Origin of the sequence: Bradyrhizobium macuxiense, from assembly GCF_007993935.1 — a bacterium.
GTDB classification, from domain to species: Bacteria; Pseudomonadota; Alphaproteobacteria; order Rhizobiales; family Xanthobacteraceae; genus Bradyrhizobium; species Bradyrhizobium macuxiense_A.
Window position 1 is genome coordinate 403,080 of the sequence record NZ_VITY01000002.1, and the last position, 56,799, is coordinate 459,878.

54 protein-coding genes (2 of these 54 running past the window's edge) are annotated in these 56,799 nt (G+C 64.8%); 16 read left to right on the forward strand and 38 right to left on the reverse strand.

The genetic code is table 11. The features are described from left to right. Positions 1-546, forward strand: the 3' end of a protein-coding gene (locus FBZ93_RS06030; RefSeq protein ID WP_146985030.1) for a Zn-dependent hydrolase. Its footprint begins 705 nt before the window's first position; only the last 546 of its 1,251 coding nucleotides appear in the window; its start codon lies off the left edge, out of view; the stop codon is at positions 544-546. Between the two features lie 31 nt (positions 547-577). Next, positions 578-1,489 carry an NAD(P)-dependent oxidoreductase gene (locus FBZ93_RS06035; RefSeq protein WP_146985031.1) on the forward strand — a complete coding sequence of 304 codons (912 nt, stop codon included), beginning with the start codon at positions 578-580 and terminating at the stop codon, positions 1,487-1,489. A 376-nt stretch (positions 1,490-1,865) separates the two neighbouring features. Here FBZ93_RS06035 and FBZ93_RS06040 read toward each other — a convergent pair whose 3' ends face one another. After that, entirely contained in the window at positions 1,866-2,939 is a 1,074-nt protein-coding gene (locus FBZ93_RS06040) for a tartrate dehydrogenase (RefSeq protein WP_146985032.1), read from the reverse strand. A gap of 168 nt (positions 2,940-3,107) precedes the next feature. Between FBZ93_RS06040 and FBZ93_RS06045 the strand changes: the two genes are divergently transcribed. Beyond that, entirely contained in the window at positions 3,108-3,884 is a 777-nt protein-coding gene (locus FBZ93_RS06045; RefSeq protein WP_146985033.1) for an SDR family oxidoreductase, read from the forward strand. Positions 3,885-3,980: 96 nt separating this feature from the next. On the opposite strand, the gene FBZ93_RS06050 is transcribed toward FBZ93_RS06045, so the two are convergent. Next, on the reverse strand, positions 3,981-4,832 hold the full coding sequence (locus FBZ93_RS06050; protein WP_146985034.1) for an alpha/beta hydrolase: 852 nt from the start codon (positions 4,830-4,832) through the stop codon (positions 3,981-3,983). Between the two features lie 88 nt (positions 4,833-4,920). Between FBZ93_RS06050 and FBZ93_RS06055 the strand changes: the two genes are divergently transcribed. Then, on the forward strand, positions 4,921-6,345 hold the full coding sequence (locus FBZ93_RS06055) for an amidase (protein WP_146985035.1): 1,425 nt from the start codon (positions 4,921-4,923) through the stop codon (positions 6,343-6,345). A 148-nt stretch (positions 6,346-6,493) separates the two neighbouring features. Here FBZ93_RS06055 and FBZ93_RS06060 read toward each other — a convergent pair whose 3' ends face one another. Continuing rightward, on the reverse strand, positions 6,494-7,126 hold the full coding sequence (locus FBZ93_RS06060) for a TetR/AcrR family transcriptional regulator (protein WP_146985036.1): 633 nt from the start codon (positions 7,124-7,126) through the stop codon (positions 6,494-6,496). A 241-nt stretch (positions 7,127-7,367) separates the two neighbouring features. Beyond that, positions 7,368-8,114, reverse strand: coding sequence for an SDR family NAD(P)-dependent oxidoreductase (locus tag FBZ93_RS06065; protein WP_146985037.1), 747 nt, complete (start codon positions 8,112-8,114; stop codon positions 7,368-7,370). 111 nt (positions 8,115-8,225) lie between these two features. Here FBZ93_RS06065 and FBZ93_RS06070 point away from each other — a divergent pair, with 111 nt between their 5' ends. From FBZ93_RS06070 to FBZ93_RS06095, 6 genes are all read left to right on the forward strand, one after another. Next, entirely contained in the window at positions 8,226-8,846 is a 621-nt protein-coding gene (locus FBZ93_RS06070) for a TetR/AcrR family transcriptional regulator (RefSeq protein ID WP_146985038.1), read from the forward strand. A 230-nt stretch (positions 8,847-9,076) separates the two neighbouring features. Next, a complete protein-coding gene (locus FBZ93_RS06075; RefSeq protein ID WP_038387982.1) occupies positions 9,077-9,283 on the forward strand; it encodes a ferredoxin in 207 nt (68 codons plus the stop codon). A 73-nt stretch (positions 9,284-9,356) separates the two neighbouring features. After that, entirely contained in the window at positions 9,357-10,583 is a 1,227-nt protein-coding gene (locus FBZ93_RS06080) for a cytochrome P450 (protein ID WP_146985039.1), read from the forward strand. Positions 10,584-10,667: 84 nt separating this feature from the next. After that, positions 10,668-11,990, forward strand: a complete 1,323-nt coding sequence (locus FBZ93_RS06085) for an MFS transporter (RefSeq protein WP_146985040.1) — start codon at positions 10,668-10,670, stop codon at positions 11,988-11,990. 13 nt (positions 11,991-12,003) lie between these two features. Then, the gene (locus tag FBZ93_RS06090) at positions 12,004-12,666 is read left to right on the forward strand and encodes a sulfite oxidase-like oxidoreductase (RefSeq protein ID WP_146985041.1); all 663 of its coding nucleotides are present in this window, start codon (positions 12,004-12,006) and stop codon (positions 12,664-12,666) included. A 28-nt stretch (positions 12,667-12,694) separates the two neighbouring features. Continuing rightward, positions 12,695-13,915 (forward strand): bifunctional alpha/beta hydrolase/OsmC family protein, encoded by a 1,221-nt coding sequence (locus FBZ93_RS06095; protein WP_146985042.1) that lies wholly within the window; start codon positions 12,695-12,697, stop codon positions 13,913-13,915. Positions 13,916-14,054: 139 nt separating this feature from the next. Here FBZ93_RS06095 and FBZ93_RS06100 read toward each other — a convergent pair whose 3' ends face one another. After that, positions 14,055-15,509 carry a PLP-dependent aminotransferase family protein gene (locus tag FBZ93_RS06100; RefSeq protein WP_208763974.1) on the reverse strand — a complete coding sequence of 485 codons (1,455 nt, stop codon included), beginning with the start codon at positions 15,507-15,509 and terminating at the stop codon, positions 14,055-14,057. 92 nt (positions 15,510-15,601) lie between these two features. On the opposite strand from FBZ93_RS06100, the gene FBZ93_RS06105 reads away from it, so the two are divergent. Continuing rightward, positions 15,602-16,501, forward strand: coding sequence for a DMT family transporter (locus FBZ93_RS06105; RefSeq protein WP_146985044.1), 900 nt, complete (start codon positions 15,602-15,604; stop codon positions 16,499-16,501). A gap of 362 nt (positions 16,502-16,863) precedes the next feature. After that, the gene (locus FBZ93_RS06110) at positions 16,864-17,313 is read left to right on the forward strand and encodes a cupin domain-containing protein (protein WP_167528940.1); all 450 of its coding nucleotides are present in this window, start codon (positions 16,864-16,866) and stop codon (positions 17,311-17,313) included. Between the two features lie 182 nt (positions 17,314-17,495). Here FBZ93_RS06110 and FBZ93_RS06115 read toward each other — a convergent pair whose 3' ends face one another. Beyond that, positions 17,496-18,530, reverse strand: a complete 1,035-nt coding sequence (locus FBZ93_RS06115; protein WP_146985046.1) for a methyltransferase — start codon at positions 18,528-18,530, stop codon at positions 17,496-17,498. 179 nt (positions 18,531-18,709) lie between these two features. On the opposite strand from FBZ93_RS06115, the gene FBZ93_RS06120 reads away from it, so the two are divergent. Next, positions 18,710-20,272, forward strand: a complete 1,563-nt coding sequence (locus FBZ93_RS06120; RefSeq protein ID WP_146985047.1) for a winged helix-turn-helix domain-containing tetratricopeptide repeat protein — start codon at positions 18,710-18,712, stop codon at positions 20,270-20,272. Between the two features lie 221 nt (positions 20,273-20,493). Here FBZ93_RS06120 and FBZ93_RS06125 read toward each other — a convergent pair whose 3' ends face one another. The 17 genes from FBZ93_RS06125 to FBZ93_RS06205 all read right to left on the reverse strand — a co-directional run bounded on the left by FBZ93_RS06125 (position 20,494) and on the right by FBZ93_RS06205 (position 36,324). Then, positions 20,494-21,549, reverse strand: coding sequence for a YeeE/YedE family protein (locus FBZ93_RS06125; RefSeq protein ID WP_146985048.1), 1,056 nt, complete (start codon positions 21,547-21,549; stop codon positions 20,494-20,496). 107 nt (positions 21,550-21,656) lie between these two features. Next, positions 21,657-22,667 (reverse strand): quinone oxidoreductase family protein, encoded by a 1,011-nt coding sequence (locus tag FBZ93_RS06130; protein WP_146985049.1) that lies wholly within the window; start codon positions 22,665-22,667, stop codon positions 21,657-21,659. 99 nt (positions 22,668-22,766) lie between these two features. Further along, positions 22,767-24,197 (reverse strand): indoleacetamide hydrolase, encoded by a 1,431-nt coding sequence (gene iaaH / locus FBZ93_RS06135; protein WP_146985050.1) that lies wholly within the window; start codon positions 24,195-24,197, stop codon positions 22,767-22,769. Between the two features lie 36 nt (positions 24,198-24,233). After that, entirely contained in the window at positions 24,234-25,565 is a 1,332-nt protein-coding gene (gene paaK, locus FBZ93_RS06140; RefSeq protein WP_146985051.1) for a phenylacetate--CoA ligase PaaK, read from the reverse strand. Positions 25,566-25,584: 19 nt separating this feature from the next. After that, positions 25,585-26,040 (reverse strand): hydroxyphenylacetyl-CoA thioesterase PaaI, encoded by a 456-nt coding sequence (gene paaI / locus FBZ93_RS06145; RefSeq protein ID WP_146985052.1) that lies wholly within the window; start codon positions 26,038-26,040, stop codon positions 25,585-25,587. A 173-nt stretch (positions 26,041-26,213) separates the two neighbouring features. Beyond that, positions 26,214-27,290, reverse strand: a complete 1,077-nt coding sequence (paaE, locus tag FBZ93_RS06150; protein ID WP_146985053.1) for a 1,2-phenylacetyl-CoA epoxidase subunit PaaE — start codon at positions 27,288-27,290, stop codon at positions 26,214-26,216. A 2-nt stretch (positions 27,291-27,292) separates the two neighbouring features. Beyond that, positions 27,293-27,796 (reverse strand): 1,2-phenylacetyl-CoA epoxidase subunit PaaD, encoded by a 504-nt coding sequence (paaD, locus tag FBZ93_RS06155; RefSeq protein ID WP_146985054.1) that lies wholly within the window; start codon positions 27,794-27,796, stop codon positions 27,293-27,295. Next, entirely contained in the window at positions 27,790-28,566 is a 777-nt protein-coding gene (paaC, locus tag FBZ93_RS06160) for a 1,2-phenylacetyl-CoA epoxidase subunit PaaC (protein WP_146985055.1), read from the reverse strand. The genes paaD and paaC overlap by 7 nt, the downstream gene beginning before the upstream one ends. 120 nt (positions 28,567-28,686) lie before the next feature. Then, entirely contained in the window at positions 28,687-28,974 is a 288-nt protein-coding gene (gene paaB / locus FBZ93_RS06165; protein WP_016842890.1) for a 1,2-phenylacetyl-CoA epoxidase subunit PaaB, read from the reverse strand. A gap of 13 nt (positions 28,975-28,987) precedes the next feature. Continuing rightward, on the reverse strand, positions 28,988-29,980 hold the full coding sequence (paaA, locus tag FBZ93_RS06170) for a 1,2-phenylacetyl-CoA epoxidase subunit PaaA (protein ID WP_076862499.1): 993 nt from the start codon (positions 29,978-29,980) through the stop codon (positions 28,988-28,990). Positions 29,981-30,056: 76 nt separating this feature from the next. Next, positions 30,057-30,926 carry a phenylacetic acid degradation operon negative regulatory protein PaaX gene (gene paaX / locus FBZ93_RS06175; RefSeq protein ID WP_146985056.1) on the reverse strand — a complete coding sequence of 290 codons (870 nt, stop codon included), beginning with the start codon at positions 30,924-30,926 and terminating at the stop codon, positions 30,057-30,059. A gap of 205 nt (positions 30,927-31,131) precedes the next feature. Beyond that, complete coding sequence (locus tag FBZ93_RS06180) at positions 31,132-31,902, reverse strand: esterase/lipase family protein (RefSeq protein ID WP_146985057.1); 771 nt, start codon at positions 31,900-31,902, stop codon at positions 31,132-31,134. A gap of 203 nt (positions 31,903-32,105) precedes the next feature. Continuing rightward, complete coding sequence (locus tag FBZ93_RS06185) at positions 32,106-33,389, reverse strand: DUF445 domain-containing protein (RefSeq protein ID WP_146985058.1); 1,284 nt, start codon at positions 33,387-33,389, stop codon at positions 32,106-32,108. 221 nt (positions 33,390-33,610) lie between these two features. Continuing rightward, on the reverse strand, positions 33,611-34,087 hold the full coding sequence (locus FBZ93_RS06190; RefSeq protein WP_074130326.1) for a phasin: 477 nt from the start codon (positions 34,085-34,087) through the stop codon (positions 33,611-33,613). A 181-nt stretch (positions 34,088-34,268) separates the two neighbouring features. After that, positions 34,269-34,865 carry a GNAT family N-acetyltransferase gene (locus FBZ93_RS06195; RefSeq protein ID WP_074130324.1) on the reverse strand — a complete coding sequence of 199 codons (597 nt, stop codon included), beginning with the start codon at positions 34,863-34,865 and terminating at the stop codon, positions 34,269-34,271. Continuing rightward, the gene (locus FBZ93_RS06200; protein WP_146985059.1) at positions 34,862-35,944 is read right to left on the reverse strand and encodes a PHA/PHB synthase family protein; all 1,083 of its coding nucleotides are present in this window, start codon (positions 35,942-35,944) and stop codon (positions 34,862-34,864) included. Before FBZ93_RS06200 ends, FBZ93_RS06195 begins: the two co-directional genes overlap by 4 nt. Then, on the reverse strand, positions 35,941-36,324 hold the full coding sequence (locus tag FBZ93_RS06205; protein WP_146985060.1) for a hypothetical protein: 384 nt from the start codon (positions 36,322-36,324) through the stop codon (positions 35,941-35,943). The genes FBZ93_RS06200 and FBZ93_RS06205 overlap by 4 nt, the downstream gene beginning before the upstream one ends. 181 nt (positions 36,325-36,505) lie before the next feature. Between FBZ93_RS06205 and FBZ93_RS06210 the strand changes: the two genes are divergently transcribed. Continuing rightward, complete coding sequence (locus FBZ93_RS06210) at positions 36,506-37,426, forward strand: alpha/beta fold hydrolase (RefSeq protein ID WP_146985061.1); 921 nt, start codon at positions 36,506-36,508, stop codon at positions 37,424-37,426. 174 nt (positions 37,427-37,600) lie between these two features. Then, positions 37,601-37,996: a nuclear transport factor 2 family protein gene (locus FBZ93_RS06215; protein ID WP_433995389.1), complete on the forward strand. Its 396-nt coding sequence runs from the start codon at positions 37,601-37,603 to the stop codon at positions 37,994-37,996. 210 nt (positions 37,997-38,206) lie between these two features. Here the strand turns inward: FBZ93_RS06215 and FBZ93_RS06220 are convergent, their stop codons facing one another. The 15 genes from FBZ93_RS06220 to FBZ93_RS06290 all read right to left on the reverse strand — a co-directional run bounded on the left by FBZ93_RS06220 (position 38,207) and on the right by FBZ93_RS06290 (position 55,978). After that, positions 38,207-39,310, reverse strand: a complete 1,104-nt coding sequence (locus FBZ93_RS06220; RefSeq protein WP_146985063.1) for a branched-chain amino acid ABC transporter permease — start codon at positions 39,308-39,310, stop codon at positions 38,207-38,209. Beyond that, complete coding sequence (locus FBZ93_RS06225) at positions 39,307-40,173, reverse strand: branched-chain amino acid ABC transporter permease (protein ID WP_146985064.1); 867 nt, start codon at positions 40,171-40,173, stop codon at positions 39,307-39,309. The genes FBZ93_RS06220 and FBZ93_RS06225 overlap by 4 nt, the downstream gene beginning before the upstream one ends. Before the next feature lie 7 nt (positions 40,174-40,180). After that, positions 40,181-40,885, reverse strand: coding sequence for an ABC transporter ATP-binding protein (locus FBZ93_RS06230; RefSeq protein WP_146985065.1), 705 nt, complete (start codon positions 40,883-40,885; stop codon positions 40,181-40,183). After that, positions 40,882-41,595, reverse strand: coding sequence for an ABC transporter ATP-binding protein (locus tag FBZ93_RS06235; RefSeq protein ID WP_146985066.1), 714 nt, complete (start codon positions 41,593-41,595; stop codon positions 40,882-40,884). The genes FBZ93_RS06230 and FBZ93_RS06235 overlap by 4 nt, the downstream gene beginning before the upstream one ends. 85 nt (positions 41,596-41,680) lie before the next feature. Next, positions 41,681-43,006 (reverse strand): ABC transporter substrate-binding protein, encoded by a 1,326-nt coding sequence (locus tag FBZ93_RS06240; protein ID WP_433995383.1) that lies wholly within the window; start codon positions 43,004-43,006, stop codon positions 41,681-41,683. A gap of 81 nt (positions 43,007-43,087) precedes the next feature. Next, positions 43,088-44,872, reverse strand: coding sequence for an FAD-dependent oxidoreductase (locus FBZ93_RS06245; protein ID WP_146985067.1), 1,785 nt, complete (start codon positions 44,870-44,872; stop codon positions 43,088-43,090). Positions 44,873-44,907: 35 nt separating this feature from the next. Next, positions 44,908-45,810, reverse strand: a complete 903-nt coding sequence (locus FBZ93_RS06250) for an intradiol ring-cleavage dioxygenase (RefSeq protein ID WP_146985068.1) — start codon at positions 45,808-45,810, stop codon at positions 44,908-44,910. A 25-nt stretch (positions 45,811-45,835) separates the two neighbouring features. Then, the gene (locus tag FBZ93_RS06255) at positions 45,836-46,960 is read right to left on the reverse strand and encodes a maleylacetate reductase (RefSeq protein ID WP_146985069.1); all 1,125 of its coding nucleotides are present in this window, start codon (positions 46,958-46,960) and stop codon (positions 45,836-45,838) included. Between the two features lie 172 nt (positions 46,961-47,132). Continuing rightward, complete coding sequence (locus FBZ93_RS06260) at positions 47,133-48,020, reverse strand: helix-turn-helix domain-containing protein (protein ID WP_146985070.1); 888 nt, start codon at positions 48,018-48,020, stop codon at positions 47,133-47,135. Positions 48,021-48,144: 124 nt separating this feature from the next. Continuing rightward, a complete protein-coding gene (locus FBZ93_RS06265; protein ID WP_146985071.1) occupies positions 48,145-48,819 on the reverse strand; it encodes a spermidine synthase in 675 nt (224 codons plus the stop codon). Between the two features lie 133 nt (positions 48,820-48,952). Further along, positions 48,953-52,186, reverse strand: a complete 3,234-nt coding sequence (locus FBZ93_RS06270) for a bifunctional cytochrome P450/NADPH--P450 reductase (RefSeq protein ID WP_146985072.1) — start codon at positions 52,184-52,186, stop codon at positions 48,953-48,955. A gap of 131 nt (positions 52,187-52,317) precedes the next feature. Then, positions 52,318-53,313, reverse strand: a complete 996-nt coding sequence (locus tag FBZ93_RS06275; protein ID WP_146985073.1) for an alpha/beta fold hydrolase — start codon at positions 53,311-53,313, stop codon at positions 52,318-52,320. Positions 53,314-53,324: 11 nt separating this feature from the next. Then, complete coding sequence (locus tag FBZ93_RS06280) at positions 53,325-54,875, reverse strand: WS/DGAT/MGAT family O-acyltransferase (RefSeq protein WP_146985074.1); 1,551 nt, start codon at positions 54,873-54,875, stop codon at positions 53,325-53,327. Between the two features lie 54 nt (positions 54,876-54,929). Continuing rightward, positions 54,930-55,721, reverse strand: coding sequence for an alpha/beta fold hydrolase (locus FBZ93_RS06285; protein ID WP_146985075.1), 792 nt, complete (start codon positions 55,719-55,721; stop codon positions 54,930-54,932). Between the two features lie 8 nt (positions 55,722-55,729). Continuing rightward, entirely contained in the window at positions 55,730-55,978 is a 249-nt protein-coding gene (locus FBZ93_RS06290; RefSeq protein ID WP_146985076.1) for a DUF6489 family protein, read from the reverse strand. Between the two features lie 391 nt (positions 55,979-56,369). On the opposite strand from FBZ93_RS06290, the gene FBZ93_RS06295 reads away from it, so the two are divergent. Further along, on the forward strand, positions 56,370-56,799 hold the 5' end (the start) of the coding sequence (locus FBZ93_RS06295; RefSeq protein WP_146985077.1) for an ABC transporter substrate-binding protein. Its footprint extends 1,169 nt past the window's final position; only the first 430 of its 1,599 coding nucleotides appear in the window; the start codon lies at positions 56,370-56,372; its stop codon lies off the right edge, out of view.

Here is a 56,799-nt window from a genome sequence, read left to right on the forward strand (position 1 = left end):
ATGCCGCTGCGCCGCGATGCGCTGGCGACGCTGTCGGAGATCGTGCTGGCGATGGAGAGCATCGCGAAAAAGCACGGGCCGAAGGCAGTCGGCACCATTGGCGAGGCTGTCATCGCTGCGCCCTCGCGCAACGTCATTCCCGGCGAGATCGCCTTCACGGTGGATTGCCGCAGCGCCGATGCTGGGATCATGGACGCGCTGGATCGCGACCTGCGCGCAGCGATCGTCGAGATCGCAGCAAAGCGCAAGGTCGAGGTGCAGCTTGACCTCGTCTGGCGCAAGGCGCCGACGCATTTCGACCCGAAGCTGGTCGACGCCGTGGAGAATGCGGCCAACCAGCTCGGCTATTCGCATCGCCGCATCACCTCCGGCGCCGGTCACGACGCCTGCAACCTCAACACGGTGATGCCGGCAGCGATGGTGTTCGTACCCTGCAAGGACGGCATCAGCCACAACGAGCTGGAAGACGCCACGCAGACCGACTGCGCCGCCGGCGCCAACGTCCTGATGCATACGGTGTTGGCGCTCGCCGGCGTCGCATCCTGATCTTCATATCTCCCCTTCGATGGAGGCTTTCGTGCGCGCAGTGTTTGTCGACGCCAATGAATCGCTCGCTGTCATCACCGAGCGGCTGGAGAAGCCCGGCGATCCCGCGATGCGGATCAACCGCAACCCGGACATCAAGCCCGAGGATTATCCGGCGGTGCTCGATGGCGCCGAGATCGCAGTGGTCGATCACACCGCGCTGCCGACCGACGTTGCGAAGAAATGCGCCGGCCTGAAACATGTCGTGTTTCTCGGCACCGGTGCGCGCAGCTACATGAACCCGGAAGAGCTCGCCGAACTCGGCATCTCCGTGCACCTGATCAAGGGCTATGGCGACACCGCGGTCGCGGAGTCCGCGATCGCGCTGATGTGGTCGTCGGCGCGGGTGATCGCGCAGATGGACCGCGAGATGCGCGCCGGCAACTGGCTGCGCGAGGACGGCATGCAGCTCACCGGCAAGACGCTTGGCCTGGTCGGCTTCGGCGGCATCGCCGCCGAGGTCGCCCGCATCGCGCTCGGCAGCGGCATGAAGGTGATCGCCTGGAACCGGTCGCCGAAGAGCCATCCGGGCGTCGAATTCACCGAGCTCGACACGGTGCTGACGAACAGCGACGTGGTCTCGCTCCACCTGCTGCTCAACGACGAGACCCGCGGGATGATCACGCGCGACAAGATCGCGAAGATGAAAAAGGGCGTGGTGCTGATCAACACCGCCCGCGGCGCCATCGTCGACGAGCAGGCGATGATCGATGCGCTCAACTCCGGCCACATCCGCCACGCCGGCCTCGATGTCTACAACATCGAGCCGCTGCCGAAGGATCATCCGCTGACGAAAATCCCGAACGTGACACTGTCCGCGCACTCCGCGTTCCGCACGCCCGAGGCGAGCGAGAATTTGATCCATGCGGCGTGGGAGCATTGCCGACGCATCATGAAGCAATAATCTCCACCGTCGTCCCGGCCAAGCGAAGCGCGAGCCGGGACCCATAACCACCGCTTCACATTGTGGCGATAGCTGGGGCCACAGCGAGCTATAACGACAAGACCCTGTGGTTGTGGGTCCCTGCTTTCGCAGGGACGACAGCAGCTGTGGGTTAGCGAAGCGTAACCCACCCACGCAGAGCTTTTCCCTTCTCCCCTTGTGGGAGAAGGTGGCCATAGGCGGCCTACCGGCCGCCGTTCTTTGACGACGCCGATGCTGTGCATCGGCTATGCGCAGTCCGCGACGGATGAGGGGTTCTCTCCGCGGATACAGACCCCTCACCCCGCTTCGCTGCGCGAAGCGACCCTCTCCCACAAGGGGAGAGGGTAGCAGCTCATTAATCCACCATCTCCGCGACCGCCTTGCCGCACGCCGTGGTGTCGGCATTGCCGCCGAGATCCCGCGTGCGCAGCGTGCGTTCGCCGAGCGTGCGCTCGATCGCGCCGACGATGGCATCCGCGGCCTGCTTCTCGCCGAGATGCTCCAGCATCATCGCGCCCGACCAGATCATGCCGATCGGGTTGGCGATGCCTTGGCCAGCGATATCGGGCGCCGAGCCGTGCACCGGCTCGAACACCGAGGGGAAATCGCCTTCCGGATTGATGTTGCCCGACGGCGCGATGCCGATGGTGCCGGTGCAGGCCGGGCCGAGGTCGGAGAGGATATCCCCGAACAGGTTGGAGCCGACCACGACGTCGAACCAGTCCGGATGCAGCACGAAGTTCGCGGTCAGGATGTCGATGTGGTACTTGTCCCACTTCACGCCGGGATAGTTCTTGGCCATCGTCTCCACGCGCTCGTCCCAATAGGGCATGGTGATGGAGATGCCGTTCGACTTGGTCGCCGAGGTCAGATGCTTCTTCGGCCGCGACTGCGCCAGGTCGAACGCGAATTTCAGGATGCGGTCGACGCCGGTGCGCGTCATCACGGTCTGCTGCGTGACGAATTCGCGGTCGGTGTCCGGGAACATGCGGCCGCCGACCGAGGAATATTCACCCTCGGTGTTCTCGCGCACCACCCAGAAATCGATGTCGCCGGGCTTGCGGTTCGCCAGCGGCGACGGCACGCCGGGCATCAGCCGCACCGGGCGCAGATTGACGTACTGATCGAACTCGCGGCGGAACTTGATCAGCGAGCCCCACAGCGAGACGTGGTCGGGAATCTTGGCCGGCCAGCCGACCGCGCCGAAATAGATCGCGTCATGCTTGCCGATCTTGTCCTTCCAGTCGGCCGGCATCATCTCGCCGTGCTTCTCGTAATAGTCGTAGGAGGCGAAGTCGAAATGGTCGAACTTCACGTCGACGCCGTGCTTCTTCGCCGCCGCCTCGATGACGCGCAGGCCCTCCGGCATCACTTCCTTGCCGATGCCGTCGCCGGGAATGACCGCAATCCGATATTGCTTCTTGCTCATCGAGAACACCCTTGTGATTTGCCCGGCCGGCAATGCCGCCTATCCTGATCGCCCTGCAATGGACCAAACTTCGCGCGAGCGCAACGCTGCAGTGCAGTGTTGACCGCCGCGCGACCCTGCCCCACCAAATTCGCCGACATTCGTTCCTTCCAACCAGTGAGACATCCCATGGATCTACATCTGCGCGGCAAGCGTGTCCTGATCACCGGCGCCTCCAAGGGCATTGGCGCGGCCGCCGCCGAAGCCTTTGCCGAGGAAGGCGCCAATCTGCTGCTCGCCGCCCGCAACGGCGAGCAATTGAAGGCGCTGGCCGAACGGCTCCGCTCCGCGCACCAGATCGATGCGGCGATCAGCGTCGTCGACCTGCGCAAATCAGAAGATCTGGCGCGATTGGCAAAAGAGGCTGCCGATATCGACATCCTCGTCAACAATGCCGGTGACATCCCGGGCGGCTCGATCGACAAGATCGACGAGGCGACCTGGCGGCACGCCTGGGAGCTCAAGGTGTTCGGCTATGTCAATTTGACGCGCGTGATCTACGCCCAGATGAAGGCGCGCGGCGGCGGCGTGATCGTCAACGACATCGGCGCGGCCGGCGAGAAGTTCGACGCCAATTACATCTGCGGCAGCGCCGGCAATGCGGCGCTGATGTCGTTCACCCGCGCGCTCGGGGGAAAAAGCCTCGCCGACAACATCCGCGTCGTCGGCATCAACCCCGGCCCGGTTGGCACCGACCGCCACGTCACCTTGCTCAAGACCCGCGCCAAGAACCAGTTCGGCGACGAGAACCGCTACAAGGAATTCCAGAAAGGCCTGCCGCTCGGCCGCCCCGCGCATGCGCGCGAGATCGGCGACCTGATGGCATTCCTGGCGTCCGATCGCGCGGGGTATACGTCGGGCGTGATCTACACGGTGGATGGCGGGCTGACGTCGGGGTGGGGCTAGACCCTCTCCTCGTCATTGCGAGCGAAGCGAAGCAATCCATCTGGCCGCTTGTGGAGAGATGGATTGCTTCGTCGCTTCGCTCCTCGCAATGACGGCCTAGGTGGTCGTCCGCTCGAACAACTGCCGGATCAGCGCCGTGATACGGCCCTGCGGCGCCAGCATCTCGTGCATGATCGAGAAATGATCGGCGCCGGGGACCTCCTCATAGGTCACCGGCAAACCGTAGCGGGCGCGATGGCCGGCGAAATCGGCGGTCTGCTTGCGCAGCAGCGGCAGTTCGGCGCTGCCGACCACCAGCGATAGCGGCTTTGCCGTGCCGCCCTCCTGCATCATGGGCGAATTGCGCCGCGAGGCGGCTTCATCGAGTCTGAGCTTCTCGTTGAGGTAGGAGTGCCTGATCGGCTCGAGGTCATAGATGCCCGAGATCGCCATGCCGGCCCGAACGTGGGCGTTCGACAACGCCATCGATGTCAGATGGCCGCCCGCCGACCAGCCCGACACGACGATGCCTTCGGCCGCGGCACCGAGCGTGGGCAACTGCCCGGCAAGAAAATCGATGCCGGCGTGAATCTCCGCGACGATCTCGTCGAGCGTCGCATCCGGCGCCAGCGTGTAGCCGATCAGCGCGACATTGATGCCGTGCGTCATCGGTCCTTCGGCAAAGATCGTGAACACCTCCCTGGCGCGGGTCTGCCAATAGCCGCCATGGATGAACAACAGCGTCGGCGCACCGTCACGGACTTTGAGGAAATCGATCCGGTTGCGCTCGCGCGGGCCATAGCGGAGGTCGAGATGGCCGGCGTGCTTCTGCCGCAACGCGGCGGAGCGCTGCTCCCAGCCGGCGGCGATCTCGACGCTGCCCTTGACGGCGACGCCGTTGTTTAGGCCAAGGTCGCGCTCCTGCTGGCTCATCGCGCGCCAGTCCAGCGCGGAAAACAACGCTGCCATCCCTGCCCCTTCGGTTCTCGTCGCATTGCCACGACGGCAGGAAATGTTCTACAGCACAAGCAAATAGAACACATAGGAGCAACGGCGCATGGCTGATCAGGGCTTGGTGAAGGAAACGGCGTGTGCCGTCGTCGAGAAACTGAAAGCCGGCGAGGTCACGCCGCTCGATCTGCTCGATGTGCTGGAACAGCGCATCACGGAGGTCGACGGCAAGGTCAACGCGCTGCCAATCCTCTGCTTCGACCGCGCCCGCGCCCACGCCAAGGCACTGATGCAGAAACCGGCCGGCGAGCGCGGCCTGCTCGCGGGCCTTCCCGTTCCGATCAAGGACCTCACCGCCGTCTCCGGCGTGCTGACCACGCTGGGCTCGCCGATCTTCAAGGACAACGTCCCGGCGAAATCCGACATCCTGGTCGAGCGCATCGAGCAGAACGGCGGCGTGATCTATGCCAAATCGAACACGCCGGAATTCGGCGCCGGCGCCAACACCTTCAACGAGGTGTTCGGCCCGACCCGCAATCCCTGGGACACATCGCGCTCGGCGGCCGGCTCCTCAGGCGGCGCAGCCGCAGCATTGGCCAGCGGCACCGCGTGGCTCGCCCACGGCTCCGACATGGGCGGCAGCCTGCGCAACCCGGCGAGCTTCTGCGGCATCGTCGGGCTGCGGCCGTCGATCGGCCGCGTCGCACAGACGCCGAAGTTCGGCGTCGACCGCACGCTCGGCCAGCAGGGGCCGATGGCGCGCAATGTCGAGGACCTCGCGCTGCTGCTCGACGCGATGAGCGGCGAGCACGCCGCCGATCCGCTCTCGCTCCCCTCGCTGCCGACATCGTTCCTGTCGGCGGCGCGCTCCAACCAGAAGCCGAAGCGCATCGCCTATTCGCCCGATTTCGGCATCACGCCCGTCGATCCCGAGGTCAAGGCGGTGACCCGCAAGGCGGCCGAGCGTTTCGCGGAAGCCGGCGCGATCGTCAAGGAGGCATGTCCCGATTTCAGCGAAGCCCATGAGTGCTTCCACGTGCTGCGCGCATTCGATTTCGCGATCACCAAGGCCGAATTGCTGCGCACCAAGCGCGACCTGCTGAAGCCCGAGGTGATCTGGAACATCGAGGAAGGGCTGAAGCTCACGGTCGAGAAGCTCGAGCGCGCCGAGGCGCAGCGCGTCGCGATAACGCAGCGCGCGCTCGAATTCTTCGACAAATATGATCTGCTGCTCGCGCCCGCGACCATCGTGCCGCCGTTCCCGGTCGAGCACCGCTACGTCGCCGAGTGCGACGGCAAGAAGTTCGACAATTACGTCGAATGGCTCGGCATCGTCTATGCGATCACGCTGGCCTGCTGCCCGGCGCTGTCGCTGCCCTGCGGCTTCACTGCGTCAGGCCTGCCGATCGGCCTGCAGATGGTGGCGAAGCCCCGCGCCGAGGCGCAGCTTTTGGCCGGCGCGAAAGTGCTGGAGGATATTCTGGGCGTGCGCGGCACCACCCCGATCGATCCGCGGCCGCCGCGATCCTAACCCTCATCGCGGAGAGCGTGGGCGACACCCTCCACTTCGTCATTGCGAGCGAAGCGAAGCAATCCATTGTCACCGGGCGTGCGGAAGAATGGATTGCTTCGTCGCTATCGCTCCTCGCAATGACGGGGTAAGCAACTCGCGATCCGCCCTACGCCCTGTCTTCCGTCGCCTTGAGTGCAACGGTGAGTGCGAGCTTGGTCTGCTCGACGATCTCGTCCATCAGCTCCTCGCGGCTGATCTGGGCGACCTCGCCGGTGAGCAGGCCCTGCTCGGCGAGCATCACGATGCCGTGCAGCCCGGCCCAGATCTTCAGCGCCTGCCGTTCGCGCAGCAGCCCGACGGCCGGAGCCTCGAACGACTCGATCAACAGCGCCAGCGTTTCCATCGCTGCAACGTGCAGCTCGCTGCCGACCGGCGCGCAGGCCATCGTGCGGGATGCGAACATCAGCCGGTAGATGCCGTGGCGCTCGAGCCCGAAGGCGAGCGCAGCCTGGGCAAAGCGCGACAGTTTCGAGCCCTTGCCGGGCAGCTCGATCGCCTCGCGCATGATCACGTTGAACTGCCGGAATGCTTCCGCGGTCACCGCCTCCAGCAGCGCCTCACGGTCGGCGAAATGCCGATACGGCGCCGGCTGCGAAACGCCGAGCTGCTTGGCCAGGGCCTTGATGCTGATCGCCTCGGGACCGCCGAGCTCGACCTCGCGCAACGCGGCCTGAATCAGCGCTTCGCGGAGGTCGCCATGGTGGTAGGTCTTGAATGGCTTACGAACGATTTGTCCCATCGAGATGCTGATCACCGGTCGGTCAGGCCATGGCGGAGACCGCCACAATAGCGACATCGGCCGCTTCGGTCACTTTCGCGAACACGACATCCGCTGGGCTATTAACCGCGAAACCGGCAGGCACGTCTATTGGAAAGTCTATCAAATCAGCCGTGGATTCTGATTTGCTTAACGGGTTCCCTGCCTTGGCCGGGTGGCCAAAGGCAGGGAATGCCGCGCCATGCCGTGGCGGGCAACGTTGTCAGGCGTTGGCGCCGCCGTCGACAGTGAGACCGGCGCCGTTGATCGAGCCGGCTTCGGGACCGGCAACAAATGCGACCAGGGCAGCGACGTCATCGGCCTTGCCGTAGCGCTTGATGGCCATGCGCGCGCGTTGCGCCTCGGCCTGCTCGCCATCGGCCGGGTTCATGTCGGTGTTGGTGGAGCCGGGATGGACGATATTGACCGTGATGCCGCGGCCGCCGAGGTCACGCGCCAGGCCCTGGGTCCAGGCAATCAACGCCGACTTGCTCATCGAATAAAGGCTCATGCCGGCATCGGGCACCCGGCTGGCAAGGTTGCTGCCGATGTTGATGATGCGGCCGCCCTCGCCCATATGGGCGACCGCGGCCTGCGATGCGACCACCACTGCCCGCACGTTCACGGCCAGCGTGGCGTCGATATCCTCCAGCGTGACGGCGTCGATCGGGCCGCCGCCACGGAAGATGCCGGCATTGTTGACGAGGATGTCGAGACCGCCGAATTCCTTGGCGGCCGCGTTCACCGCGCCGCGCACGGCGCTCGCGTCCGCGCTATCCGCCTGCAGCGCCAGCGCGCGGCGGCCCTGTTTCCTGATCTCCGCGCCGACGGCTTCGGCGCGATCGGCCGAGCGTTCATAGGTGATGGCGACGTCGGCGCCTTCGGCGGCGAGACGCCGGGCGATGGCTGCACCGATGCCGCGGCTGCCGCCGGTGACGAGGGCGCGTTTTCCTTGCAGGGACTGGGTCATGTTCAACTCGTTCGTTGTGGCGATATCTGTAACGATCGACACAGAATTAGGAAGCTTGCTCCGGAGCGTCAAGTCAATTATTTAGTGATCGACACAGAAATGGACGAACCGATGGCTGAGCGTGGCCGCCCCCGGAATTTCGACAAGGATGCCGCGCTGGCGCGCGCGATGGAGGTGTTCTGGCTGAAGGGCTATGAGGGCGCCTCGATGGCCGACCTCACGTCGGCGATGGGTATTGCCTCACCCAGCCTGTATGCCGCTTTCGGCAGCAAGGAGGACCTGTTCCGCAAGGCGCTCGACTATTACGCGGCGAGCGAAGGTGGCCTGATCTGGGGTGCCGTGACTGAGGCGCACACGGCCCGCGAGGCCGTGGAAACCTTGCTGATGCAGACCGCGCGGGTCTTCACCCGCCGCTCACGCCCGCCGGGCTGCCTCGTGGTATTGTCGGCGCTGCATCCGAACGAACATTCCGAAACCGTGCGGCGCGAACTCGTGCAGCGGCGCGCGCAGGCGGTGACGGAGTTGCGCGAACGGCTGCGCCAGGGCATTGCACGCGGCGAGATCTCGCCCGCGGCCGATCTCGACGCGATCGCCAAATACTACATCACCGTGCAGCAGGGCATGTCGATCCAGGCGCGAGACGGCGCCACAAGGAAGCAGCTCGAGCAGATCGCGGCCGCCGCCCTCGCCGCCTGGGCCCCGCTCACAGCGCCAACGCCGACGGCGCATTAGAGGAATCGCCTCCCCCTTGGGACGGGCCATCTTGTCGGTCGGCCGTCGCCGGATACCCCGTGACCTACCCCGAATTTTCGCTTGACGGGAAAGCGGGACGATAATGTAATATGCTATAACTTGGTGAGCCGGTCATTCGGGCCGACCGCCCAAGCAAGCTAGAACTTGCATCGAGTAAAACGAGGAACCCGGCGCGTTTCGGCGCGCCTGAGCCGAGGGAGAGTGCTTGCATGTCCAAGCTCAAGATCCGCGTCGACCAGGACAAATGCCAGGGTCACGCCCGCTGCAAATCGCTCGCCCCCGAACTGTTCGAGCTCGACGAATACGGCAACGCCCATGAGGTCGGCGACGGGACTGTCCCGGCCGGGCTCGAGGACAAGGCCTGGCTCGCGCAGACCAACTGCCCGGAAATCGCGATCGAAGTCACCGAGGAATAGCGGCCGGCAGGGATGGCCGCGCGCCTCCCGTTGAGCTGACCAGCGTCTGATCGAACGAGAAGGAAACGAGCTGATGTCCGATTCCCCGTCCGCAAGCTATCTGCCCGAACATCCCCCGGTGACCGACTGGGTCCATGATTTCGACCATACCGATCCGGTCTGGACCGACGATCCGTTCCCGATCTGGGAGACGCTGCGCGCGGCCTCGCCGGTCGTGCATACCGAGCGCTTCCTCGGCTGCTACATGCCGACCACCTATCAGGCGGTGAAGGAGATCGCCTACGACACCGAGCACTTCTCCTCGCGCCGCGTCATTGTGCGCGACGTCCGCCCCGAGATCTCCGCCCGCGCGCCGCCGATCACCTCCGATCCGCCGGAACACAAGCCCGCCAAGCAGGTGCTGCTGCCGCCGTTCACGCCGGATGCGATGACGCGGCTGGAGCCGCGGGTCCGCGCGATCTGCAACGAGCTGATCGACGAGTTCATCGCCGACGGCCATTGCGACGCCGCGGCGCGCTACACCAAGCACATCCCGGTGCGTGCGATCGCGCATATGCTGGGCATTCCGGAAAAGGACGGCGACCTCTTCATCAAATGGATCCACCAGATCCTCGAGCTCGGCATCAAGAGCGAAGACGAGATGATGAACGGCGTGCGCGAGATGACCGGCTATTTCATGGCCCATCTCGAACAGCGCAAGCTTGAGCCGGGCGATGATCTGATCTCGCAACTGCTGCGGGCCAAGGGCCCCGGCGGCCAGCCGCTCACCGATGAGCACGTGCTCGGTTCGCTGCGGCTGCTCTTGATCGCCGGCATCGACACCACCTGGAGCGCGATCGGCTCCTCGCTCTGGCATCTCGCCAGGACACCGGCCGATCGCGAGCGCCTGATTGCGGAGCCGGCGCTGATCCCGACCGCGATCGAGGAATTCCTCCGCGCCTATTCGCCGGTGACGATGGCGCGCGAGGTGATGAAGGAGACCTCGATCTCCGGCTGTCCGGTGAAGGCAGGCAACATGGTGCTGCTGTCCTTCCCGGCGGCCAACCGCGACCCCGCCATGTTCCCCGATGCGGACAAGGTGGTGATCGACCGCAAGGAGAACCGCCACGCCGCCTTCGGCCTCGGCATCCACCGCTGCGTCGGTTCCAATTTGGCGCGGATGGAGATGCAGGTGGCGATCGAGGAATGGCTGAAGCGGATCCCGGACTTCCGCCTCGACCCGGCCGGCAAGGTCACCTGGTCGGAAGGCACGGTGCGCGGCCCGCGTCAACTGCCCGTCCTGTTCGGCAAGAACGCCTGAAGAACAGCACAGCAGTTACATCGCACCACGCAAATGAGTTAGGTTGCCCCGGAATCGAGCCAGAGAATCCGGGGAGGCCTGCCAATGTCCGAACAAACCGCTCAACCCGCGAGCGATCATCTCGACATCCATGACGTCGAGCGGCGGGTGAAGGCGATCTTCATCGGCTCGGTCGGCAATCTCGTCGAGTGGTACGATTTCTACGCCTACACCGCATTCGCGCTGTATTTCGCGCCGGCATTCTTCCCGCACAGCGATCCGGTGGTGCAGCAGCTCAATGCGGCGGTGCTGTTCGCCGCGACCTTCCTGATGCGCCCGCTCGGCGGCTGGTTGTTCGGCTTCATCGCCGACCGCTACGGCCGGCGGCTGTCGTTGACGCTGTCGGTGGTCTGCATGTGCTTCGGCTCGCTGATCATCGCGGTGACGCCGACCTACGCCACGATCGGCATCGCGGCCCCGGCGATCCTGGCGCTCGCCCGCGTCGTCGAAGGTCTCAGCCTCGGCGGCGAATACGGCGCGAGCGCCACCTATCTCAGCGAGGTCGCCGATCCCAAGCGTCGCGGCTTCTATTCCAGCTTCCAGTACGTCACCCTGATCGGCGGCCAGCTCACCGCGATCATCGTGCTGCTATTGCTGCAGAAGGTGTTCCTGACCCCGGACGAGCTGAAGGCCTGGGGCTGGCGGATTCCCTTCGTGATCGGCGCCATGCTCGCGATCTTCGCCGCGGTGATGCGGCGCGGCCTGCACGAGACCGAGGCGTTCGAGGAGGCCAAGAAAGTCTCCAAGCCGACCGGATCGATCGTCGGCCTGTTGAACTATCCCCGCGAATTGCTGCTGGTGGTCGGCCTCACCGCCGGCGGCACCGCGGCGTTCTACACCTTCACCACTTACATGCAGACCTTCGTGAAGCTGTCGGTCGGCCTCACCGAGGACCAGACCACCTTCGTGATCTTCGGCTCGCTGATCTTCGCAACCTTCCTGCAGCCGATCTATGGCGCGCTGTCCGATCGCATCGGCCGCAAGCCGCTGTTGATCTTCTTCGGCATCGCCGGCACGCTGGCGACGATCCCGATCCTGACCGCACTGAAGGAGACCAAGTCGCCCTTCATCGCCTTCCTGCTGATCTGCGGCGCCTGGATCTTCGTCGCCGGCTATACCTCGATCAACGCGATCGTGAAGGCGGAGCTGTTCCCGACCAACGTCCGTGCGCTCGGCGTCGGCCTGCCCTACGCCATCACGGTGTCGATCTTCGGCGGCACCGCGCCCGCGGTTGCGCTCTATTTCAAGAGCATCGGGCACGAGGACTGGTTCTACTATTATCTCAGCGGCATGATCTTCCTGTCGCTTTTGATCTACTCGACCATGCGCGACACCAAGCACGACTCCGCGATGCATCGCCACGAATGATGGCGCAACGCCGATGACCGACGACACCGAACCGCCCGAGAGCAAGCTGACGCGCAGCAAGCAGCGCTGGGCACGCGAAGGCAAGTTCCTGACCGGCAAGATCACCCGGCCGGAGGAGCAGCGCCTGCCGCCGGGACAGCATCTGACCAAGGACTGGCCGGTGCTCGATCTCGGGCTGCTGCCGAACGTGACGCGGGAACGCTGGCGGCTCGACGTCTACGGCGCGGTCGAGCAGACGATCTACTGGGACTGGGCGCAATTCATCGCGCAGCCGCAGACGCAGTTCGTCTCCGACATTCATTGCGTCACCACATGGTCACGCTACGACAATCAGTGGGAGGGGCTCGCCACCCGCGACCTGCTCGCCGCCTGCCAGCCGCGCGAGGACGCACGCTTCGTCGTGCTGCATTCGTATGACGGCTATACGACGAACCTGTCGCTCGAGGACTTTGCCGCCGAGGACGCGCTGCTCGCCCATAGCTGGTCGGGCAAGCCGCTGGAGCAGGAGCATGGCGGCCCGGTGCGGCTGGTGGTGCCGCATCTGTATTTCTGGAAGAGCGCAAAATGGCTGCAGCGCATCGAATTCCTGACAGCGGATGCGCCGGGCTTCTGGGAGGTGCGCGGCTATCACAATCGCGGTGATCCCTGGGCCGAACAGCGCTATTCTGGCGACTGACAAACCAACACAATGATGGAGCCTGCCCGTGCCGCACGAACGTTTTCAATTCACCGGTGTGGGCGGCGATCAGCTTGCTGCCGCCCTTGATACGCCTGATGGTCCGATCAAGGCCTATGCGCTGTTCGCGCACTGCTTCACCTGCGGCAAGGATGTGCTGGCGGCAAAGCGTATCGCGGTCGCGCTCGCCGCCAAGGGTATCGCCACGCTGCGCTTCGACTTCACCGGCCTCGGCTCCAGCGAGGGCGATTTCGCCAACTCGACCTTCTCGTCCAACGTTGCCGATCTGGTGCGTGCCGCCGACCATCTGCGCGAGACGCGCAAGGCGCCGGCGATCCTGATCGGCCATAGCCTCGGCGGCGCCGCGATCCTCGCCGCCGCAGGCCAAATCCCCGAGGCGAAGGCGGTCGTTACCATTGCCGCGCCGTCCGATCCTGTTCATGTCACGCATTTCTTCAAGGACCGGATCGAGGACATCCGCGCGCAGGGTGAAGGCGAAGTGTCGCTCGCCGGCCGCCCGTTCCGCATCAAGCGCGAATTCCTCGACGACGTCGCCGAGCAGAATTTGATGGCGCAGGTCAAGCAGCTGCACAAGGCGCTGCTGATCATGCATTCGCCGACCGACGATACCGTCGGCATCGACAACGCCACCAACATCTTCATCGCGGCCAAGCACCCCAAAAGCTTCGTCTCGCTTGCGGGCGCCGATCATCTTTTGAGCGGCAAGCAGGATGCCGCCTATGTCGCCGACGTGATCGGCGCCTGGGCCGAGCGCTACGTCGATCTTGCGGCGCAGCCGGCGGCGGACACCGGCAGCGCGCCGCGCAACGTCGTGGTGCAGGAGACCCGTAATGGCAAGTTCCAGCAGATCGTCACCACCGGTCCGCACCGGTTGATCGCCGACGAACCGGTCAGCGTCGGCGGCGACGACACCGGCCCCGGACCGTACGATTTCCTGCTCACCGGGCTCGGCGCCTGCACCTCGATGACGATGCGGATGTATGCCGACCGCAAGTCGCTGCCGGTCGATCGCATCACCGTGACGCTTCAGCACAACAAGATCTATGCCAGGGATTGCGAGGAGTGCGAGACGCGCGAGGGCATGCTCGACCAGATCGAGCGCGTCATCAGGATCGAGGGCAATCTCGATGCCGACCAGCGCAAGCGGCTGATGGAGATCGCCGACAAATGTCCGGTGCACAAGACGCTGACGTCGGAGGTGCGGATCGTCACCAAGACGGCGGAGTGAGCCTGCGCGGACAAAATATCGAAAACAACCCCATGCAAAGGAGCCGGCGGCCGCCGGCGTTCGACAAGGCCGCTTGACACGTCGGGCAACTCAGCAATACAATTCTAATATTCCGAAATTATGCGAGCGCCCTCGCCGTCTACCCGCGCGCCGCGCGCTTGCCGGTCAGGCAGTTCGCCATGGTCCGGACCGCGGCGCCGATTTCGTTTTCGCGCCAGGCGGCGAAACCGAGAAGCAGGCCGTGGTCGCGTGGCCGCTGCAGCGCGAGGCTCGACAGCGCGCGCACCTCGACGCCGGCCGCCACCAGCCGCGCGACCGCGTTCTGGTCCGCGGCGCCGTCCTTGAAGCGGGCGATCAGCTGCATGCCGCCCGGTGGGACCTCGGCGGTGAGCATCGGCGCAAGGTGACGCGCCAGCGCCGCGGCAAGATGGTCGCGGCGCACGCGGTAGATGCGCCGCATTCGCCTGACATGCGCCAGGAAATGTCCGTCGGCCATGAAGTCGGTCAATGCCTCCTGGACGTGGACCGACGCAATCAGTCCGAGGTGACGCTGCGCGATCTCCATCGTCTGCGCCAATGACGGCGGCACCACCAGATAGCCGATGCGGATGTCGGCGGTCATCGCTTTTGCAAACGTGCCGAGATAGAGCACGCGCCCCTCGCGATCGAGCCCCTGCAGCGCCGGCATCGGACGGCTGTCATAGTGAAACTCGCCGTCGTAATCGTCCTCGACGATCCAGGTCTTGCCGGGCGCGGCCGCCGCAAGCAGCTCGGTGCGGCGCGCGACCGGCATCACCCGTCCCGTCGGATGCTGATGCGAGGGTGTCGTGAAGATGAGCTTGGGCGCGCGCGCCTCGCGCATCCGCATCATGCCCCATTGATCGAGCCTGACGCCGACGACGTCGGCGCCGGCCGCGCGAAACGCCGCCGCGGCGCCGGGATAGCCGGGATCCTCGGTCCACACCGCATCGCCGGGCGCGATGACGGTCGCGGCGATCAGCGTCAGCGCCGCCTGCGCGGCCGGCAGGATCAGGATCTGATCTGCCTCGGCGTGCACGCCGCGGCTGATTTCGAGATAATCGCGCAAGGCTTCGCGCAGGCTCGGCCGATTGACCACGGTCTGGTCGTTGAAGCGGCGGCGCAGCGCGCTACGGCGCAAGCAGCGCGCCCAGATCTCATGCGGAAACTCGCGCGCATCCGCCAGCCCGGAACGCAACGGCCGGAACTTTGCCTGGTAGGACAGCGGCCAATCGGTGTCGGAGAGCTGCAAGGCCCAGGACGACAACAGCGGCTTGCGGACCGTCTCGCGCTTCGGCGCAGCACCAGGTTTGGCGAAGCGCGCCTCGATATCGTCTGACACCACCGGCCGCCGCCGAGCGGCGACGCGTAGATAGCCCTCGGCTTCGAGCTGCTCATAGGCATGCGTCACCGTGTTGCGCGACACGTCGAGCTCGGCCGACAGCGTGCGGCTCGACGGCAGCACAGCTCCGCTCCTGATCCGGCCGCTCGCCACCAGCGCGCGCAGCTGCTGGGTCAGTTGCGCAGCCAGCCCGGCATCATCAGCCCGCTGCAGCGCCAGCAATTCGGCGAGGATCAATCTGGCTCCTTTGTTCTATCAAATCTGGCTCTTTCGAGAGAGCCAGAGTGATCCTATTCACAGGGGGTATCGCCTGCAAGGATTCTGTCGTGAACCAGTCACTCTCGCCCGCAAAAGCCGCCGCCCTGTTCATCATCGTGGTGCTGGCCTGGGGCATCAACTGGTCGGTGACGAAAACGCTGGTCGAGGCGGTACCGCCGCTATGGACCGCATCGATCCGCAGCTGGGTCGCCCTGATCGCGCTGCTGGTAATCCTGCGCGCCAGCGGCAATCTGATCATCCCGCGGATCGCCGATGTGCCTGTCGTGCTCAGCGTCGCGCTACTCCACATGACGTTCTTCTCGACGCTGGTCGCCGCCGGCCTGCGCTATCTGCCGGCGAGCAAGGGTGTCGTGCTGGGCTACACCACGCCGCTCTGGGTCGCGCTCGCCGCGGGCGCCGCGCGGACTGAACGGCTCGGCGCGCTCAAGCTCGTCGGCGTCGCGTCGGGACTCGCCGGCCTCTGCGTGATCCTCAACCCGACATCGCTGGACTGGAGCAATTTGCATGTCATCGCCGGCGCCGCCATGATCATCGTCGCAGCGATCTGCTGGGCCGCGAACATCATCTACATCCGCTCGCACCGCTGGATCGCGACGCCACTCCAATTGTTGCTGTGGCAGGTGCTGGTCGCAACGCTGGTGCTGACCATGACGGCGCTGGTCACGGAAGGCCTGCCCACCGTGACATGGTCGCCGCACCTGGTGCTGCTGTTCCTCTATTCCGGCTTCATCGGCACGGCGCTGGCCTATTGGGCGATGTCTGTTGTCAACAAGAGCCTGCCGGCGCTGACGACCTCGCTCGGCACCACCGCAACGCCGATCGTCGGCATCGTCACCGCGGCGCTGCTGCTCGGCGAGCCGATCGACCTCTCGCTTGCGATTGCCGCCGCCCTGATCGTCGGCGGCATCGCGCTGAGCTCGCTCACGGACGCGCCGGCGCGGGCATAGGGCACGATGAAGTTAAGTTGAAAAGGTTTGACCGCGGATTCGGTTCACCTCTCCGCGACGAGGAGAGGTCGATTTGCGCAGCAAATCGGGTGAGGGGCCGCAGCTCCAACGAGGGAGCGTAACCCCTCACCCGCGCCTTCGGCGCGACCTCTCCCAAGGGAGAGGTGAATTTCCGGTACTCATAAATCCGGGATGCCGCTTTCGAGGGAAAAGCCGACACGCGTCTCCGCCCTTAGGAACGCCGGCTTGTGACCCGAACCGGACATCACCGCAGTCGCGGAGGCTAATTGTTTGCCTATTTCTAACTTGCCGCTCGGTCGCTGAGTGTTAGGCTTTGGCAGCTGCGCGGGGGTGAAAATATGATGGCTAACATCTTCCGAGTAACAGGATACATCGCGTTCGTGCTGTTCGTCTCGGGCGCACCTGGCCAAACAGAGCCGCTTGCTACCGCGCAATTAACGCCCGATGAGTTTAAATGGGACCCAACACCGGCCGGAGGTCAACGCGCTGTCCTTGTGGGAGACGAGAAAAAGTCGGGCATGTACGTGATTCGCGCCCGCTTTCCGGTTAACTTCAAGGTTCAGCCTCACTTCCATCCCGATGAGCGGGTTGTCACCGTGATGTCCGGCACTTTGTATATGGGCTACGGAGAACAATTCGATGAGAGCGCCATGAAGGCATTGCCGGCAGGAAGCATTTGGACCGAGCCGGCCAAGCAGCCGCATTTTGTCTGGGCTAAGGACGGCGAGGTCGTGATCCAAGTTGTCGGCGGTAACGGGCCTTCTGGAGTGACCCTCATCGGACCGAAATAGAGCCTCGGGCACCCGGCGTCTCGTCCGCAGACGAGGTCATTGAGTACGCCCCTCACTTCCGGCATTGGCCCGCTGCTCTCCTTCTGGAGCCATCGCCGAGACGTCCGAGGCCGGGACTAAAGCGGACGCGAGGCCCCGAGACCGGGATGTCGCTCTTTGACCCAAGGCAGACGTCGCTCCGACTAGGCCAAGACGGCTTCCAGGACGCTTACCGGTGACTTTGTTGCCAATACACGATTGAGGCGGAAGCCGGCCTTGTTCAGCAGCCCGGCGTACTCGGTTTCCGTGCGTTCCTGACCGCCGACCAAGACCAGCATCACCATGTCCAATATTTTGCCCGGATGCGGTTCGTCGCCGGCTGGCAGGACCATTTCGACGATCAGCAGCTTCGCATCCGCCTTCATGGCTTTGCGACAATGGCGAAGAATCGTCAGGCATTGGTCATCATTCCAATCGTGCAGGATGTGCGACAGGAGGTAGGCATCGCCGCCTGTGGGCACCGATCGGAAAAAGTCTCCTCCCTCGACGGTCACGCGTTCGGATACGCCGCTCACCTTGAGCGATTGCTCCGCCTCCAACACGACATGCGGCAGGTCGAACAACAGACCGCGGGGTTCCGGGTACCGTGCAAGTATGGCTACGAGCATATTGCCGGACGCTCCGCCAACATCGACGACCGTCTTGAACCTCGAAAAATCATAGGCCCCCGCGACCGCGGGAGGTTCTTCGCCATGAAGACCAACCATCGCCTGAGTAAACACCGATGCGGCTTCTGGATGTTGAGCGAGGTAGTCGAAGAAAGGCATTCCCTGTGCTTTTTTAAAGCCCGTACCGCCGGTCTGCAGAGAATGATCAAAATTGGCGAAGCCGCTGCCAACCCAATGGCTACCGGTCATGAGCAGGGTAGATCGAGCCGCACCCGGTGCGCCCGTCTTGAGTGCCTCACCAAGTCTTGTCAGTGCAAAACGCTGAGTGTCGCCTTCGGTGAGAAGTCCGATACTGGCCATCGTCCGCATAAATCTGTGCAGGGATGGCGCATGCAGCGCCAACGGACCAGCCAATTCAACGGCACTCCTGGGTCCGTCACCAAGCTGATCGGCCAAGCCAAGCCTAGCCGCGAGGTGCAAGACATTGGCAACCGCGCCGCCTGTCCCCATCTGGATCAGCTGAACATGCGGTGGAAGAGACGGCAGGGCTTCCTCGTTCAATTCGGCCATGAGTTGCTCCAAGTCGGAATGCCGCTTCCCGGTCAGCATTGCCTCTCAGAACAAGGTACCGGGCTCGAGCAGGCACGCTTGACTTCCGGCTTACTTTTTCGTCACCGGCGGCTTACTCTTCGGCTCGTATCGAGTGCTGATCTCCTTGTTCGGAGATCACCTGAAAAGGGGGCGGCGGCTTGCGTTATTTGTTCGACGATTTCGAATTCGACACGGATCGGCGCGAGTTGCGTCGTGGCTCGGATGTCGTCGCTATCGCGCCAAAGGTATTCGATCTGCTCGATTTCCTGATCCGCAACCGTGAGCGAGTTGTCGGCAAGGACGATCTCATCGACGCCATTTGGGGTGGACGCAGCGTGTCCGATACGGCGTTGACGACTCGGTTGAACGGTGCCCGAGCTGCGATCGGCGATTCTGGCCAGGAGCAGCGCTTGATCAAGACGCTTCCGCGGAAAGGCTTCCGTTTCGTTGGTGTCGTCGCGGAAGCGAGGCAGGCGCCGGTCGCCGGCGATGGTCAGATCGAGCACGCAAGACCGGTACCCGCGTTTCCCGACAAGCCGTCCATCGCAGTCCTGCCGTTCCAGAATCTGAGTGATGATCCCGAGCAGGAGTATTTCGCCGACGGAGTGGTCGAGGATATCATCACGGCATTGTCGCGCTCAAAATCGCTGTTCGTGATCTCCCGAAATTCAAGCTTCAGCTACAAGGCAAAGGCAATTGATATCAAGCGGGTCGGCCGTGAACTCGGCGTTCGCTATTTGCTGGAAGGCAGCGTACGTAAAGTCGAAAAACGGATACGCGTAACCGGGCAACTGATTGATGCCAGCACTGACATGCATGTCTGGGCGGACAAATTCGATGGCGACCTTGAGGACATCTTCGATTTGCAGGATCGCCTTGCCGGCAGCGTGATAGGGGCGATGTTTCCCAAGCTTGAGCGGGCCGAGATTGAGCGGGCTCGGCGGAAGCCGACTGAGAGCCTCCAGGCCTATGACTATTACATGCGGTCCAAGTTCAGCATCTACCAGTGGACCCGGGAAGGCAGCGTTGAGGCTCTCAGGATGAGTAAGCTTGCCATCTCGCTCGATCCTGCATTTGCCGTCGCTCACGCGTCGGCAGCCAATATTTTCGGGCAGAGAAAAGGGTTCGGATGGATCGAGGACGCGGAAAAGGAACGAGCCGAGAGCCGCCAGCTGGCCGAACGGGCGATCCAACTCGATCCGGACGATCCCGTCGTGCTTGCGCATGTCGCGGAGGTTTATTCGTATGTGCTCGAAGAGCCGGAGACCGGATCAGCTCTTGCCGCAAGGGCTATTGCGCTTGATCCCAACCTGGCGTTGGCTCGCCTTTGGGCGGGTTGGGCAAAGGTCTATCTCGGCGCGCATGACGCAGCGATCGAACAGTTCTCGGCGGCCATCCGCTTGAGCCCGATCGATCCGCATTTGTTCGTGCCCCAAACGGGAATGGCTTTCGCTCATTTCTTTTCCGGACGCTATGACCAAGCTCTGGCTCAAGCCACGACCGCCATCCAGCGCCAACCGAATTTTCCTGGTGCTCAGCGAATTCGAATGTCGAGCCTGGCGATGACGGGACGCATCAGTGAGGCGCGGCTCGCTTGCGAGGCAGCCCTGCAAATCGACCCGACCTTGCGGATTTCGAGCATCAACAAGGCACCATTTCGTCGAGCCGAAGATGTGAAGAAATTGAGCCAAGCCTGGGCAATAGCAGGGGTGCCGGAGTGACCGCTTCTGGCCCTTAGCGGACATTCACCTAGGGATCTTCAATGTCAGCTTTTGACGGCAATCCGGAAGCTCGCAATCCCCGCACGCGGGTACCCGATTCAGATTTATGCGTACACGCCCTCATCTCATCATGCTCCAAAGCATGATCCGGAAAAGTCGAAGCGGTTTTCCCTCGCGACAAACGCGAACGCGTTTGCGCGGAGATCATTGCTCTCTTAGCTTCAGGCCGTCGCGAGCGGCCGGACCCGGAGCGCGCCGCGCAGGCCGGCGCCGGTGCCGAGCATGATGCCGGCGATCGCGATGAAGGATGACAGCGACAGCGTCGACAGGCCGGTCAGCCCCTGCCCGACCGAGCAGCCGAACGCCATCACACCGCCCGCCCCCATCAGCGCGGCGCCGCTGGCCGAGCGCAGCATGTGCTGCGGCGACCGATAGCCTTCGAGTTGGAAGCGTCCGGTGGCAATCGCCGTGATCAGGCTGCCGGCAAACACGCCGAACACGGTGACGATGCCGAAATTGAGCGTCGAGCCGGTCGACAGCATGACGTATTGCAGCGCGTCGGCGATCGGCGCGATGAAGGTGAGCGACGTCACCGGCACCGGATTGAAATCATCGGCGCCGAGATAGCCGGTCGCGTACCAGCCGCCTGCGACCAGCAGGCCGACGATCAGGCCGGCTGCGATCTGACCCGGCGACTTGCGGAACGGGGCATGGGCAAAGGCGAAGATGATCAGGATGGCCGCGATCACCGAGGCCGCGACCATCCGCGCCGGCACCGCACCGATGCCGATGTTCGCGAGCAGCGCCGGCACCGAATTGGCTGATAGCGTCGCCTGCGAGGCCTGCACCATCGCGATCCGGGCCGGGGCGATCAGGCCCTTCAGCGTCATCTCGGCGACAATGCCAAGCACGATCACAACAACGAAGGAACGCAAATTGCCGCGCCCGAGCAGCACCAGCGCCCGCGAGCCGCAGCCGTTCGACAGCACCATGCCGTAACCGAACAACAACCCGCCGAGGAACATCACCGGCGCCGAGAAGGACGGTTGCAGATAGATCGACTTGCCGAGATCGACGAGACCAGCCGCCGCCAAGAGCTGCGAGGCCGCGATCGCAATCCCCATTGCCAGCGCGTAGGTGCGCGCCAGCCGGCCGTCGCCCTCCGCCCACCAGCCGCGCAGGCCGCTCATCATGCAGAAGCCGCTGAGCAAGCCGACCGAGCCATAGATCAGGCCGATGATCAGGGCAGCGAAGATGACGATGGTGGCGGGGTCCATGGAAGTCCCTCAGGGTTCGTCATTGCGAGCGAAGCGAAGCAATCCATATCACCGCAACAAGAGAGAGTGGATTGCTTCGTCGCTTCGCTCCTCGCAATGACGGTGAATTACGGCCGTAGGATCACGCGGTCGCGCGACGAGCCCGCGACGGCAACGAATGCCGCCTTGGCCTGTTCCAGCGGATAGATCGCGCTTGGCTTGATCGGAAACGGCTTGAGATGCCCGCCGGCAAAGCCCGGAGCGAGTTCGCGCAGCACCTCTCCGGTCGCAACCGACGACAGCGCGAGCGTGTCGATGCCGACATAGGTGTGCTGGCCGCGGTAGAATTCGAGGATGTTGAACTGCACGATGCGGTCGACCGCCGCGATCAGGATCTGCCGGCCGCGCAACGCCAGCGACTTGTGCGCGGCCTGGAAATAGGGATCGCCGACCGTGTTGTAGACGATGTCAGCGCCCTTGCCGCCGGTCAGCTCACGTACACGCGCCGCAACATCTGTGGCGGAAGCATCGATCACCTCGACCGGCGCATTGCTGTGCCCCTCATAAGGCTCGCTCTTGCGCACCACGCCGATCACGCGTGCGCCGTGCCAGCTCGCGATTTGCACTGCGGCTTGCCCGACCTTGCCGTTGACGCCCATCACAAGCACGGTCTCGCCCGCCTTCGGAATGCCTGCGCGGCGCAGGCCTTCCATCGCGGTGACAAAGGGCACGCCGATCCCGGCGGCTTCGTCCCAGGAAATGCCGGCGGGTTTTTCCACCACGGCATCGGCCTCGACCACCAGATGCGTGGCGTGGGTGCCGTCGCGACGGATGCCGAGGTCGCCGGATGAGCCGAGCACCTCGCGCCCGATCAGGCCGGACGGACCGTCGATCACGACGCCGGCGTAGTCGCGGCCGGAGGTGCGCGGGAATACGGCATAAGGCATCAGCCCGGTCGCGGCTTTCACGTCAGACGGATTGACCGCCGCCGCCTTCACCTCGATCAGGACATCGTTGTCGCCGCGCGACAGTGCATGGGTCTCCAACACCGGCGCCACCGCCGCCGCGTTCTCCGCCTTGGCCAGCAGGCGGACGCAGCGGGCGTCGACGGGATGACGGTTGGCTTGCAGGGCCGGCATGAGTATTCCAGTCTTGATCATGAAGTGCGACCTGATGGCCTCAGGCCATGACTAATCGACTGACCGATCAATTCAAGGGGCTTGTTGAGGCCGGCAAAGTTAGAGCTTCGGTGGCGGGGCCACGCCCAGGATCGCCTCGATCGTTAGACCAAGCCCAAGCAGCCTGGCATCGCTGCCGACCGGACCATCGAGCTCGAGCCCGACTGGCAGGCCATCAGGCGTCATGCCGGCATAAAGCGACAGCCCCGGCAAGCCGGCATTGCTGCCGGGATCGGTGTTGCGGATCATGGTGCCGAAGGTCGGCACCGGCTCGCCGCCATTGACCGACATCTCGCCGGACCCGGTCTTCTCGTCGATGACCGGCGCCGGCGCGACCGTGGTCGGAAACAGGATCGCGTCCAGTTTGTTGTCGCTGAGATACGCGGCATAGATCGCCTGCAGCGCCGGCCGCTGCACCTTGATCGCATCGTCATAGGCGGCGCCGAAGGCGTCCGCCGTGATGGCACCGAAGGCGCCGACGACGTCCGGACTGGCGACACCGGCCGCGATGTCGGACAGCGTGATCCCCTCGATCCCGGAGGCGACAAGCCAGGCCGGGATATCGGCGATCGGTTCATGCAGCGCGACGACGAAGGACACCTTGCCGTTCTGCTCGAACAGGTCGGGCATGTCGACATCGACCAGCACCGCACCATCAGCGGTGAGCCGTGCGCAGGCTGCACGGGCGACGGCCTCGACATCGCGATCGAGGCCGCTCCAGAAACAGGCGGGAATGCCGAGACGCACGCCGCGCAGCGGAATGGCTGTGGCCTGCGGCGTGTCTGTGATCACGGCATCGAGCAGCGCGACATCGGCGACGGTACGTCCCATCGGGCCGACGGTGTCGCGGGTGTGGCTGATCGGAACCACCTGGTTGTCGTCATGATAGCGCCGCTCGGCGCCGCCATTGCCGACCGAAGGCCGGAGCCCCACGGTCCCGGTCAGCGCCGCGGGCACGCGGGTCGAGCCGCCGGTGTCCGAACCGAGGCCGCAGGTGGTGATGCGCGCAGCGATCGCAGCCGACGTTCCGCCCGACGATCCGCCGGGAATCCGGCTGGTGTCGTAGGGATTGCGCACCGGCCCCGCGAACGGCGCGAGATTGGTGCTGGTGATGCCGAAGGCGAGCTCGTGCAGGTTGGTCTTGCCGATGACGATAGCGCCGGCGTCGAGCAGCTTTTGCAGCGACGGCGCATTGCGCGCAGGCCGCGCGTGTTGCAGTGCCGGCGTGCCGCCCGACGTCGGCAGATCTGACGTGTTGATGTTGTCCTTGACGACGATCGGAAGCCCGGCCAGCGCGCCGGTCCGCTTCCCGGCATCGACCTCGCGCGCCGCGGCAAGCGCGCCGTCGCGGTTGAGCACGATGAAGGCATTGAGGTGCTTGAGCCGCTCGGCACGATCGAGCGCCGCCTCGACGACTCTGACCGCCGTTACCTTCTTGCCGCGGATACCGGCAACGATCTCCGCAGCGGTTGCTTCGTTGGTATCGGCCATGGAGACCCCGCGCCCTCTTGCATTGCGGGCGAGAGGCTATTCTTTCGGCCGCTTGTCGTAAACCCGTTTCGCCTTGCCGAGCGAACGCTCCAGCGTCTCGGGCGCGACGACGCGGACGCGGGTGGAGATGCCGATCGTGTTCTTGATGAAGGCTGCGACCTTCTCGGCATGCGCGGTCAACCCTGCACCGTCCCAACTCTCGGGCCGGGCCTCGGCGAGCACCGTCATCTCGTCCATGCGGCCCTCCCGCGTGAGCTCGATCACGAAGTGACCGCCGCACCAGTCGGTCGCCAGCAAGGCCTCCTCGATCTGGGTCGGGAACACGTTGACGCCGCGCAGGATGATCATGTCGTCGGAGCGGCCGGTCACCTTCTCCATCCGCCGCATGCCGGGCCGTGCCGTGCCCGGCAACAGCCGCGTCAGGTCGCGGGTGCGGTATCGGATGATCGGAAAACCTTCTTTTGTCAGTGAGGTGAACACCAGTTCGCCCTTCTCGCCATCACCGAGCACCTTGCCGGTCAGGGGATCGATCACCTCGGGGTAGAAGTGATCCTCCCAGATGTGCAGGCCGTCCTTGGTCTCCACGCATTCCTGCGCGACGCCAGGGCCGATCACTTCCGACAGGCCGTAGATATCTGTGGCGTCCATGTCGAAGGCCTGCTCGATCTCGACGCGCATCGCGTTGGTCCAGGGCTCGGCGCCGAAGATGCCGAACTTCAGCGACGATTTGCGCGGGTCGAGGCCCTGCCGCTTGAACTCGTCGAGGATCGCCAGCATGTAGCTCGGCGTCACCGTGATGATGTCCGGCCGGAAGTCGTTGATGAGCTGCACCTGCCGCTCGGTCATGCCGCCGGAGATCGGGATGACAGTGCAGCCGAGCCGCTCGGCGCCGTAATGCGCGCCGAGGCCGCCGGTGAACAGGCCATAGCCATAGGCATTGTGCATCAGCATGCCCTTGCGGCCGCCGGCGGCGCGGATCGAGCGCGCCATCACGTCAGCCCAGGTGTCGATGTCGGCCCTGGTGTAGCCGACCACGATCGGTTTGCCGGTTGTGCCCGAGGATGCATGGACCCGCACCAGCTGCTCGCGCGGCACCGCGAACATGTTGAAGGGATAGTTGTCGCGCAGGTCGGTCTTCACCGTGAAGGGAAACCTGGCGAGATCGGAAAGCTGCTTGAAGTCTGTCGGATGCACGCCCGCGGCGTCGAAGCTTTTCTTGTAGTGCGCGACATTGTCATAGGCATGCTTGAGCGACCAGGCGAGCCGCTTGGTCTGCAGCGCCATGATCTCGTCGCGCGAGGCGCGCTCGGCCGCATCGAGCTCGGCGCGATAGCCGCTGTCATTAACTCTGAGCTTTGCCGTTGCCATCGACGTTTCCTCTGAAGCCCTATGCCTTGATGTCCGTGTCAGGCAGCCAGCTGCCTTGTATCACGCGCGAATGTCCGCGGAATTCGGCGATCACGCTGTCACCGGCGGTGACGCGCACGTCGTAGATTCCCGAGCGGCCGCTGCGCGAGATCTCGCGCGCGATCGCCACCAGCCGGTCGCCGAGCTTGCCGGGCCGGATGAACGTGACGCTGCCCTGCGCCGCCACCGCGCGATCGTTATGGCTGTTGCAGGCAAACGCGAACGCGGAATCCGCGAGGGTGAAGATATAGCCGCCGTGGCAGATGCGCTGGCCGTTGACCATGTGCGGCTGCACGGTCATCGTCATCGTCGCATGCCCCGGCTTGATCTCGACGAGCTCCATGCCGAGGCCCTTGCTGGCGTCGTCTTCCTTCCACATCGCATCCGCGCAGGCGCGGGCGACATCTTGGGGCGATAGCGTGGCCTTCACGTTCACATCGAACTCCCTGTGCGCGGGCCCGTTGCAACGGGCCTCTTGGTGTCAGTGTTGGGCGCGACGCTTGGCACGTCAACGCTACTTCCGTCATTCCGGGGCGATGCGCAGCATCGAACCCGGAATCTCGAGATTCCGGGTCTGGTCCTTCGGACCATCCCGGAATGACATCAAAATCAAACGTGGTCGTAGTCGACCACGACCTTCTCGGAGCACGGCTTGGCCTGGCAGGTGAGGATGAACCCCGCCTTCAGCTCCCACGGCTCCAGCGAATAATTCAGATCCATCGGCGCCTCGCCCTCGACCAGCTTGGCGCGGCAGGTCGAGCACATGCCACCCTTGCAGGCGAACGGCAGATCCATGCCGGCGCGCAGCGCGGCGTCGAGGATCGACTCGCCGTCGGCCACCGGCACCTCGCGGCGCTTGCCGTCGATGATCAGTCCGGCGATCGCCTTCGGCGGCGCGCCGGCGGGAACGACGACTTTCGGGCGCGGCTTGCCGCCGAATTCCGAGACGAAGCGTTCGACATGGATGCGCTCGTCGGCGATGCCGATCTCGCGGCAGGTCGCCTCGATGGTCTCGCTCATCGCGGCCGGGCCGCAGACGAAGACGTGATCGACGGTTGAGGCCGGCACCAGCGAGCGCAGCAGCACCCGCACCTTCTCACCATCGAGCCGGCCGTGCAGGATCGGGATGTCCTGCTCCTCGCCGGAAATGACGTGGAACACCGAGAGCCGCTGCATGAAGCGGTCCTTCAGCTCCTCCAGCGCCTCGCGGAACATGACGCCTTCGGTGGAGCGGTTGCCGTAGAACAGGAAGAAGCGGCTGTCCGGCTCGCGCGCCAGCACGCCCTTGATGATCGAGAGAATCGGCGTGATGCCGCTGCCGGCAGCGAAGCCGACAAAGGTCCGCGCCTCGTCAGGCGCGTGGGCAACGCCGAAGCGGCCGGTCGGCGTCATCACGTCGAGCTCGTCGCCGGCCTTCAGCTCGTCGGCGGCCCAATTCGAGAACGCGCCGCCGTCGACCTTCTTCACCGCGATGCGCAGCTCGCCGTCGTCGGGGCCGGAGCAGATCGAATAGGAGCGGCGAACCTCCTCGCCGTCCATCGTGGTGCGCAGTGTCAGATACTGGCCGGGCGTGAAGCGGTAGTCGCCTTGCAGATCGTCGGGGATCGCAAAGGTCATCGAGATGGCGTCCGACGCCTCGCGGCGCAGATCGCTGACGGACAGACGGTGAAAGCGCGGGGTCGACATGGTCAATGACACTTGAAGTAATCGAAGGGTTCACGGCAGCTCTTGCAACGCCACAGCGCCTTGCAGGACGTCGAGCCGAATTCGGAAAGTAGTTCGGTGTCGCCCGATCCGCATTGCGGGCAGGTCACCTGCTGCTCACCGAACAGCGCGCGGCGCGAGGAGCCCGGCTGCGGCGGCGCGATGCCGTATTCTTTCAACTTGCGGCGGCCGTCCTCGCTCATCCAGTCGGTGGTCCAGGCCGGCGACAGCACGGTGCGAACCTTCGGCGCATGAATGCCTTCGCGCTCCAGCGCGAGCTCGATCTCGAGCGCGATCATGTTCATCGCGGGACAGCCGGAATAGGTCGGCGTGATCGCGACCTCGACATGACCGTCGTGCACCGCGACATCGCGCAGCACGCCAAGATCGGCGATGGTCAGCACCGGAATTTCCGGATCGACCACCTGCGCAGCCGCGCTCCAGGCGCGCCGGCGCAGATCGGCATCGCTGAGCGCAACCGTCACCATGTTGCCCCCGGGAAGGTCCGCTGCAGGGATTGCAACTCGCTGAGCAGATGGCCGAGATGCTCGCTATGGCTGCCGACGCGACCGCCCTGCTGCATCCAGTCGCTCTTCGGCAGCGCCAGCGTTGCCTCGTTGACGATACCGGTGACGGTCTTCAGCCAGCGCGCCTTGAGCGTCGCCGGATCAATTGCGATGCCGGCGTCGATCAGGCCTCGCTCGCCGTCGTCGACCGCGAACATCTCGCCGGTATAGGCCCAGAGATCGTCGATCGCAGTCTGCGCGCGGCGATGGCTCTCCTCGGTGCCGTCGCCGAGACGGACGACCCATTCCGACGAATGCCTGACATGATAGGCGCTTTCCTTCTCCGACTTCGCCGCGATCGCGGCAAATGTCGGATCGGAGGAAGCCATCATCGCGCGCCAATAGAGATCGGCGAAGGCCGCATAGAAGAACTGCCGCACCATGGTGCGGGCGAAATCGCCGTTCGGCTGCTCGACCAGCAGCAGGTTGCGGTACTGCCGGACGTCGCGCAGATAGGCGAACTTGTCCTCGTCGTTGCCGCGGCCTTCGACCTTGGCGGCATAGGTATAGAGCTCGCGGGCCTGACCGAGCAGGTCGAGACCCATATTAGCGAGCGCCATGTCCTCTTCCATCGCCGGCGCATGGCCGCACCATTCGGACAGCCGATGGCCGAGGATCAGCGCATCGTCGGCGCGGCGCAGTGCATAGAGCATCAGCGGCGTTTCGGAGACTTCGATATTGGCGACGGTCATTTGATCAACTCGCTCATATTTTTTCGTCATTGCGAGGAGCGGAGCGACGAAGCAATCCACACTTGCTTTGCGGTCCGATGGATTGCTTCGCTCCGCTCGCAATGACGAGCGGAGGCGCAGTCACATATGCCCGACTTCGTCGGGGACATCGTAGAAGGTCGGGTGGCGGTAGATCTTGGATTCCGCCGGCTCGAACATCATGCCCTTCTCGGACGGATCGGACGCGGTGATCGCGTTCGACGGCACCACCCAGATCGACAGCCCCTCGCCGCGACGGGTGTAGATGTCGCGCGCGGCCTGCAGCGCGAGCGTCGCGTCGGCCGCATGCAGCGAGCCGACATGCTTGTGCGCGAGGCCGTTGCGGCTGCGGATGAAGACTTCCCAGAGCGGAACGTTCGGCGTGGCCATCTTGAGCGCTCCCTTATTCTGCGGCTTGCGCGAGCTGGCGGCTCTTGCGCTTCTCGGCATAGGCCGCGGCCGCCTCGCGCACCCAGGCGCCTTCCTCATGCGCCTTGCGGCGCGCGGCGAGGCGATCGCGGTTGCAGGGGCCGTTGCCGGCCAGCACCTGCTTGAACTCGTCCCAGTCGATCGGGCTGTGCACCCAATTGCCGTTCTCGTTCTGCTTCATGCCGGGATCGGGAATCGTCAGCCCGAGGAACTCGGCCTGCGGCACGGTGGCGTCGATGAATTTCTGCCGCAGCTCGTCGTTGGAGAAGCGCTTGATCTTCCACTTGGTCGAGGTGTCGCTGTGCTGGCTGACCTGGTCCGGCGGGCCGAACATCATCAGCACCGGCCACCACCAGCGATCGAGCGCGTTCTGCGCCATCGCCTTCTGCTCCGCGGTGCCGCGGCACAGCGTCACCATGATCTCGAAGCCCTGGCGTTGATGGAACGACTCTTCCTTGCAGACGCGGATCATCGCGCGCGCATAGGGACCGTAGGAGCAGCGGCACAGCGGGATCTGGTTCATGATCGCCGCGCCATCGACCAGCCAGCCGATGGTGCCGATGTCGGCCCAGGTCAGCGTCGGGTAATTGAAGATTGAGGAATATTTCGCCTTGCCCGAGAGCATCGCGTCGACCAACTCCTCGCGCGAGGTGCCGAGCGTCTCGGCGGCGGCATAGAGATAGAGGCCGTGGCCGCATTCATCCTGCACCTTGGCGAGCAGCGCGGCCTTGCGGCGCAGCGACGGCGCGCGGGTGATCCAGTTGCCCTCGGGGAGCATGCCGACGATTTCGGAATGGGCGTGCTGGGAAATCTGCCGGGTCAGCGTCTTGCGGTAGGCCGCAGGCATCCAATCGTTGGGCTCGATGCGCTCATCGGCATCGATGCGGGCCTGGAACTGACTGGCACGGGCAACATCCTCGACGCCGCGATCGTCGCCGTCGGATGAATTGAGCGCCTGCGTATACATGGCCGACCTCCCGGTGTGTTGTTAGGCAGGAATATATAACACAATTTTCAGAATGCAAGATATTTTTGTAATATATTCAGACGCCCTCGAAACGCCGCGCCACCGCCCCGTTGGGCTTCGGCAGCGGCCCGTCCTCGTTGGTTGCGTGGTCGTCAAGCCATTGTTCCGACGGCGAAAGCAGGCCGCGATAGATCTCGCCGCAGAGTTTCCGCGCGGCCCTGCCCGGCCAATCCTCCGGCAACAGCTGATACGGCAGCAGCGGATCGCGCAGCACGACCCGGCGGTAATGGTGGATCAAGAGGATGCGCGCGGTGAAGGCGTCGGCGTCGCTGAGCTTCTCGCCGCGCACGATCCAGCCGTGCAGCGGCTCGAACGTCTTCATGAATTTCAGATAGGCGTCCGCGGTGCGATCGAGCGGCCAGCTCTCGCTGAGCAGCCGGCGCCCGCTATCGTCTTCCGCGGAGACTTCGAGACGGATCGCGCGCGACGCTTCATCCGGGATCGGCACGCCCGACGGCGCAACCCACACGCCGGGCAGCGGGCTGCCGAAGCCGGCATTCTTCAACGCCTCGCGCGCGGCGTCGCGGTCCTCGGCATTGCCGATCAACAGCAGCTCGAAGCGGCCGGTCCAGTCCGACGGCGGCGGATCGTAGATGTGCCTGGTCGCGGTATCGAAGGTCTGCCGGCCCTTGGCGTTCAGCCGATAAAAACTGTTGCGGCCGACCTTGCTGCGCTCAAGCCAGCCGTCGGCGGCGAGCCGCGACATCGCGGTGCGCACCACGTTGCCGTCGATGTCGAGCGACTTGAAGAATTCGAGCAGCGTGCCGAGCCACACCGAACCGCCGCGCGGCACGATGGAGTCGCCGAACACGGTGATGATGATCGAGCCGGTGCGTGACGGCTCGCGCTTCAGCTGATCGACGATGCGGGCAAGCGGCTGTGGCATGCCTCAACGCATAGCGCGTTTTGTCGATTCACGACAATGCGGGGTCTACCCCTTCTCCCCGCGTGCGGGGAGAAGGTCGGGATGAGGGGGACTCTCCGCATACACGGTGAGAGTTGCCCTGGCGGTGACTCCCCCTCACCCGGATTGCTTCGCAATCCGACCTCTCCCCGCAAGCGGGGCGAGGTGAAGAGAGAGCTCACAAGACTCAGCGATTCGGATTCGGATAGACGAGGCTGCGCCAGCCGCTGCGATCGAACGGCGCCCACTCGCCGTCCTTCTGCGCGAGGCGATCCGCGACCGCATACACCACGGCCGGGTGATGGCCCATGCCGCAATGGCTGCTCTCGACCTCGATGCTGTCGGTCATCGACGAGCTCTCTTCGCGGCAGCCCTGCCAGGCGCAGACGCCGTCGGTGCGGCTGAAGATCGCGGTGGTCGGCACCGGCGGCGCGCTGGCGAGCGAGCCGCCGAAACGCTGGTCCTCTTTGTCGGCGCGGCGGCCGCTGGCCATCTCGTAGACGCGCCAGGCGTTGGTCGACTTCGGACCGGCGGCGAACGGGCTGCCGAGCGTGATCACCTGGCGTACGCGCTCCGGCATCATCTTGGCGAGCTGGCGCGCATAGAGGCCGCCGAGGCTCCAGCCGATCAGCGAGACCTTGCGGCCGCTGGTCTCGTTCATCTCCTGCAGCAGATCGACCATGCCGTCCTGCACGCCGGAGCGAAGCCCGAGGTTCCGGCCCTGGCGCCAGCCGCTGACGGCGTAGCCCTTGCTCTTGAGGAAGTCGCGCAGCGGACGCGTGGACATGTCGGAGGCAATCAAGCCCGGCAGCACCAGCACCGGATGCCCGTCGCCGCGCGGCGCGAGGCTCAGCAGCGGCAATGCACCAAGGAAGGCACCGAGCTCGTGAATGGCGCGGCCTTCCAGGAACATCAGCGTCCTGGACGGCGGGCGTAGCGTCTGCACAGCAACGGACATTTCAACTCCTCTTCGGACGGCCCCTGACGTCTCGGCGGCCGGCAATGGAATCAACGGGAATAGGTCAACGGAGTTGACGCAAACCCGGCGGAATCGTTCCGCAACGCAACAATCAGTCTTGAAAAGCTAGGGAACCGGATACTTTGGTGCAAGCGGGCCAGATCACACTTGCCACAACTATTGTGACGTCCGTGCCCAATCGGTCACAGCAGCCGCAGCACATATTCCAGCGTGTAAAGCGCGAGGCCGGCAAGCCCGCCGATCAGCGAGCCGTTGAAGCGGATGTATTGCAGGTCCTTGCCGACATTGACCTCGATCAGCTGTAGCAGTTGCTCCATGTCCCAGCTTTTCATCTGGTCGGCGATGAAGCTCGAGACGCCGCTCTTCTGCTCGGCGACGACGGTGCGCAGGATCGCGACCAGGCCCTGGTTGATCTCGCCGCGCAACTCGGCATCGCCGTGCAGCGCGTCGCCGGCCTCGACGAACATTCGGGCCAGCTGATGCTGCAGCACCTGCGACTCGCCCGAGGCGCTGCGCTCGATGAAGTCCTTGACGTTGGCCCAGATCGTGCGGCCGAGATTGGCAAGCTCCGGCCGCGCCATCAGATCGCGCTTGAGACCGTCGATGCGATCGGCGAATGCCTTGTCGCTGCCGAGCCGGTCGACGAACGACAGCAGCATGCGGTCGAACTCGCCGCGGAACGGATGCTGCGGATCGTTGCGCACTTCCTCGAAGAATTTCGTGGCCGAGGCGATGATCCTGTTCACCACGAATTTGTCGGCGCGGTAGAGTCTCAGCAGCGTCGGCATCTCCGCGCGGACCTTGTCGCGGATCACGGTCATGGTCTCCTGCTGCGTCAGCGTCTGGTGCAGCACGCGCAGAATGTCGTCGAGCAGGCCGCCATGCTTGCCCTCCTGCACGAAGCCGCGCAACGCGCCGGCCGCGAGCGGCGCGAGATCGATCGCGAGCACCTGCGTCGTGATGCGGCGGCTGATGAACTGCATCAACCCCGAGCTCTCGGTCGCCGCGAACGCTTCGGGCAGCATCCGCAGCACGAAGCGGGCGAGATCCTCGGACCGCTTGCGGTCGCGCAGCCAGTCGGCGATGAACGAACCGAAATCGATCTCGCGCAGCTTGGCCTCGACCGGCCCGGATTCCAGAAAATTGTTCTCGATGAACTCGCCGAGCTTCTCGGCGATGCGTTCCTGGTTGCTCTGGATGATCGCGGTGTGCGGGATCGGCAAGCCCAGCGGCCGCTTGAACAGCGCGACGACGGCATACCAGTCGGCCAGCCCGCCGATGGTCGCGGCCTCGGCGAATGCCGCGATGAAGCCGAACACGGGATGCACCGGCAGCAGCGCCTTCGCTGCGATGAAGATGATGAGGGTTGCCGCCAGCACACTGGTGGCCAGCCATTTCACGCGCCGCAGCTCGGCGGCACGTTCGGCATCGACGGGCGTTGCGATGAGGGCTGCGGGAAGGGTCATGGGATCGAGGAGGCTCTCGCACTGGCCGCACACTAGCCGTCATTGCGAGCGAAGCGAAGCAATCCATTTCGTCGCTTGCGGAGAAATGGATTGCTTCGTCGCTATCGCTCCTCGCAATGACGGCAGCTGCGACATCGACGATGTATGAGAAGCACAACCAAAAAAGAAGGCCCGCGAAATGGCGGGCCTTCGAAAAGGGCAGTCGGTCAGTGCAAGCGCGATCAGGCGGTCTTGCCGTAGACCTTGGCGAAGTTGTCCTGCGCGGTCTTCGCACCGTCGGTGACGAGCTTGCCGAGATACTCGGTGGTCGCCTTCGCCCGCGAGACGAACAGTTCGCCGCGCGCACGGACCATGTCCGACTGGATCTGGGCAGCTTCGCTCAGCGACTTGGCGGAAGCGAGCTTGTCGATGCCGGCGAAGAACGCCTCGGCGTCCTGGTAGATCGCCTGCTGGATGTTGCGGCTGATCTTGGCGGCTTCGGTCACCGAACCGGCAACGGCGGTCTCGATCACGTTGGTCACCTTCTCGGAGCCGGCATACGCGTCGGCGGCGCGGGTCTTGGCGGCCTCGGCCTGCTTCTTCACGAACTCACGGGCGGCTTCCGGAACTTCCAGGTTCTGGAGCTTGGTGAACGCCTCGGTGACGGGCGCGAAGGCTTCCTTGACGCTGTTCAGCACGGAATTGGTTTCGGTGGTCATTGGGGTCTCTCCATCCTCAGGTTTGAGCTATGGGCTCACCCCGTCCGGATTGGCCCGGGGCAACGGTGTTATGACACACCCCATGGTGCGCCGCAACATCGATGTTGCAGCGCGACATCACGAACTCGTGAACAGCATGAATAACCGGCAGATTGCCTGCGGAACCGGCAGTTAGAGGTATTCAGCCACCACCGACCGCCCCGGGTAGCCCATAGGCCTCCATCTGCGCCCGAACCTGCGCCACATTGTGCCCAAGCACGACGATGTCGTGGGTCTTGCCCTCGACGTCCCGGACATGGTCGCGCAACAGGGCCTCCGCCTTGAAGCCGAGGCTTTCGAACAGCGCGATCGCCGCCCGCTGGTCGACGGTCATCTGGACCGAGAACTTCTCCAGCCCGGCGCCAAGGGCAATAGCGAAGGTCTCCTGCGACAAGGCCCGGCCGACGCCCTGCCCGCGCACGTCGAGCGAGACCACCATCCGGATCTCGCCGACATGCGGCGACCAGGAGTGCGGATCGCGCACCAGGGTGCCGCAGCCGACCACCGTGCCGTCCTTGACCGCGAGCAGGCTCGTGATGTCGCCGCGCTCGATCTCGTTGATCCAGGCCGACAGCACCTTCGGCTGGCTGATGTTGCGCGGCAGGAACAGCAGATCATGCGTCGGCAGTTTCTGTGCGAAGGCCAGCACCGCGGCCTCGTCGGCCCGCTTCATCAGCCTGAACTCGATGTCGCCGGCCTCGGTCTTGACGTGGCGCGGATAGGAACGTTGTTCGGTCATGTCGATCTCTTGCCCAACCAGGAGTCCAGTTTCGGCCACAGCCGCTTGATTGCATTGGCGCCGGCGACCAGCGAGACGTGACCGCCTTTCAGCATCACCTCTTCCTTGTCCTCGGAGCCGATCTTGGTGATGAGGTGCTTTGCCGCGTCATACGGCACGATGTGGTCGTGCTCGGCGACCGCATGCAGGATCGGCACCTTGATGTCGGCAAGCTTGGCCTCGCGGCCGCCGACCGTCATGGTGTCGTTGTAGAGCTTGTTGTCCCACATCAGGTCTTTGGTGATGGCGCGGAAATACTCGCCCGCCAGCGGCAGCGTGTCGGTCGCCCAGCGGTCGAACATCCGGTACGATTTGACGAACTCGTCGTTCCAGATGTTGTCCCAGAGCTGGATCTGGCCGACGACGCGCGCAGCCGGCCGCAGCATGTCGAACGATTGCAGGATCAGCTCGGGCGGCATGTTGCCGGTGCTGTCGATCAGGCGGTCGACATCGAAATAACGGCGGTCGGCGAAATTCGAGAACAGCTTCATCTCGCGGAAATCGATCGGCGTGGTGAAGCAAATCAAATTCTTCATCGGCCCGTCGTTGAAGATCGAGCCATAGAGCAGCGACAATACGCCGCCGAAGCAATAGCCGATCACCGAGACGTCCTTCTCGCCGGAATCCTGCTGCACGCGGCGAACCGATTCCGGGATGAAGTCGAGGACGTAGTCCTCCATGCGCAGCGACTTCTCCTCGGGCTTCGGCGCGGTCCAGTCCAGCATGTAGACGTCGAAGCCGCGCTTGAGCAGGAATTCGATGAAGCTCTGCCCCGGCACCAGGTCGAGGATGTAGCCGCGGTTGGTGGTCGCCATCACGATCAGCACCGGCACGCGATAGACTTCGTCGGACAGCGGCCGGTAGTGATAGAGGTTCATGGTGCCGCGTGAATACAGCACGTCCTTCGGTGTCCCGCCGAGCGAGGGACCGGAGCTCGAGAAATACTCGACGCCCTTGATGCTGCGCTGGATCGCGCGCTGCACCTCGGACTGGACCCGCTCGGAGATCGAGGCGAAATCAAACGGGGTGGGAGCATTCATTTGCTGTCTCCCTCCGATGGCGGGCGCCTGGTGCGCGGCGGCCGTGGCGTTGCGCCGTGGCCGTCGTCCGGCGCCAGCGAATTGTGATGCACCTGCTGCAGCAGCGTCTTGATCTCGTTGAGCTGGTTCTCCATCGACTGCAGGCGTTCAGCCATGCCGACCAGCTGGGCACGGCTCGGCAGGTTCATCGCCAGCAGATATTTCTCCATCATCTCGCCGAGCTGCTTCTGCGCGCCGGCCGCGGCGCCGCCCGCCTGGTTCATCACCTTGGAAAATTCCGGCGAGCTCATCAGCTGGTTGCCGAAGGAGTTGAACCCCTTCTCCATCTCGCCAATCATCGCCTGCCAGATCGCGGCAGGGTCGTTGCCCTTGTCGGCCATGTGGCCCTCCTCCACAGCAATCTCGAGCGCTTGTCGCGCTTCGGTTTGTTCGTGCCATACGACACTGTTGCCATTGATCGGTCAACTGCGCGACGCGCCCAGCGACGTCGAAGCTCTTCTGCGCTGCGTCAATCCATGGCAGCATGCAGGTTCCTGACTACGAATCCAGGAGAGGACGCCCGTGACCACGCCCGCCCATCAGTTGCCGCAAATAACCCGCGCGAACGGCATAGACATCTGCTACGAGATATTTGGCGATGCGAATGCGGAGCCGCTGCTGCTGATCATGGGCCTCGGCGCCCAGATGATCCATTGGGACGACGAGTTCTGCCGCCGGCTCGCCGCGCGCAGTTTTCGCGTGATCCGGTTCGACAACAGGGATATCGGCAAGTCTTCCCGCATGAGCGGCGGCAAGCGGCTGACTGCCCTCGAGCTCATCAAGCTGCGCTTCCTGAAGATTCCTGTGGCAGCGCCCTACCGGCTGGCCGACATGGCGCGGGACACGATCGGATTGATGGACGCGCTTGGCATCCGCACGGCGCATCTGGTCGGCGCCTCGATGGGCGGCATGATCGCACAGGAGGTGGCGATCACCTTTCCCGAGCGCGTCCACTCGTTGACCTCGATCATGTCGACCACCGGCAATCCGAAGATCCCGGGACCGACCCGCGAGGCGACCGCGGTGCTGATGGCGCCGCCGCCGAAGAGCAAGGAAGAGTATTTTGTCCGCTACGGGCAGACCTGGAAGGTGTTGCGCAACGGCTCGTTCCCTGAGGATGAGGCGCTCGATCCCGAACGCGCGCGGCGCACCTTTGAGCGTGGCCTCAATCCGGAGGGCGTCGGCCGCCAGCTGCGCGCCATCCTCGCCTCCGGCAGCCGCAAGGAGCGGCTGCGCAGCGTCAAGGCGCCGACGCTGGTGATCCACGGCACCATCGATCCGCTGGTGCATCCCGAGGGCGGCAGGGACACCGCAGCCTCGATCCCCGGCGCGAAGCTTCTGATGATCGAGGGCATGGGCCATGCGCTGCCGATCCCGATGTGGCCCGAGATCATCGACGCCATCGACAAGCACGCGCACGGGGCGGCGGCGAAGGCGGCATAAAGCCGGTATCTGCGGGTAACCATGTGAGCCAGGAGTGCGTTCTTCCGGGCGCGGCATGGACACTGTAGAGAGCGCTATCCATCGCTCAGCCTCGGGAGCCACCAGATGAAGACCCTTCTCCGGCCACGGACAGCCGTCGCCGCTCTCCTCCTCGCGCTTGCGTCTTCGTCGGCGATGGCCGCACCCAGCGAGGCGCAGCAGGAAGCCAACCGCAAGGCGGTGCTCACCTTCTACGACAAGGGGCTGAATCAGAAGGATGCTGATGCTGCGCTCGCCTATGTCGGCAACCGCTATGTGCAGCACAATCCCGGTGCGGCCGACGGCCCCGAAGGTTTCCGCAAATTCATCGGCTTCCTGCGCGAGAAGTTTCCGAACTCGCACAGCGAGATCAAGCGTTCGTTCGTCGACGGCGACTACGTGATCCTGCACGTCCACGCCGTGCGCGAGCCCGGCACCCGCGGCAATGCGATCGTCGACATCTTCAAGCTCGAGGACGGCAAGATCGTCGAGCATTGGGACGTGGTGCAACCGATCCCGGAAAATCCGGCGAACAACAACACGATGTTCTAATCTGTTGCTGCCGGATATGAATCGGCCTCGCGCGGTCTCGGTTCACCTCTCCCCGTCGGGGAGAGGTCGGATTGCGAACCAATCCGGGTGAGGGCTCTTGCTCTCTCGATCCACCGGGACCCCTCACCCAATTTGCTGCGCAAATCGACCTCTCCCAAAGGGAGAGGTCAACTTTCGACGCCGTTCCGGCTCAGCCAATCTCATCAGGCTTTAGCTCGTGCCGGAAGTTCGGCCGAGCCAGCGCTGGGTCGGGAACAGCTGCCATTGCCAGCGGCGGGCCGCCGCGCCCCACACGCCTCGCGGCATGAACAGCATGATCAGGATGGCGAGCGTGCCGAGCACGACGAGATAGAGGCTGCCATACTGGGCAAGATATGTGACGAGCCCCCAGAGCAGGAGCACGCCGACCATCGGGCCTTCGATGGTGCGCACGCCGCCGATCACGACGATGAAGATCACATAGGCAGTCCAGTCGGTGACGCTGAAGGCGGCGTCGGGCGAGATGCGCGCCTTCTGCAGATAGACCACCGCGCCGACCATGCCGGTGGCGAAGGCAACCGCGATCCACAGCAGGTGGCGAATCCGCGCGGTGCGGACGCCGACGCTGCGCGCCGCCGCCGCATTGTCACGGCTGGCCGCCAGCGCCAGGCCGTGGCGCGAGCGGATGAAAGCGTAGATGCCGAGCGTGACCAGCACGGCGAGCAGCAGCGCCAGCCAGTAGACCAGCACGTCGCGCGCCGCCGCCGGGCGCAAGCCGAGCAGCGCCTGCACCGTCTTCAGCCCGAACATCTGCGACAGCTCGGCGGGCGAAATCGACATCCCGGTGCCGCCGCCGAGCGACTTGAACTGGGCGCAGATCAGCCGCAACGCTTCGGCGGCGACCCAGCTGCCGATCGCAAAATACGGCCCCTCCAGCCGGAACAGCAGCGGCCCGAGCAGCGCCGCGATCAGTGCCGCGAACAGACCGGCCAGCGGGATCGCCGCAACGGGATCGAGCCCGGCCATCACGATGCCGGCGAACAGTGCATAGGCACCGAGCCCGACAAACGCCTGCTGCCCGACCGACACCAGCCCGCCCCACCCGGCCAGCACGTTCCAGAGCTGCGCCAACGTCAGCATGGTGAGGACGAAGATCAGGTCCTGGATCAGGTTGCGCGATGCGATCGCCGGCAACGCGGCAAGCGCCACCACCAGCACGATGCCGGCCACAGCCGCGATGCGCGACAGGCGCGTGCCGACCCGGATTTGCCACACCGGCACACCTGCCGGGCACTCCTCCCGGCTTGCCGGGACCGCGATGCTCTCGACGCTCATGTCCGCCTCGCCGGAAAGAGACCGCGCGGCCGCACCATCAGCACGGCAAGAAAGGTGAGATGACCGGCGAGGATCTGCCACTCCGGATTGATCCGGCCGCCGATCGCCTGCGCGAGCCCGAGCACGATGCCGCCCGCCAGCGTGCCCCACAGGCTGCCGAGGCCGCCGATGATCACGGCCTCGAACGCATAGAGCAGCCGCGCCGGCCCGATCGACGGATCGAAGCTGGCGCGGATGCCGAACACGATTGCGGCGATCACCGAGACCGCGAGCGAGAGCCCGACCGCGATCGCATAGACATTGCGCTCATTGACGCCCATCAATTGCGCGATCGCGGGATTGTCGGCGGTGGCGCGGAAGGCGCGGCCGAGCGAGGTACGATAGAAGATCAGCTGAAGCAGCGCGACGGCGGCGATCGCCGTCACCAGCGCGGTCAGCGGCGCGAGGCCAACGCTGAGGCCCGGCGCCAGCGTCACCGACGAGGATTCGAAGGCGCCGGCCTGCAGCCGTCGGCTGTCCGCGCCGTAGCCGAGCAGCAGCCCATTCTGGATCACGATCGACAGGCCGAAGGTGACGAGCAACGGCGGCAGGATGTCGTCGCCGAGCACCCGCTCCAGCACCAGCCGCTGCAGCACGAAGCCGAGCACGAACATTGTCGCAACGACCAGCAAGGATGCGGCCGCAAGCGGCAGGCCGAGTGCGGTGGTGGCGCTGAGCACCAGATAGGCGGCGAGCAGGATCAGGTCGCCATGCGCCAGGTTGACCAGGCGCATGATGCCGAAGATCAGCGACAGGCCGAGCGCGAACAGCGCATAGACGCCGCCGAGCAGCACGCCTTCGATGATGGTGTCGAATCCGCTCATCGCTCCCTCATGCTCCGAAATAGGCCGCGCGGATCGCGTCCTGATCCACGTCCTTTGGCCGCCCACTCAGCGTCACGCGACCTTCCTGCAAACAGTAGAAGCGGTCGGCAGCCCGCAGCGCGCGGGCGATGTCCTGCTCGACCAGCACGACCGCGGTGCCGCCGGCGCGGATCTGCGGCAGCATCCGGTAGATGTCCTCGACCACGATCGGCGCGAGGCCGAGGCTGATCTCGTCGCACAGCAGCACCGAGGGATTCGACATCAGCGCGCGGCCGATCGCCACCATCTGCTGCTGGCCGCCGGACAATGCCGTCACGGTACCGCGCCGCCGTTCCTTCAGTACCGGAAACATGCGGTAGACCGCGGCGAGATCCCAGGGAGCGCTGCGCTCGCCGCCATAGGCGCCGATCAGGAGGTTCTCCTCGACGCTGAGCGAGGGGAACAGCTGGCGACCCTCCGGAACCAGCGCGAGGCCGAGCCGCACGATGCTGGCGGCTGACGCATCGCCGATCGCGCGCCCGTTGAGACGGATCGCGTCTGAGCGGTTCTTCACGAGACCGGCGAGTGACTTCAGCATCGTCGACTTGCCGGCACCATTGGCGCCGATCACCGCGACCGCCTCGCCCTCTTTCAGTTCGAAATCGATGCCGAACAGCGCCTGGAAGTCGCCATAGAACGCATCGAGCGCGGAGACGTTGAGCAGCGCGGTCATGCCGGCACGCCCATGTAGATGGTTTCGACCTCGCGCGAGCGCATCACCTCGGTGGGCACGCCTTGCGCAACCACCTTGCCGAAATTGAGCACGACCAGCCGCTGCACCACCGCAAGCAGCGCGTGCACCACATGCTCGATCCAGATGATGGCGACGCCTTCGGCATGGATGGTCCTGATGGTCTCGACCAGCTCATGGCATTCGGCATCGGTGAGGCCGCCTGCGATCTCGTCGAGCAGCAGCGTGCGCGGCCTGGTGGCAAGCGCCCGCGCCAGCTCGAGCCGCTTGCGATCGAGCAGCGGCAGGCTGCCGGCGAGCCGATTGGCCTTGGCTTCAAGGCCGGTCAGATCAAGCATGCGGCCGCAATGCTGGACCGCGTCCGCCTCCGACAGGCCGCCGCCGAACTGGGCGGCGACGGCCAGGTTCTCGAACACCGAGAGATGATCGAACGGCTGCGGAATCTGGAATGAACGGCCGATCCCGGCGCGGCAGCGCGCCTCGGGCGGGAGACCCGTGATGTCGACGCCATCGAGGACGACGCGGCCGGCATCCGGCCGCAGCAGCCCGGTGATCAGGTTGAACAGCGTCGATTTGCCGGCGCCGTTCGGACCGATCACGCCGAGCGCCTCGCCCGACGAAAGCGTCAGGTCGATGGCATCGGCGACGACGATGGCACCGAACCTTTTCGAGACGGAATGGAGTTCGAGCATATCAGCTCACAAAAATGGATTGGTCTGGAGGGATGCGCGGACGAGCCGCGCATCTTCGATCGACGGTTTGCCTGCGACGTGCTCGCTAGCTCAACGCCTGCATGTCGCCGCCGAGCGGGATCTGCGGCGCCAACTTGTTGTCCGTGATCACCATGTCGTATCTGTCGCCGTTGAGCCGCCATTGGCCGCCGACCAGCGGCGTCTTGGCGATGTTCTTCGCCGCGAACGGCGGCACCGCGCTGGAGCCGAACGCGACCTGGCCGACGATGGTGTCGAGCTTGGTGGCGCCGATCGCTTTCGCCAGCGCCGCGCCGTCGCTCGGATCGCTGGAGCGCTTGATGGCGTCGATCGCGACCTCGAACAGCGAATGCACAAAGCCGATCGGCTGGGTCCATTGCTTGCCGGAGGCCTGCTCATATCCCTTGGCGAGATCAGCGGCGCTGACGCCGCTGAGGCTCGACTTGTAGGGATGCGTCGGCGTCCACCACACCTCGGTCGAGATGTTGTTGCCGCCCTTGCCGAGCGCCTGCACCGACGCCGGAAACAGCAGCGCCTTGGCGACCGAGACGACTTTCGGCTTCAGCCCCTTCTGCCGCGACTGGTTCCAGAATGTGGTGAAGTCGGGCGGGATGATCACGCCGGTGATGATCTCGGCATCGGCGCCACGAAACGCCGCGATCTGCGAAGAGAAATCGTCGGTGAGGTTCTGGAAGCGGCCCGGATCTGTCAGCTTGAAGCCCTGCTTGGCCATCACGGGCGGGAAGCCGATCGTGGTATCGCCCCAGGCATTGCCGTCGGCATCGTTCGGAAATAGCGCGCCGACCGATTTGTTGGTCGCGACCTGGCTCCACATGCTGGTGAAGACGCCGATCACGTCCTCCAGACCCCAGAAATAGTGGAACGTGTAGTCGAACGGCTTCCAGCTCTTGGGATCGCCTGGATTGGCCTGCCGACCGATGAAGTTGGTCTGCCATGGTGCGACGGAGGAGATGCACGGCACCTGTTCGAGCTCGCACTGCGTCGCCACCGGATTGTTGGTCTCGGGCGTCGCGCCGACCACGATCAGGCTGACATTGTCGCGGGTGATCAGCTCCTTGGCGACTTCGGCGGCGCGGTTCGGATTCGACTGGCTGTCTTTTGTCACTACCTCGACCGGATAGGTCTGCGATCCGACCTTGACGCCATCCTTGATGAATTTTCGGAACTCGCCGAGCACGAAATCGTCGGCTTCGGCGAATGCCGCAAGCGGACCGCTCTTCGGCGAGACGTAACCGATCTTGATCGGCTTGTTGGCGGCGCGTACGGCCGGCGCGAACAATGTCGTGCTACCTGCGGCGGCGAAGCCTCCGGCGATGCCCTGCAGCACGCGGCGGCGATCGAAAGACATTGCGTTCAATAGATCCTTGCTCATTTTCCCCTCCTTGAGGCAAGCCGGTCGCATGCCGGCTGCCGTTCATTTGGTTCTGAAAAGAATTGCCGGCGTCGCGCCGCATCACGCGGCGGCGACGGCCTTCGCCTGCGCGCTGCGGCCCAGGATCTGGCCGAACACATCCAGCAGCACATCGCTGGCATTGGCCGCGGCCTCCCTGGCGCGCCAGGCGACATACATGTCGGGACGCACCAGCACGCAGCCGTCCTCGTCCACCTCGCTCTGGCGATACCAGTCGGCATAGATGTCGAGCGCGTCGCAGCCCTGCGGGCCGATCGTCACCACGTCGACCGGCAGGCCGTAGGCCTTCTCGACCGCGGCCGCGGCCGTCTTCCAGCCCTCGCCTCCGATTCCGGTGAGCAGCGTGAAGCGGCCCTTGCCGGTGAGATCGAGCGTCGACTTGCGCTCGCCTTGATGCTCGACCCAGACATGCGGCAGATGCGCGCCGGGCCAGGTAGTGGCCTGATAGTACAACTCGTGATCCCTGGTGAAGGCCGGCATCGGCGTGCCGTCGGAGACCACGGCGGCCGAGCCGTAGCGCTGGTTCAGCTCGACGCCGTGGCAGTTGAACTCGTAGCTCTTGTTGGCGATCGCCTCATAGAGCTTCTTGCGGCGCGCCTTGCCCTCGGCGGTCGGCGCCTTGCGCGCCGCGATCGCCTTGCGCGCTTCCGCCGGATCGGTCGAGGCGACGAGGCCCACCGCCTCGAAGATCGGCGGGAAGTCGCCGATGCTCTTGTTGGCGCGGGTCACGATCTGCTTGCCGACCGGCTGGCGTTCGGCCGAATAGGTCTCGAGCAGCGACGGCGCCGCGTGGCCCTCGAGCACCAGCTTCAGCTTCCAGCAGAGATTATAGGCATCCTGGATCGAGGTGTTGGAGCCGAGGCCGTTGGTCGGCGGATGGCGATGCACCGCGTCGCCGACGCAGAACACGCGGCCCGACGAATAATGGCCGGCATACATCTCGTTCACGGTCCAGGTCGAGGTCGAGCGGACCTTGACCTCGAGCGTCTCGTCGCCGACGAGGTTGCGCACGATCGAGATCGCCTCGTCGTTGCTGAGCTTGCGCTCGCCCTGCTCGATGTCGTAGCCCCAGATGATCAGCCATTCGTTCCACGGCCGCACCATGCGGATCAGGCCGGCCCCGATGCCGCCGATCTCGGCGCCCGGCTGCAGCACCCAGTACAGCACGCTCGGCCGGTGCGCGACGTACTTGCTCAGATCGGCCTGCACGATGATGTTCATGCTGCCGGCGCGGCCCATCTGGCCCTCCATCGGCAGCCCGATCACTTCGGCGACCCGGCTGCGGCCGCCATCGGCGCCGATCAGATATTTGGCGCGGATCTGGTAGGTCTCGCCGGACAGGCGGTCCTTGACCGTCGCGGTGACGCCGTCGGCATCCTGCACCAGGTCGACGAATTCGGTGTTGAAGCACAGCGAGGTGCCGCGCTGGCCGGCGGCCTCGATCAGGATCGGTTCGAGGAAATTCTGCGGCAGGTCGCAGATGCGCGCGGGACTGGCGAGGTCGTAATCCGCCTTGCGCGAGGGATGGTTGCCCCAGGAGTACAGCCGGCCGAACTCCTCGCCGGCGAGGCTCTCGCAGAACACGTTGTTGGCCATCAGATGCTGCGGCACCGCCTGCGCGACCGCCTTGTCTTCGAGGCCGAGATCGCGCAGCACCTCCATCGCGCGCTGGTTGGTGATGTGGGCGCGCGGCGTGTCGGCGAGCCAGCCGTATTTCGTCACCAGGATGTGCTTGACCCCGTACATGCCGAGCAGTGCCGCCGCGGTCGCGCCGGCCGGGCCACTGCCGACGACGAGCACGTCGGTCTCAACAGGTTTGCTGGTCATGGTCCTCTCCTTGGTCGTGTTGTTGGTTGTGATCGTTATTCCGCGGCCATCATCGGCTGCGGCACCAGGCCGGCTCCCGGCTTCATCTGGAAGTCGTAGGTCATCAGGTGCCACGGGCTGGCGACGCGCTCGCCGTTCGGCAGCACGGGTTCGCTTTTCGGCTCGACGCGGGCGATCAGCTCGTCCTTGACGCCGAACACCACGTCGCTGCGCAGATAGTCGTCGCCATCGAGGAAGACGTGGGTGATCAGCGGCTCGTAGCCCTCGGCCTTGACCAGGAAATGCACATGCGCCGGCCGCATCGGATGGCGTTTCGTCGCGGTGATGAGATCGCCGACCGGGCCATCGGTCGGGATCGGATAGCTGCACGGCAGGATGGTGCGGAACGAGAAGCGGCCGTCGGCATCGGTGACGAAGCGCGCCCGCAGCGACGGACCATGAGTGGCGTAATCGGCCTTTTGCGAATCGTAGAAGCCGTCATCGTCGGCATGCCAGACATCGATCTCGGCGCCAGCGAGCGATTTGCCGGCCAGATCCGTGACGCGGCTCTGCACGAACATCACTTCGCCGTCGATCCCCTCGGAGATGTTGGCGCCGTGCGGCGTGACGCGGTGCTCGCCGACATAGAACGGGCCCAGCACCGTGGTCTCGGTGGCGCCCTCGCGCTCGCGGTGATTGACCGCGTCGACCAGCATCGAGACGCCGAGCACGTCGGACAGCAGGATGAACTCCTGGCGCAGCGGCGTGCAGGTCTGGCCGGTGCGGGTCAGGAATTCGATCGCCTGATTCCATTCCTCGAAGGTGAGCCCGGTGCGGCGCACCAGATCGTGCAGCGACTTCACCGTCTCCTCGATGAGAAATTTCAGCCGCTTGTTCGGCGTGTTGGCGAAGCTGCGGATCACCTCGTCGGTGAGATCATGCTCGTTGAAATTGGCCATCGTGTTGTCCTTTGATCGTGAGATGTCAGTGCTGCGCGGGCGCGTCACCGCGCCAGGCCGCCGCGATCAGGTCCTGGATCGCGACGCGCTCCACAGGTCTTGGATTGGCATAGGGGCTGCGCACCGCCATCTCGGCGGCGCGCGCGATGCCGTCCTCGGGCATGCCGATGTCGGCCAGCCGGCGCGGTAGTCCGAGCCGGCGCGCGAGATCGAACAGCCCTTGCGGCGTATCACTCGTGCGCAATGCGCGCGCAACTCGCGTCATCGCGTCAGGCGCGGCGGCGGCATTGTAAGCGGCCGCATGCGGCAGCACGATCGCGTGGGTTTCGGCATGCGGAAGGTTGAACATGCCGCCCAGCACGTGGCAAAGCTTGTGGTGCAGCGACATCCCGACCGCGCCGAGGCAGACGCCGCACAGCCAGGCGCCGTAGAGTGCATCGCGCCGCGCCCCGGCATCGGCCGGCGCATCCATGATGCGCGGCAGTGCACGGGCAAGCGCGGCGATGCCGTCCTCGGCCATCAGCGAGGTCAGCGGATTGGCGTCGGGCGCATACAGCGCCTCGACCGCGTGAGCGATCGCGTTCAGGCCGCTGGCGGCGGAGACATGCGGCGGCAGGCTGACGGTGAGATCGACGTCGTAGATGACGGTGTCGGGCACCAGATCCTGGGACTGCTGCGTAGTCTTGATGCCGTTCGTGGTTTCGCCAAGGATTGGCGTCATCTCCGAGCCGGCATAGGTGGTCGGCATTGCGATGTGCGGCAGCCCGGTGCGCAGCGACAGCGCCTTGCCGAGCCCGACCGTCGAGCCGCCGCCGATCGCGACCAGCCCGTCGATGTCGTGCGATTCAACGATGCGAAGCGCTGCGTTGGTGACCTCGACCGGGGTGTGCATGCGCGCGCCGGCAAACAACCCTGCGAGCCTGTCACCGAGGCCTGCGCCAAGCCGGCGTCCGAGATCCTGCTGCTCGGGGGTGGTCAGCACCAGCGCCCGCTTGATACCAAGGCGCTCGGTCTCTTCGCCAAGCCGCGCCGCGGTGCCGGCGCCGAAAACCACGCGATATTGCTGCGAGCAATAGGCGAAAATACCGCTGCCGGCATCTCCAGCCGCCACGATCGGCGGGCGTACGGCATCGGACGCTGCGATGCTCATGGCATTTCTCCCAGCCGGCAGACCGGCAAATTTCACTTTGTTGGGAGAAAGCTAGCGGCGGACGGCGGTCGCGGGCCTGCACGAAACCGGAGAGAATCTGCACAAAACCGGAAAAATCGTCAGGCGGGATGCGGCGGGGCAGCGCCCGTCGCCCGCCCCCGCCCGCTACGCGCTAATGGCTGCGCCGGTAGCGCCCCGGCGTCACGCCGGTAAAGCGGCGGAACATCCGCGTAAAATGCTCCTGATGCGAGAAGCCGCAAGCCAGCGCGACGTCGGCGAGGCTCTGCGTCTCGTCGGCGAGCAGCGCCCTGGCGCGCTCGATGCGCAGATTGAGCACGTATTGGTAGGGCGAGACGCCGCTGGTGGCCTTGAACAGGCGCACGAAATATTCGGTGCTGCGTCCGCATAGCTCCGCCAGCTGGTCGAGCCGGATATCGGTGTCGAGATTGGCGTCGACGAATTCGCGGATGCGCGCCATCTGCCTGTTGCTGAGCAGGTTCGGATGCTTGCCGGCCTCAACACTCGGCTTGTGGAAATTGATCGCGACGAAGCGGTTGGCGATCGCCTGCGCGATCGGATCGACGAACAGCGACGAGGCCGGCAGGCCGCCGGTGATGGTCTCGCCGATCGCCGCGGCAAGATGCTCCAGCACGGCATCCTGATCGCCGAGCATCGGCGCGAGCCCACCGATCAGGCTGGACGCCCCGTCGCGGCCCGCGAACAGGTCGGACCTCAGATAGATGTGGGTGGATTCCAGCGCCTCACGCAAAACCACGTTGCAGCTGTGCCCGGCCGGCAGGAAGAACACGCCGCCGCGCGGGATGTGGCGGGCCACCGACTTGCCGTCCATCACATAGGTGATCTCGACCGGGCCGCCCCGGTGCAGCACCATCAGATTGTCCGACAGCGCGTGGAAATGCCCGTCAAACGGCCGTTCGCGCTGGACCGAGGCATACGCCGACGACCAGCCGAGCCCCTCGCTCGAGCCACGGAATTCGGCCTGGAAGCGGTCCAGGATCCCGTGCGTCTCCTGCACCCCAAAATTCGACGTCGCCTGCATCCGGCAGTCCAAGGGCTCGAGGCTTCACGTGCCGGTCGAGTGAAACCCAACGGCCATGGATTTTCAACACAATCGAACCGACGGCTCCCCGCGGCGACCTTGTTGCGTCGCAATAGCGGGGCTTCTATTCCTTGACCGCAAGCCAGATCATGTGGCGGACGCCGCGGCCACGCCCCGTGGCACGGACCGCAATCTCGTTGACCACGAACCCGGCCCTCGACAGCGATTTCGGGAACTTGGCATTCGGACCTGACGACCAGACGGCAAGCACGCCGCCGCGCCGCAACGCGGCGTTTGCGACCTGAAGGCCGCAGACGTCGTACAGCGCGTCGTTGGCCTTGCGGGTCAGCCCCTCCGGGCCGTTATCGACATCAAGGAGGATGGCATCGAAGGTGCGTGGATGGCGCGCGATCACGTCAGCGACATCCGCCTCCTCGATGCTCACGCGCGGATCGTTCAGGCTGTCGCCGAAGATCTCGGCCATCGGGCCTCTCGCCCAGGCAACGACAGCCGGCACCAGTTCGGCCACCACGATCCGCGCATCCGCTCCGAGCACGGCGAGCGCCGCCCGCAGCGTGAAGCCCATGCCGAGACCACCGATCAGAAAATGCGGCTTTGCGACCTTCTCGATCCTTTTCGCGGCGAGCGTCGCCAGCGCCTCTTCGGAGCCGGACAGGCGGCTGTTCATCAGCTCGTTGGTGCCGAGCATGATCGAGAATTCGCGGCCACGCCGCATCAGGCGCAATTCACCCTCAGTGCCGGGAATGCGCGCGGTATCGATCTTTTCCCAGGGAATCATGCGGCGGCTTGTAACATGGCCGGGACCATGGCCGTAGCCCGGATGGAGCGCAGCGCAATCCGGGACAGTGTCAAATAGGGGACGACTGGCCCCGGATTTCGCTTCGCTCCATCCGGGCTACGAAGGCGGGAAATTAGCCACCGGCCCAGACGTCGAGCACGTAGCGGTTCCCTGTGCCCATCTCCTCGATCCAGCGCGCGGCAGCATCGGCATCAGTGCCGGTGCGCTCGCGATAGATCGACATCAACGTCGCCTTGACGTCGGGCTCCATCTTGCCGCCGTCGCCGCAGACATAGACGATCGCGCCCTTCTGGATCAGCTCCCAGACCCGGTCCTTCTGCGCGGCGACGAGATGCTGCACATAGGTCTTCGGGCCGTCGGCGCGCGAGAACGCGGTGAAGAGCTCACTGACGCCGTCGGCGGCGAACGCCTTCAGCTCGTCCGCATAGATGAAGTCCTGCTCCGGATGGCGGCAACCGAAGAACAGCATCGCGGGCCCCAAGGTCGCGCCCTGCGCCTTGCGCGCGGCACGCTCCTGCAGGAAGCCTCGGAACGGCGCGAGCCCGGTGCCCGGCCCGATCATGATGATCGGCACGGCATTGTCGTCCGGCAGGCGGAAGCCGGCCTTGGTCTCCTTGATGGTGGCGTGGACGGTGTCGCCGGCTCTGCGGCGCGCCAGATAGTTTGAGCAGATACCCTTGTAGATGCCGCGACCGGAGCTTGCCGGCGCCTCGACGACGCCGACGGTGACGCTGCAGCGCTGCGCCTCGCCGGCCGGAGACGACGAGATCGAGTAATAGCGCGGCGCCAGCAGCGACAGCATTTCGAGGTAAAGGTGGAATGGCAGCTCGCAGGCCGGATATTCCTCGAGCAGATCGAACACCGACTTGCGCTTGGCCAGCACCTCGGTGCGATAGCGCCCGGCCGAGGCGTCGTCGTCGCCGACATAGGCCATCAGTTTCGGCTTGGTCACCGGGCAGCGGGTGTGCTCGGCCATGATCTGGATCTGCTTGCGGGTCGCGACCTGCTGCAACTCGACGAACTCGGTAAGCAGCCGCCCGACCGACACTGCGTTGCCGACCGGCAATTGCGCGCGGCGGCCTTCCGAGACCTGCAAACGGATCTGGTCGGCGGGCAGGAAGCCGAACCGGCGCGCGACGGAATCGACCAGGGTCGGATCGTTGCGCGGCACCACGCTGAGATGATCGCCGACGCGATACTTCAGGCTGGGCGGCAGCTCGACCTCGATGTGCCGGGTCGAGCGCTCCGAAGGATGGGCGCCCTCCTTGGTCTGCAGCTCGATGTTGGCGAGCACCTTCATCGGCACCGCGCCGCCCTGCGTCACGATGGTGTTGACCGCGCCCTGCGCCACCGGCTCGATCGCATAGAGCGGCTCGTCCTCGGCGGTGCGGGTGAAATTCCAGTCGATGCCGAATTCCTTGGTCGCGACCTTCGCGGCCTCCGGGAACCATTTCTGGAACTGGCCGTCGAGATCGCTGCGGGCATCGCCCTCGCCGCGCGGATAGACCGCGCGCGCGCCATGCTTGGTCAATTGCTCGTCGATGAAGCGCGGCACCGACTGGTAGGTCGCCGCCCAATCGCTGTTGCCGCAGCCGAACACGGCGTAACGCACCTTGGCGAAAGCATCCCTCGGCATGTCGCTCTCGAGCCATTTGACGAATTGCGTCGCATTGTCGGGCGCCGCGCCATTGTAGGAGGCGCAGATGATCAGAACGCCACCCTCCTCCGGCAGCTTGCCGACATAATCGTCAAGCGGGCCGAGCCGGGTGGCGAAGCCGTTGATCTCCGACAGATCGGCCATGCGGGTCGCCAGTTCCTCGGCCGAACCGAGGTTGGAGCCGTAGAGCACCAGCATCGGCGTGTTGTGGCCGGGACGCGTGGTCGGCGCGCGAGGTGCCTTCGGCGCGGCCGCAACTGCGCCCGTGCTGCCGGCGAACGCGCCGCGATCCCTGTCGTCGCGCGGCCGCACCTTGATCCTGAAGCCGTCGGGCTTGACGGTCAGCGTCTCCTTCAGATGCATCTGATAACGATGCACGTCGAGCAACTTGAAGCGTTGCAGGATCATCCCGATCGCGAGCGCCGCCTCGTGCATGGCAAAGCCGCGGCCGATGCAGGCGCGCTGGCCGTTGCCGAACGGCTTCCAGGCATTGATCGGGCGCTTGGCCTCGGCCTCGCGGCTGAAATTCTCGGGATCGAACACATCGGGGTTCGGGCCCCAGACAGAGGGATCGCGGTGCAATGCCATCACCAGGATGGTGATGAAGGTGTTCTTCTTGAGCTTGTACTTGCCGCCGATCATCTCGTCGTTGAGCGGCGCGATGCCGTAAGCCGGCGCCGGCGGCCACAGCCGCAGCGCCTCCTTCAGACATTGGGTGATGTAGGTGAGCTGCGTCACCTGCTGATAGGTCGGCCTGACATCGACGTCGGGGCCGAGGACGCGGTCGACCTCTTCATAAGCCTTCTTCAGCACCTCGGGATGCTTGAGCAGCGCATAGATCGTGCACGACAACAGGCCAGAGGTGGTCTCGTGGCCGGCGATCAGGAAAGTGTTGATCTGGTAGCGGATGTTGACGTCGTCGAGCTGCTCGCCGGTGGCGCGGTCGACGCCGGTCATCATCGCGGCCAGCATGTCCTTCTTGTCGTCGGTCACGTCGGTGTTGCCGCGCCGCTCGGCGATGATCTCGTCGACCATCTTGTTCATGAAGGCGACGTCGTCGGCGAGCGTCTTGCGCCGCTTCTGCATCCACAGACCCTCGAGCGGCAGGCCGCGGGTCATCATGATGGTCTCGAGCGAGCGCACCAGCGATTCCACGAAGGGGTGGTAGTCGCGGCGGTAGAACGAATTGAAGCGATAGTCGAAGCCGCACAGCCCGATGGTGTCGAGGGTCAGCGCCGTCATGTCGTGAACGACCTCGATCTCCTCGTCGGCGTTGAGTCGCTCCCATTTCTTGACCAGCTGCTCGGCGATATCGACCATGCTCGGGTGGTACGACTGCATGGCGCGGTTGCCGAACGGCTGCATCAGGATGTTGTGCGCCTTGCTCCAGTTCGGCTCCCTGGTGTCGGCGGTGAACAGCCCGTCGCCGCCGACCGCGCGCACCCGGCGCAGCGAGCCGCGCACCGCCTTGTCGAAGCGCTTCTCGTCGGAGAGCTCGTCGACCAGGTCATGGCCGGACACGATCACGAGCGGCGCGCCCATCATGTCGAGCCAGAAGATCGGGCCAAGCTCCTTGGAGAGCTTGACCAGATGCTGCACCGGCGCGGTCGAATCCAGCGACAGCATGTTGCCGACCACCGGCTTCGTCGGCGGATGCGGGATCGGACTCAGTCTGTTGCCGGACGCCATGTTGGAAGTGCCCCCTTGTCTTTCCACCCGTCATTGCGAGGAGCGAAGCGACGAAGCAATCCATCTCTCCTCATATGCGGGCAGATGAATTGCTTCGCTTCGCTCGCAATGACGGCTTTACTGTCGCGTCGTCACCCAAACCTTCGCTTACGCCATTCGATCAGCTTTGCGCTGACCTCGTCAGGCTTTTCCTGCTGCGTCCAATGGCCGCTGTCCTTGACCAGATATTTTTCGAGGTCCGGCACCAGTCTCTCCATGCCGTCGGCGGCCGAAGGCGGCAACACCGCGTCGTTCTCGGCCATGATCATCAGCGACGGCACCCGCACATTGTGGTCCAAGCCAGCGGAACGTTCCCAGTTGCGGGTGAAGTTGCGATACCAGTTGATGCCGCCGGTGAAGCCGGTCCTGGTGAAGGTGTCGACAAACACCTTCTTCTCGTCCGCCGACAGGATCGGCGTCCGCGGATCGTGCTTGGCGTCGTAGTTCGCAATCATCTGCGGAAACGCCAGATTGAGCCGGGCCGACGCCCCGACGCCCGCGATCGGCTGTTCGGGCGGCGCATCTGCGGGACGCGGTGCCGGCTTGCGCATGAAGGCATCGAAGGTCTGCTCGACCCGGCTGCCGAAAATCCGGTCCGGCTCGCGCGCCGGATCCTGGAACTGGACGATATACATGTGGTCGCCGAAGCGCTGGCGGAACAGCGCGATCGGATCCATTGGTGCACGGTCCCAATGCGGCGTGTTGACGCCGACGACGCCGGCGACCCGCTGATGGTGCCGGAGCGGCATCTGCCAGACGACAAAACCGCCCCAGTCGTGACCGACGAAGATCGCCTTGTCGATCTTGAGGTGATCGAGCAGGCCGACCAGATCGCCGGTCAGGTGCTCCATGTCGTAGGCCTCGACCGGCTCGGGCCGGTCGGTCGCGCCATAGCCGCGCTGATCCGGTGCAATCACCCGGATGCCGGCCTCGCCCAGCGCCTTGATTTGATGGCGCCAGGAGAACGCCAGTTCGGGCCAGCCGTGGCACAGCACCACGGGCGGCGTGTCGGTCTTGGGGCCAGCTTCGTAAAACCCCATGCGGATGCCGTTCGTCTCGGCGAACTGCAGCGGTGGCATGTCGATCATTGAGGCAATTCCTATTCGGCCGCGCCCTTGATGTCGGCAGGCGGGGGAGCGAACGCCGCCTCGAGTACATCGAACTCGAGCGGCAGCATGTCACACATCACCTGCACGTGGGGAATGATGTTGGCACCCACGATGAAGCCGAAATCGAGCTGATCCCGGTAGCTCTGCACGGTGATGTTGAGCGCAACGCCGTGGGTCGAGATCGAAACCGGGAAGATGTGCAGCAGCTCGGCGCCCGCCGCGTACAGCGTCTGCCGCGGCCCCGGCACGTTCGAGACCGTGATGTTGGTCGCCGGCGGGAGCACGTTGGAGAGATCGGAGCGGCTGTAGAGCAGCGCCATGATCTGCACCAGGATCGGCGCGCCCAGCAGCGATATGTTGGTGACCTGCGGCACCAGGGCGCGCAGCGGATGCGACATCTCCTTGGATTTGGTGGACTGCGCGATGATGGTTTCCAGCCGCTTCTTGGGATCCTCGATGTCGGTCGCAATCGAGCAGATCATGCCGAACACCTGGTTGTTGGATTCGGCATTGCCCTCCTCGCGCAGCGAGATCGGCACGCCGGCCGTCAGCGACTTGTTCGGCAGCGCCCCCTGGCCGATCAGATAGCGCCGCACCACGCCGGAGGCGAGCGCCAGCACGACGTCGTTGAGCTTGCCGCCCGAAGCTTTCGCCAGCGCCTTGGCGCGCGACAGCGAGATCGAGGTGCCGGCAAAGCTGCGCTCCGACGAGATCGCCTTGTTGAGGATGGTCGGCGGCGAGGCCATCGCCTGCAGGTTCTCGCGCGACCGGGGATCGGCGACCTTGGCGACGACGTCGGACAGGCTCTTCATGACGGTCGGCATCGAGCCCGCGAACTTCACCGCGCTCTCGATCTGGAACATGGCGTTGTCGAACAGGATCGAGCCGAGGTCGCTCTTGCCGGAGCGCGGCAGCTCCAGGTTCTTCTGCGCGGCGGCGGCCGCCTCGAACGGCTGGGTCCAGAGCTGCTGATAGGCGTCGATCAGATTGGCCGCGATGTCGCGCGGCTCCTGCGCGACCTTCTTGGCGCCCGGCGGCTCGATCTCGCGCGGCACCGGCGTCAGGTCGTAGATCATGCTGGTCAGCGCAGCGCCGGCGCCACCGTCGATGCAGGCGTGGTGCATCTTGGAATAGAGCCCGATCTCGTTGTCCTTCATGCCCTCGAAGACGTAGAACTCCCAGAGCGGCCGGGCGCGGTTCAAGAGCTTGGCGTGCATCCAGCCGACGATACGCTCCAGCGTGGCGCGATCGCGCGGCGCGGGCAGGCTGGCGCGGAAGATATGACGGTCGATGTCGAACTGGTCGTCCTCGACCCAGGACGGATGATCGATGTCGAGCGGCGCCTTCTGCAGCCGCGCCTTGAGGATCGGCGCGATATGCAGCCGCGAGGCGATCATCGCCTTGAACTCCTCGAAGAAGTCGCCCTTGTAGCCGTCGGGCAGCCGGAAGATCGCCATGCTGCCGACATGCATCGGCATTTCCGGCGTTTCCAGATACAGAAACGATGCGTCCAGCGAGGACAGCTTCTTGGCGTCGCTCATGATCTCCTCCCGAGAGCCAATTCACGCGGGCGCCTTGGCGGCGCTTCTCGTCGTTTAGGATAGTGCCTGTTCTGCCGGCCCGTAGGCAATGGCAAAGGGGCCCGACCGGTCAAAATGCCGGAACTCGCCTTCCGGCTGTGCCAGCCGGTCCGCGATCGCCCACAAAGCTGCGGGGTTGACGCCGAGGCCGATGTGGCTCGCGAAATGCACCTCGATGTTCTCGGCGCTCTCCGACGGCCGAACCCGCGAGGTCCGCCAGTTCACGATGCCGTCGGTGCGGGAATAGATCGAGGTGGTCGGCACCGGCATGTCGCCGGCAATCGCGGCGCGGATGTCGGGAATGTCGTCTACCGCCTCGCCGGACAGCAGCTCATAGAGCCGCGTCGCATTGGTGGCGCGGATGTCGTCGGCGAACGGACTGCCCAGCGTGATGATGGAGCGCACCAGCTCCGGCATCTGCGACGCCAGGTCGCGCGCATAGACGCCGCCGAGGCTCCAGCCGATGATCGAGACCTTGCGCCCCGATGCCTCATGGACCCGCTTCAGCAGGTCGCGCAGCGCGGCCCGCCTGCTGGAGATCCCGCCGAAATTGCGGCCCATGTTCCAGGCATAGGCATCATAACCGAGCTCCTTCAGATAACGCCGCATCGGCGCCATCGAAAGGTCGCTGGCGAGGAAGCCCGGCAGTGCCAGCACCGGATGGCCGTCGCCCTTCGGCGCCTGCATCAGCAAAGGCGACAGCAACAGGCTCGAATTCAGCTCGAGCACGCCGCGCGCTTCCGCCAGCATCAGGAACAGGCTGGGTGGGCGCAACCGGCGTTCGGTCCCGTCAATGCTCCTGTCCATACCGGCCACTATTTCTTCTTGCTCGTGCCGCCGAAGCCGGCCATCGCCACGAACATGTCCTGGAAGCGCTCGGCGAGCTTGGGATCGAAGGTGAACCAGCTCTGCATCAGCGATTCCGGCGAGATCTTCTCGATGTTGGACAGCATCTGCTGCTGCAGCTTGTCCATCACAGCGGTCTGCATCGGCGCCACGTCGGGCAGGCCGAAGAACTGCCGCGCTTCGAGGGGCGTGCAATCTATCTCGACGTTGACTTTCATATCCGCCTCCTCAAATGCGCCTTAGCCCAGCTCTGCTTGGCCCAGCTCAGTATCGCCGGGACGGGGTCCGTCGCGCAAGCGAGCCATACCCGCCCCAATGGATAGTCGGCCTCAATCATCCGTTATGGTCAATCGAACCGTTTCGAGCGGCCGGCGCAAACGGGGCTCGCCGGCGGCATTCCCGGGACCGGCAAGCAGCGCTCCGAAAGTCGAATGTCACACGCCCGCACCAACCGCCTACTCTCACCTCGCATTCATTGCGCTGCACCCGCGCGAGGCGATTAACCCTTTGGGAAATCGCGCTTGCGCGGCCGGTAAACTCTGGCAACATGCATCAATAATACCAGCCGGACAAAGCAGCCGGCGGACAAAAACGGGGACGCGGGATCACATGTCGGTACGTTGGAGTTTGTTTGCGGCGACGGCCGTCGCGCTCATCGCCTTTGCCTTGCCGGCATCGGCCCAGACGCTGAAATATGCCAATCAGGGCGAGCTGAAGTCGCTGGACCCCTACACGCTGAAGGAAACCACGACGATCGCGCATCACGCCCATGTCTACGAAGGCCTCACCGCGCGCGACAAGGACCTCAAGATCATTCCGGCACTGGCGGAAAGCTGGGAGACGCTGACCCCGACCAAATGGCGCTTCCATCTGCGCAAGGGCGTGAAATTCCACAATGGCGATCCCTTCACCGCCGACGACGTGCTGTTCTCCGCCGACCGCGTCCGCGCCAAGGGCTCCAACTTCCTCAGCAACGTCCCGGCCGACGCCAAGTTCACCAAGGTCGACGACTACACCGTCGACGTGACGCTGGATTCGC

Excerpts from the sequence above, each read along its gene's own strand:
- FBZ93_RS06040 (WP_146985032.1), bottom strand. The coding sequence starts at position 2,939 with ATGAGCAAGAAGCAATATCGGATTGCGGTCATTCCCGGCGACGGCATC.
- FBZ93_RS06045 (WP_146985033.1), top strand. The coding sequence starts at position 3,108 with ATGGATCTACATCTGCGCGGCAAGCGTGTCCTGATCACCGGCGCCTCC.
- FBZ93_RS06050 (WP_146985034.1), bottom strand. The coding sequence starts at position 4,832 with ATGGCAGCGTTGTTTTCCGCGCTGGACTGGCGCGCGATGAGCCAGCAG.
- FBZ93_RS06055 (WP_146985035.1), top strand. The coding sequence starts at position 4,921 with ATGGCTGATCAGGGCTTGGTGAAGGAAACGGCGTGTGCCGTCGTCGAG.
- FBZ93_RS06060 (WP_146985036.1), bottom strand. The coding sequence starts at position 7,126 with ATGGGACAAATCGTTCGTAAGCCATTCAAGACCTACCACCATGGCGAC.
- FBZ93_RS06065 (WP_146985037.1), bottom strand. The coding sequence starts at position 8,114 with ATGACCCAGTCCCTGCAAGGAAAACGCGCCCTCGTCACCGGCGGCAGC.
- FBZ93_RS06070 (WP_146985038.1), top strand. The coding sequence starts at position 8,226 with ATGGCTGAGCGTGGCCGCCCCCGGAATTTCGACAAGGATGCCGCGCTG.
- FBZ93_RS06075 (WP_038387982.1), top strand. The coding sequence starts at position 9,077 with ATGTCCAAGCTCAAGATCCGCGTCGACCAGGACAAATGCCAGGGTCAC.
- FBZ93_RS06080 (WP_146985039.1), top strand. The coding sequence starts at position 9,357 with ATGTCCGATTCCCCGTCCGCAAGCTATCTGCCCGAACATCCCCCGGTG.
- FBZ93_RS06085 (WP_146985040.1), top strand. The coding sequence starts at position 10,668 with ATGTCCGAACAAACCGCTCAACCCGCGAGCGATCATCTCGACATCCAT.
- FBZ93_RS06090 (WP_146985041.1), top strand. The coding sequence starts at position 12,004 with ATGACCGACGACACCGAACCGCCCGAGAGCAAGCTGACGCGCAGCAAG.
- FBZ93_RS06110 (WP_167528940.1), top strand. The coding sequence starts at position 16,864 with ATGGCTAACATCTTCCGAGTAACAGGATACATCGCGTTCGTGCTGTTC.
- FBZ93_RS06115 (WP_146985046.1), bottom strand. The coding sequence starts at position 18,530 with ATGGCCGAATTGAACGAGGAAGCCCTGCCGTCTCTTCCACCGCATGTT.
- FBZ93_RS06125 (WP_146985048.1), bottom strand. The coding sequence starts at position 21,549 with ATGGACCCCGCCACCATCGTCATCTTCGCTGCCCTGATCATCGGCCTG.
- FBZ93_RS06130 (WP_146985049.1), bottom strand. The coding sequence starts at position 22,667 with ATGCCGGCCCTGCAAGCCAACCGTCATCCCGTCGACGCCCGCTGCGTC.
- iaaH (WP_146985050.1), bottom strand. The coding sequence starts at position 24,197 with ATGGCCGATACCAACGAAGCAACCGCTGCGGAGATCGTTGCCGGTATC.
- paaK (WP_146985051.1), bottom strand. The coding sequence starts at position 25,565 with ATGGCAACGGCAAAGCTCAGAGTTAATGACAGCGGCTATCGCGCCGAG.
- paaE (WP_146985053.1), bottom strand. The coding sequence starts at position 27,290 with ATGTCGACCCCGCGCTTTCACCGTCTGTCCGTCAGCGATCTGCGCCGC.
- paaD (WP_146985054.1), bottom strand. The coding sequence starts at position 27,796 with ATGGTGACGGTTGCGCTCAGCGATGCCGATCTGCGCCGGCGCGCCTGG.
- paaC (WP_146985055.1), bottom strand. The coding sequence starts at position 28,566 with ATGACCGTCGCCAATATCGAAGTCTCCGAAACGCCGCTGATGCTCTAT.
- paaB (WP_016842890.1), bottom strand. The coding sequence starts at position 28,974 with ATGGCCACGCCGAACGTTCCGCTCTGGGAAGTCTTCATCCGCAGCCGC.
- paaA (WP_076862499.1), bottom strand. The coding sequence starts at position 29,980 with ATGTATACGCAGGCGCTCAATTCATCCGACGGCGACGATCGCGGCGTC.
- paaX (WP_146985056.1), bottom strand. The coding sequence starts at position 30,926 with ATGCCACAGCCGCTTGCCCGCATCGTCGATCAGCTGAAGCGCGAGCCG.
- FBZ93_RS06180 (WP_146985057.1), bottom strand. The coding sequence starts at position 31,902 with ATGTCCGTTGCTGTGCAGACGCTACGCCCGCCGTCCAGGACGCTGATG.
- FBZ93_RS06185 (WP_146985058.1), bottom strand. The coding sequence starts at position 33,389 with ATGACCCTTCCCGCAGCCCTCATCGCAACGCCCGTCGATGCCGAACGT.
- FBZ93_RS06190 (WP_074130326.1), bottom strand. The coding sequence starts at position 34,087 with ATGACCACCGAAACCAATTCCGTGCTGAACAGCGTCAAGGAAGCCTTC.
- FBZ93_RS06195 (WP_074130324.1), bottom strand. The coding sequence starts at position 34,865 with ATGACCGAACAACGTTCCTATCCGCGCCACGTCAAGACCGAGGCCGGC.
- FBZ93_RS06200 (WP_146985059.1), bottom strand. The coding sequence starts at position 35,944 with ATGAATGCTCCCACCCCGTTTGATTTCGCCTCGATCTCCGAGCGGGTC.
- FBZ93_RS06205 (WP_146985060.1), bottom strand. The coding sequence starts at position 36,324 with ATGGCCGACAAGGGCAACGACCCTGCCGCGATCTGGCAGGCGATGATT.
- FBZ93_RS06215 (WP_433995389.1), top strand. The coding sequence starts at position 37,601 with ATGGCCGCACCCAGCGAGGCGCAGCAGGAAGCCAACCGCAAGGCGGTG.
- FBZ93_RS06220 (WP_146985063.1), bottom strand. The coding sequence starts at position 39,310 with ATGAGCGTCGAGAGCATCGCGGTCCCGGCAAGCCGGGAGGAGTGCCCG.
- FBZ93_RS06225 (WP_146985064.1), bottom strand. The coding sequence starts at position 40,173 with ATGAGCGGATTCGACACCATCATCGAAGGCGTGCTGCTCGGCGGCGTC.
- FBZ93_RS06230 (WP_146985065.1), bottom strand. The coding sequence starts at position 40,885 with ATGACCGCGCTGCTCAACGTCTCCGCGCTCGATGCGTTCTATGGCGAC.
- FBZ93_RS06235 (WP_146985066.1), bottom strand. The coding sequence starts at position 41,595 with ATGCTCGAACTCCATTCCGTCTCGAAAAGGTTCGGTGCCATCGTCGTC.
- FBZ93_RS06240 (WP_433995383.1), bottom strand. The coding sequence starts at position 43,006 with ATGAGCAAGGATCTATTGAACGCAATGTCTTTCGATCGCCGCCGCGTG.
- FBZ93_RS06245 (WP_146985067.1), bottom strand. The coding sequence starts at position 44,872 with ATGACCAGCAAACCTGTTGAGACCGACGTGCTCGTCGTCGGCAGTGGC.
- FBZ93_RS06250 (WP_146985068.1), bottom strand. The coding sequence starts at position 45,810 with ATGGCCAATTTCAACGAGCATGATCTCACCGACGAGGTGATCCGCAGC.
- FBZ93_RS06255 (WP_146985069.1), bottom strand. The coding sequence starts at position 46,960 with ATGAGCATCGCAGCGTCCGATGCCGTACGCCCGCCGATCGTGGCGGCT.
- FBZ93_RS06260 (WP_146985070.1), bottom strand. The coding sequence starts at position 48,020 with ATGCAGGCGACGTCGAATTTTGGGGTGCAGGAGACGCACGGGATCCTG.
- FBZ93_RS06265 (WP_146985071.1), bottom strand. The coding sequence starts at position 48,819 with ATGATTCCCTGGGAAAAGATCGATACCGCGCGCATTCCCGGCACTGAG.
- FBZ93_RS06270 (WP_146985072.1), bottom strand. The coding sequence starts at position 52,186 with ATGGCGTCCGGCAACAGACTGAGTCCGATCCCGCATCCGCCGACGAAG.
- FBZ93_RS06275 (WP_146985073.1), bottom strand. The coding sequence starts at position 53,313 with ATGATCGACATGCCACCGCTGCAGTTCGCCGAGACGAACGGCATCCGC.
- FBZ93_RS06280 (WP_146985074.1), bottom strand. The coding sequence starts at position 54,875 with ATGAGCGACGCCAAGAAGCTGTCCTCGCTGGACGCATCGTTTCTGTAT.
- FBZ93_RS06285 (WP_146985075.1), bottom strand. The coding sequence starts at position 55,721 with ATGGACAGGAGCATTGACGGGACCGAACGCCGGTTGCGCCCACCCAGC.
- FBZ93_RS06290 (WP_146985076.1), bottom strand. The coding sequence starts at position 55,978 with ATGAAAGTCAACGTCGAGATAGATTGCACGCCCCTCGAAGCGCGGCAG.